Source organism: Microbacterium sp. ZW T5_56 (assembly GCF_044987425.1).
Lineage (GTDB): Bacteria > Actinomycetota > Actinomycetes > Actinomycetales > Microbacteriaceae > Microbacterium.
The window spans coordinates 1-42196 of the sequence record NZ_JBJDRI010000036.1 but is presented as its reverse complement, the minus strand read 5'-3'; the positions used below and the strand labels follow the sequence as shown (position 1 = coordinate 42196).

The 42196-nt window shown below is 68.0% G+C and carries 38 protein-coding genes; 15 read left to right on the top strand and 23 right to left on the bottom strand.

The features are described from left to right. Positions 1-879: DMT family transporter (locus ACI3KU_RS15660; RefSeq protein ID WP_404923246.1), on the bottom strand; the 879-nt coding region annotated here is incomplete at its 3' end. A gap of 98 nt (positions 880-977) precedes the next feature. Here ACI3KU_RS15660 and ACI3KU_RS15655 point away from each other — a divergent pair. Beyond that, on the top strand, positions 978-1808 hold the full coding sequence (locus tag ACI3KU_RS15655; protein ID WP_404923245.1) for a LysR family transcriptional regulator: 831 nt from the start codon (positions 978-980) through the stop codon (positions 1806-1808). Here ACI3KU_RS15655 and ACI3KU_RS15650 read toward each other — a convergent pair. The 3 genes from ACI3KU_RS15650 to ACI3KU_RS15640 are packed head-to-tail and all read right to left on the bottom strand — an operon-like array spanning position 1805 to position 5950. Then, a complete protein-coding gene (locus ACI3KU_RS15650; protein WP_404923244.1) occupies positions 1805-3430 on the bottom strand; it encodes a GMC oxidoreductase in 1626 nt (541 codons plus the stop codon). The two genes, ACI3KU_RS15655 and ACI3KU_RS15650, sit on opposite strands and share 4 nt — an antisense overlap. After that, positions 3427-4341, bottom strand: coding sequence for a diacylglycerol kinase family protein (locus ACI3KU_RS15645; protein ID WP_404923243.1), 915 nt, complete (start codon positions 4339-4341; stop codon positions 3427-3429). Before ACI3KU_RS15645 ends, ACI3KU_RS15650 begins: the two co-directional genes overlap by 4 nt. Further along, a complete protein-coding gene (locus tag ACI3KU_RS15640; RefSeq protein ID WP_404923242.1) occupies positions 4334-5950 on the bottom strand; it encodes an FAD-binding oxidoreductase in 1617 nt (538 codons plus the stop codon). Before ACI3KU_RS15640 ends, ACI3KU_RS15645 begins: the two co-directional genes overlap by 8 nt. A 20-nt stretch (positions 5951-5970) precedes the next feature. Between ACI3KU_RS15640 and ACI3KU_RS15635 the strand changes: the two genes are divergently transcribed. The 6 genes from ACI3KU_RS15635 to ACI3KU_RS15610 all read left to right on the top strand — a co-directional run bounded on the left by ACI3KU_RS15635 (position 5971) and on the right by ACI3KU_RS15610 (position 10725). Next, positions 5971-6567, top strand: coding sequence for a TetR/AcrR family transcriptional regulator (locus tag ACI3KU_RS15635; RefSeq protein ID WP_404923241.1), 597 nt, complete (start codon positions 5971-5973; stop codon positions 6565-6567). Then, positions 6564-8108: an FAD-dependent oxidoreductase gene (locus tag ACI3KU_RS15630; protein WP_404923240.1), complete on the top strand. Its 1545-nt coding sequence runs from the start codon at positions 6564-6566 to the stop codon at positions 8106-8108. Before ACI3KU_RS15635 ends, ACI3KU_RS15630 begins: the two co-directional genes overlap by 4 nt. Before the next feature lie 84 nt (positions 8109-8192). Next, on the top strand, positions 8193-8690 hold the full coding sequence (locus ACI3KU_RS15625) for a hypothetical protein (protein ID WP_404923239.1): 498 nt from the start codon (positions 8193-8195) through the stop codon (positions 8688-8690). A 58-nt stretch (positions 8691-8748) separates the two neighbouring features. After that, on the top strand, positions 8749-9258 hold the full coding sequence (locus ACI3KU_RS15620; RefSeq protein WP_404923238.1) for a hypothetical protein: 510 nt from the start codon (positions 8749-8751) through the stop codon (positions 9256-9258). Then, the gene (locus ACI3KU_RS15615; RefSeq protein ID WP_404923237.1) at positions 9258-9917 is read left to right on the top strand and encodes a TetR family transcriptional regulator; all 660 of its coding nucleotides are present in this window, start codon (positions 9258-9260) and stop codon (positions 9915-9917) included. The genes ACI3KU_RS15620 and ACI3KU_RS15615 overlap by 1 nt, the downstream gene beginning before the upstream one ends. Positions 9918-10035: 118 nt before the next feature. Next, positions 10036-10725, top strand: a complete 690-nt coding sequence (locus tag ACI3KU_RS15610; RefSeq protein ID WP_404923236.1) for an SPFH domain-containing protein — start codon at positions 10036-10038, stop codon at positions 10723-10725. Here ACI3KU_RS15610 and dxs read toward each other — a convergent pair whose 3' ends face one another. The 10 genes from dxs to dut form a co-directional block, all read right to left on the bottom strand. Continuing rightward, a complete protein-coding gene (gene dxs / locus ACI3KU_RS15605; protein WP_404923235.1) occupies positions 10726-12687 on the bottom strand; it encodes a 1-deoxy-D-xylulose-5-phosphate synthase in 1962 nt (653 codons plus the stop codon). 141 nt (positions 12688-12828) lie between these two features. Beyond that, positions 12829-14958 carry an iron ABC transporter permease gene (locus tag ACI3KU_RS15600; protein WP_404923234.1) on the bottom strand — a complete coding sequence of 710 codons (2130 nt, stop codon included), beginning with the start codon at positions 14956-14958 and terminating at the stop codon, positions 12829-12831. After that, positions 14955-16013, bottom strand: coding sequence for an iron-siderophore ABC transporter substrate-binding protein (locus ACI3KU_RS15595; RefSeq protein ID WP_404923233.1), 1059 nt, complete (start codon positions 16011-16013; stop codon positions 14955-14957). Before ACI3KU_RS15595 ends, ACI3KU_RS15600 begins: the two co-directional genes overlap by 4 nt. Before the next feature lie 11 nt (positions 16014-16024). Beyond that, the gene (locus tag ACI3KU_RS15590) at positions 16025-16891 is read right to left on the bottom strand and encodes an ABC transporter ATP-binding protein (protein WP_404923232.1); all 867 of its coding nucleotides are present in this window, start codon (positions 16889-16891) and stop codon (positions 16025-16027) included. Between the two features lie 149 nt (positions 16892-17040). Beyond that, complete coding sequence (locus ACI3KU_RS15585; RefSeq protein ID WP_404923231.1) at positions 17041-17850, bottom strand: AraC family transcriptional regulator; 810 nt, start codon at positions 17848-17850, stop codon at positions 17041-17043. Beyond that, the gene (locus ACI3KU_RS15580; RefSeq protein ID WP_404923230.1) at positions 17847-18713 is read right to left on the bottom strand and encodes a serine hydrolase domain-containing protein; all 867 of its coding nucleotides are present in this window, start codon (positions 18711-18713) and stop codon (positions 17847-17849) included. The genes ACI3KU_RS15585 and ACI3KU_RS15580 overlap by 4 nt, the downstream gene beginning before the upstream one ends. Before the next feature lie 107 nt (positions 18714-18820). Then, positions 18821-21658 (bottom strand): aconitate hydratase AcnA, encoded by a 2838-nt coding sequence (gene acnA / locus ACI3KU_RS15575; protein WP_404923229.1) that lies wholly within the window; start codon positions 21656-21658, stop codon positions 18821-18823. Positions 21659-21899: 241 nt separating this feature from the next. Next, positions 21900-22718 (bottom strand): DUF3159 domain-containing protein, encoded by an 819-nt coding sequence (locus ACI3KU_RS15570; protein ID WP_404923228.1) that lies wholly within the window; start codon positions 22716-22718, stop codon positions 21900-21902. Then, on the bottom strand, positions 22715-23305 hold the full coding sequence (locus ACI3KU_RS15565) for a DUF3710 domain-containing protein (protein ID WP_404923227.1): 591 nt from the start codon (positions 23303-23305) through the stop codon (positions 22715-22717). Before ACI3KU_RS15565 ends, ACI3KU_RS15570 begins: the two co-directional genes overlap by 4 nt. After that, positions 23302-23757 (bottom strand): dUTP diphosphatase, encoded by a 456-nt coding sequence (gene dut, locus ACI3KU_RS15560; protein ID WP_404923225.1) that lies wholly within the window; start codon positions 23755-23757, stop codon positions 23302-23304. Before dut ends, ACI3KU_RS15565 begins: the two co-directional genes overlap by 4 nt. A gap of 33 nt (positions 23758-23790) precedes the next feature. Here dut and ACI3KU_RS15555 point away from each other — a divergent pair, with 33 nt between their 5' ends. Beyond that, positions 23791-24261 carry a DUF3093 domain-containing protein gene (locus ACI3KU_RS15555; protein ID WP_404923224.1) on the top strand — a complete coding sequence of 157 codons (471 nt, stop codon included), beginning with the start codon at positions 23791-23793 and terminating at the stop codon, positions 24259-24261. Here ACI3KU_RS15555 and ACI3KU_RS15550 read toward each other — a convergent pair. Then, positions 24236-24529: a DUF4193 domain-containing protein gene (locus tag ACI3KU_RS15550; protein ID WP_231090282.1), complete on the bottom strand. Its 294-nt coding sequence runs from the start codon at positions 24527-24529 to the stop codon at positions 24236-24238. The genes ACI3KU_RS15555 and ACI3KU_RS15550 overlap by 26 nt on opposite strands. A gap of 220 nt (positions 24530-24749) precedes the next feature. Between ACI3KU_RS15550 and sepH the strand changes: the two genes are divergently transcribed. After that, complete coding sequence (gene sepH / locus ACI3KU_RS15545; protein ID WP_404923223.1) at positions 24750-25829, top strand: septation protein SepH; 1080 nt, start codon at positions 24750-24752, stop codon at positions 25827-25829. An 8-nt stretch (positions 25830-25837) separates the two neighbouring features. Here the strand turns inward: sepH and ACI3KU_RS15540 are convergent, their stop codons facing one another. After that, positions 25838-26959, bottom strand: a complete 1122-nt coding sequence (locus ACI3KU_RS15540) for an alkaline phosphatase family protein (RefSeq protein WP_404923222.1) — start codon at positions 26957-26959, stop codon at positions 25838-25840. An 86-nt stretch (positions 26960-27045) separates the two neighbouring features. Between ACI3KU_RS15540 and ACI3KU_RS15535 the strand changes: the two genes are divergently transcribed. Continuing rightward, a complete protein-coding gene (locus ACI3KU_RS15535) occupies positions 27046-29493 on the top strand; it encodes a DNA topoisomerase (ATP-hydrolyzing) subunit A (RefSeq protein ID WP_404923221.1) in 2448 nt (815 codons plus the stop codon). A gap of 57 nt (positions 29494-29550) precedes the next feature. Here the strand turns inward: ACI3KU_RS15535 and ACI3KU_RS15530 are convergent, their stop codons facing one another. Together ACI3KU_RS15530 and ACI3KU_RS15525 are read right to left on the bottom strand one after the other, a co-directional pair. Next, the gene (locus ACI3KU_RS15530) at positions 29551-30030 is read right to left on the bottom strand and encodes a hypothetical protein (protein WP_404923220.1); all 480 of its coding nucleotides are present in this window, start codon (positions 30028-30030) and stop codon (positions 29551-29553) included. Positions 30031-30064: 34 nt separating this feature from the next. After that, positions 30065-32152: a type IIA DNA topoisomerase subunit B gene (locus tag ACI3KU_RS15525; RefSeq protein ID WP_404923219.1), complete on the bottom strand. Its 2088-nt coding sequence runs from the start codon at positions 32150-32152 to the stop codon at positions 30065-30067. Between the two features lie 180 nt (positions 32153-32332). Here ACI3KU_RS15525 and ACI3KU_RS15520 point away from each other — a divergent pair, with 180 nt between their 5' ends. Beyond that, positions 32333-32548 (top strand): hypothetical protein, encoded by a 216-nt coding sequence (locus tag ACI3KU_RS15520; protein WP_404923218.1) that lies wholly within the window; start codon positions 32333-32335, stop codon positions 32546-32548. Positions 32549-32603: 55 nt separating this feature from the next. Here the strand turns inward: ACI3KU_RS15520 and ACI3KU_RS15515 are convergent, their stop codons facing one another. Continuing rightward, positions 32604-33641, bottom strand: a complete 1038-nt coding sequence (locus ACI3KU_RS15515) for an alanine racemase (protein WP_404923217.1) — start codon at positions 33639-33641, stop codon at positions 32604-32606. Then, complete coding sequence (locus ACI3KU_RS15510; protein ID WP_404923216.1) at positions 33638-34312, bottom strand: alanine racemase C-terminal domain-containing protein; 675 nt, start codon at positions 34310-34312, stop codon at positions 33638-33640. The genes ACI3KU_RS15515 and ACI3KU_RS15510 overlap by 4 nt, the downstream gene beginning before the upstream one ends. 227 nt (positions 34313-34539) lie before the next feature. Here ACI3KU_RS15510 and ACI3KU_RS15505 point away from each other — a divergent pair, with 227 nt between their 5' ends. Continuing rightward, complete coding sequence (locus ACI3KU_RS15505) at positions 34540-35571, top strand: sugar-transfer associated ATP-grasp domain-containing protein (protein WP_404923215.1); 1032 nt, start codon at positions 34540-34542, stop codon at positions 35569-35571. Positions 35572-35632: 61 nt separating this feature from the next. Here the strand turns inward: ACI3KU_RS15505 and ACI3KU_RS15500 are convergent, their stop codons facing one another. From ACI3KU_RS15500 to ACI3KU_RS15490, 3 genes are all read right to left on the bottom strand, one after another. After that, entirely contained in the window at positions 35633-36331 is a 699-nt protein-coding gene (locus tag ACI3KU_RS15500; protein WP_404923214.1) for a coenzyme F420-0:L-glutamate ligase, read from the bottom strand. A gap of 11 nt (positions 36332-36342) precedes the next feature. Next, positions 36343-37668, bottom strand: a complete 1326-nt coding sequence (locus tag ACI3KU_RS15495; protein WP_404923213.1) for an RNA polymerase sigma factor — start codon at positions 37666-37668, stop codon at positions 36343-36345. Between the two features lie 213 nt (positions 37669-37881). Further along, on the bottom strand, positions 37882-38835 hold the full coding sequence (locus tag ACI3KU_RS15490; protein ID WP_404923212.1) for a proteasome assembly chaperone family protein: 954 nt from the start codon (positions 38833-38835) through the stop codon (positions 37882-37884). A gap of 102 nt (positions 38836-38937) precedes the next feature. Here ACI3KU_RS15490 and ACI3KU_RS15485 point away from each other — a divergent pair, with 102 nt between their 5' ends. From ACI3KU_RS15485 to ACI3KU_RS15475, 3 genes are all read left to right on the top strand, one after another. Continuing rightward, on the top strand, positions 38938-40389 hold the full coding sequence (locus ACI3KU_RS15485) for a leucyl aminopeptidase (protein ID WP_404923211.1): 1452 nt from the start codon (positions 38938-38940) through the stop codon (positions 40387-40389). A gap of 33 nt (positions 40390-40422) precedes the next feature. Further along, positions 40423-41796, top strand: a complete 1374-nt coding sequence (gene lpdA, locus ACI3KU_RS15480; RefSeq protein WP_404923210.1) for a dihydrolipoyl dehydrogenase — start codon at positions 40423-40425, stop codon at positions 41794-41796. A gap of 71 nt (positions 41797-41867) precedes the next feature. Beyond that, a partial coding sequence (locus ACI3KU_RS15475) for a biotin/lipoyl-containing protein (protein ID WP_404923209.1) occupies positions 41868-42196 on the top strand: 329 nt, incomplete at its 3' end.

Sequence of the window (42196 nt, the reverse complement as noted above, 5' to 3'; positions counted from 1 at the left end):
CGCCACCACCGCATGCCCCCGCCGCGACGGCAGCACCCGCAGCAGGCACGCCACCGCCCCCAGCACAAGACCGACAACCACCGGCACCGTGACCGCATCGCCGAGCATCATCCAGGCCACCACTGCGGTCACCGCGGGAATCACCGAGAACACAATCGACGCCTCCCCGGCGCCAACGGCCCGCACGAGCCACGAATAGCACGTCGTCCCAGCAGCCCCGATCAGTCCGATCACCACGATCAGCCCCCAGACACTCCCGTCGGCGGGCATCGCCGGCAGTGCTGAAACCAGAAACGGCGCAAGCAGAGGCAGCCCCACGCACGCGCCGATGGCGTTCAGCGCGATCGGACTCTCTCCGCGCAGGCGCTCGCCCTGCCAGAGCGATCCGACCGACAGTCCAAGCAGAGCGAGCACCACCACGACGAGCGCCGGCCCGACCTGCGGATCGGCTGCGACCTTCGGGAGGCAGGCGAACATGACCGCGACGGCACCGACGATCACCGCCCACCACACGGTCGGACCCTGCCGGCGTCGAAGGATGAGTGAGGTGGCAACCGCGGTCGTCACAGGATTCATGGCGATCACCAGCGCCACCACTCCGGCGCTGGCGCCATGTCCGAGAGCCCAATACGACGCGATGAACTGCGCCCCCTGAGTCAGCACGTTCACACCGATCGCATCCCGAAGAGCGCGACCCCGTGGAAGCCGTATCCGCAGGATCAGCACCATCAGCCACAACACGATGGCGATGACGGCCCACCGCAGCACCAGCACGAGGAACGGTGCGACCGAGCGAACCGCGATCGCGCTCAGCACGTAATTGAGCGCGTACAGGACGACGGTCGCGGCGGCAGAGGCAAACACCGAAGGTCTGAGCATGTCTCGACGGTGCGCCGCGATCACTCCGAGAGGGAAATCTCCATCACGATTCGTGATGGATGGCTCGCGAGGCAGGATGCCGACGGCAGACTAGACCGGTGAGCACACTCGGCATCCCGGAGCTGCGGAGCCTTCTCGCCGTCTCTGCCTTCGCCGGGGTGGGGCGCGCCGCCGAGGCTCTGCACCTGTCGCAACCCGCCGTCACGGGGCACCTGCGGCGACTGGAGCGAGAGATCGGCACCCCGCTGCTGGTGCGACGAGGGCGCACGATCGCGCTCACCGCGGTCGGCGAATCTCTCGTCGCCGATGCCTACCGGATCATCGCGGCTCACGACGACGCGCTGGATCGTGCGCGCGGCCGCATCGATGCAGATCTGGTCGTCGCCTCCACGAACATGGCAGGTGTCGGCACGATGCGCACCGTGTCGCGCGTGCTCGCCGCGCATGCGCCCGGCCAGCGCCTCTCCGTGAGATTTCACCGCACCGTGCACCTCGAGGAGTTCGTGCGCGCCCGTGCCGCGGACGTCGTGCTCGGCTACGGCCGATTCGGACCGGACAGTGTCGCCATCGGGACAGTATCCCTGGACTGGTTCACCTCGGCGACGCAGCCACGCACGGATGCGCTCGTGGCGTTCACGGCCCCCTGTCTGGTCCGAGAGACGCTGCTCCGGTCGCCGGTAGCGCGCGAGCTCGATCTGGTGCGCGAGAGCATCGATCTGACCGGGCTGCTGATGGCGGTGCGCGCCGGCGAAGGCATGACCGCGCTGCCACGATCACATCACCGAGAGCCCGGTCTCGCACCGGTGCCCGGACTCGCCTCGCCGGGCACACTGCAGCTGAGCGCGGTGTTCTCCGATCGCATCCCTCGCGATGTCCAGCACGAACTCATCCGGGAGATGCGCTCCACCGTCGCCGTGGACGCAGCCTAAGACTGCGGTGGGCGGGAGTCTGCCTCCCCCTTGCGGGGCCAGAATGACATCGCGCGCTCCGCGAGAGCAGTGATGGTCAACGACGGATTCACCCCCGGATTCGCGGGCACCGCCGAACCGTCCACGACGGACAGCCCCGGATGCCCCCACGCTCGGTGATAGGGATCGACAACGCCCTCCGCAGACGAAGAGGAGATCACCGCGCCGCCGAGAAAGTGCGCGGTGAGAGGAATGCCGAACACCTCCGGCCAACTGCCGCGTGCTTCGGCGCGCACACCCGTGTGCTTCTGGATCTGCGCTGCGATGGCCTCGGTCGCACGATGCGCCTCCGGCAGATACGACGGATTCGGCTCACCGTGCCCCTGCTCGCTGGTCAGCACGGAACGACCGAAACGCCGGCGCAGCGACAGCGTAAGCGAGTTGTCTGCAGTCTGCATCACAAGGGCGATGATCCCGCGCTCGCTCCAGCGATGCAGCGAAGCCAGACGAAGCCCCCGGATCGGATGGCGCAGCACCTTTCCGACAAACGCCGCGAGGCGCCCCGGCAGCCGACGATCCCCCGGAACGAGAACGGTCGCGAGCATCCCCATCAGATTGGATCCGGGTCCGTAGCGCACATTCTCCACATGGGTGCGGTCATCGACATGGAAGGACGTGGTGATCGCCACACCATGAGCGAGACCCGCTCCCTCCGGCACGCGAGTGGTGACCGCACCGTCGAGCGCTTCGGAGTTGGTGCGCGTGAGCCGTCCTAGAGCTCCCGACAGCCGCGGCAGCGATCCCGACGCGCGCATGCGATGCAACAGCTGCTGACTCCCCCACGTCCCCGCAGAGAGCACCACCTGCTCGGCCCGGATCGTGCGGCGATCGTGGGCGAACCACGCTCCGGTTCGCTGCGTGGTCACCAGGAAGCCGCCGCCCGGATGCTCGCGCACGTCGACGACCGTTCGCAGCGCTTCGATCGTCGCCCCACGCCGCTCAGCGAGCGCCAGATAGTTCTTCATCAGGGTGTTCTTGGCACCCACTCGGCAGCCCACCATGCAGTTCCCGCACAGCGTGCACCCGGTTCGATCTGGTCCCTCCCCGTCGAAGAACGGATCCGGAACCCGAACCCCCGGCATGCCGAGGAAGACACCGACCGGCGCGTGCCGAAACGTGTCGCCGACCCCGAGATCTGCCGCAGCGCCGGCCATGATCTGCTCCACGACACCGGTGTGCGGATAGTGCTCCACGACGCCGAGCATGCGTCGCGCCGTCGCGTAATGCGCCTCGAGTTCGCCCCGCCAGTCATGTCCCTCGGGCCACTGCAGATCTGCGAAGAAGGCGTCGCCCGGCTGGTACAGCGTGTTCGCGTAGTTGAGTGATCCGCCGCCGACGCCCGCACCGGCGAGCACCATCACGTGCGGCAGGCGGTGAATTCGCTGGACTCCGAAGCAGCCCAGCAGCGGCGCCCAGAGGTATCGACGGACGTCCCACGAGGTCTTCGCGAAGTCCTCGTCCTCGAAACGACGGCCAGCTTCATAGACGCGAACGCGATATCCCTTCTCCGACAGGCGCAGCGCGCTCACTGCGCCACCGAAGCCGGAGCCGATCACCACGACGTCTTCGTCAAACACCGTCACGCTGCCCCCTCGGGAATCAACATCGTCAGCGCGCCCGGTCGCACGCTGACCTGACACGCGCCCTGGGCGATCCGCTCCCCGTCCGCGTAGACCACCAGATCCGGGGCCGAGACCTCGACCACCCGAGCACGCTGTCGCTGTGCCTCAGGCCGGTCCAGATGAGTTCCCGCCAGAAGGCGTGGCAGCAGCAGAATCAGTCGCAGCGGTGACAGTGGCGCGACGTGCACCACATCGAGAAGGCCATCGCTCGGATCGGCTCCGATGCACATCGGCATCCCCCCGCCGTAACTGGCTGTGTTTCCGATGGCGATGAGAGTGCCGGGTCGGTCCGTCGCCTCCGCGCCGTCGAGCCCCAGTCGGAACCGCATCGCACGCACCCGAAGCACCTCGATCGCGATGGCGAGGAAGTAGCGAGCTCGACCGCGCGGATAGCGCAGTCGATTCGTGCGCTCGCTGACTTTCGCGTCGAAGCCGAGCGCGGCAATCGTCAGGAAGAGATGCACGCCGTCGGCTGCGGCGATCGCGCCCACATCGATACGCCGCGTCGAGCCGCTCAGCGCGGCCTCGGCAGCAGCCTGGGGCGCATCTCGCGGGATCCCCAGTGCACGGGCCAGATCGTTCCCGGTACCGGCGGGCACCAGGACCACCGGCGGCGCACCGTCGCTCACCAGCGACTCCGCGAGGGCCGACAGCGTCCCATCGCCACCGACCACGACGAGGGCATCCGGTAAGTCGGCAAGCAGCTCGCTCAGCAGACTCGCGGCCTCCGAGGCGCTCTGACCTCGCCGATCCGCGACCACTGCTCCGCGCCCACGCAGATGGGCGATAGCCGCATCACCGATCTCGGCACCTCGCCCCTTGCCCGCGTGGGGGTTCACGAGGACCGCGACCCGGCGAGCCGAGTCAGTCACGGTCGGGCACCAGGACGCCGGGGTTGAGGACACCGTGAGGATCGAGTTCCCGCTTGATCGCGCGCAGGATGCGCACGCCCGTCTCGCCGATCTCATCGACCAGCCACGGCGCATGGTCGCGCCCGATCGCGTGATGGTGAGTGATGGTTCCTCCTGCGGCCATGATGGCATCACCGACCCGACGCTTCACCGGCTCCCACGCCGCGAGCTGGTCGCCACGCACCCCCGCCAGTGCGGTGAAGTACAGCGAGGCGCCGGTGGGGTATACGTGCGAGACATGGCACATGATGAAGCTCTTCGCTCCGGCCTCGGCGAACCCCTCCCGAAGCGCGGTGGTGACGGCCTCACGCAGCTGGTGGAGGTTCGACCAGGTCGTCGCAGTCTCCAACGTCTCACAGAACATCCCGGCACCGAGCAGCGCGTCACGAAGGTACGGCCCGTCGAAACGGCCGTCCATCCACTCCTGGGCGCTGGTTCTGCCCGTGCTCGTTCCCCCTGCCGCGGACAACACGGCCGCTGCGCTCTCGCGCCGAGCTTCGCTGGCATCGCCCTCGAACACGGTGACAGCGCTGGCGCCGCGCGCGAGGACGCGGCCGATCTTGCCCACCTGCGCAAGGCTGACTCCGGTTTCGACCTCGTCAGACAGGCGGATCACCGTGGGCTGAGCGCCGCTCTGCACCACCTGGCGCAGAGCTTCGACACCCGTGGCGAAGTCGGGGAAGGTCCAGGACTCGACGATGCGCTCCGCCGGACGGACGTGCACGCGAACTCGTACCTCAGTGATGACGCCGAACGCACCTTCGGAGCCGAGGAACACGCGGACGAGGTCCGGTCCGGCTGCCGATCCCGGCGCACGCCCCAACGTGAGCTCACCCGTAGGAGTTGCCACCCTGAGGCCCGTCACCATCGCATCGAAGCGCCCGTAGCCTGCCGAGTTCTGCCCGGACGACCGGGCAGCGGCGAAACCGCCGATGCTCGCGTAGCGGAAGCTCTGGGGGTAATGACCGAGCTCGAATCCCTGCTCGGCGAGCAGCCGCTCCGCCTCGGGCCCCCGGGTGCCAGCACCCAGCGTCGCTTCCCCGCTGATCGGATCGAGCGCGATCAAGCCGCTCAGCGAGACGAGATCCAGCGCGATGACGGCGGAATGCGTACCCGGCTCCGGGTCAAGTCCGCCCACCACGCTGGTTCCGCCGCCGAACGGCACGATCGCGATGTCGAGATCCGCCGCGTCCCGCAGCACGCGCGCGACCTGGTCGTGGTCGACGGGCCGCACGACCCCATCGGGTACGTCCTGTTCCCGATCGCGACGGCGCAGCAGATCCGGGGTGGACCGCCCGCCGGCGTGCCGCACGCGCGCTTCGTCACTGACATCGACACGGTCATCGCCGACGATGCCCTCCAGCGCCGTCCGCTGAGCCGAGGTCAGTCGCGAGGGCCGAACGACGACATCCGCCAGCTCAGGACCCGGTGCCGGACGCTGGATTCGTCCGAGCAGAGCCGGCAGCAACGCGCGCACGGCCAGCGGCAGGGTCGTGGCCCGTTCGGGATCACCCCAGCCGTTCCACAGCATCTGCGGATCGTGCGGGGTGGTTTCGCGACTCTGCTTCACGGGTTACAGTGTGACACATCATGGAAAAACGTCAACCATTGCTGGATCCGACACCGACGCGCTGGGACGACACGCAGCACCAGATCCTCGATGCCGCGGAGACGCTGATCACACAGCGGGGTGTGGGCGGGCTCACGATCGCGGAGCTCGCGCGGACCTCGGGATTCAGCCGCCCGACGGTCTACCGCAGTTGGCAAGGCGCAGATGATGTGGTCCGGGCAACGCTACTGCGACGTGTGATGATCCTTCTGGCGGACTTCCCGACCGCATCCGGCCGGGATGAGTTGGTCACCGATGTCCTCGCCTTCGCGGCGCGATTCCGCGAGGACGCGATGTATGCGGCGCTCCTGGAGCGGGAGCCGGAGGTCTTCACCCGCTATACGCTGCAGCGGTTCGGCAGCAGCCAGCGCGCCATCCTCGAGTGGCTGGCCGAGTCGATCTCGCGGAGTCAGGAGCATGGATCGATCCGATCCGGAGCACCGACGGAGATCGCCGCAATGATGCTGCTGATCACGCAGTCAGCCATCCTCTCGCACGGGACTGTCACCGCACTCCTCGATGCCGACGCGTGGCAGCGCGAGCTGCGATTCGCGCTGGACGGCCACCTGCGACCATGATGCGAGCCAGCGCTTCCTTCCTGCCCGATGCGGTGACGCGCCGCGGTGCGCTCGAACATGCCGCCGACGGCATATGCGATGTTCTCGTCGTCGGCGCGGGGATCACGGGCGTCGGAGTGGCCCTGGACGCAGCGTCGCGGGGGCTGAGCGTCGTGCTCATCGAGGCAGAGGATCTCGCCTTCGGCACGAGCCGCTGGAGCTCGAAACTCGTCCACGGCGGACTGCGATATCTGGCCACCGGCGATTTCGCGACCGCCGTGGAGAGCGCGCGCGAGCGGCACCTGTTGATGACTCGGATCGCACCGCACCTGATCCGCTCCCTGCCCCAGCTCATCCCCTTCGGCCCCGCCGTGGACTGGCGCCAGCGATTCGGCGGGGCCGTGGGCATGGCGATGGGCGATCTGCTGCGCATGCGTGCCGGAACACCGCATGGCGTGCTCGCACGCCCACGGTTGATCCGCGCCGGCACAGCTCGTCGACTCGCCCCGGCGCTGGAACCCCACCAGCTGCGGGGCGGTGTGCTCGGGGCCGACGGACAGCTCGTCGATGACGCGCGCCTCGTCGTCACCGTCGCCCGCACCGCCGCCGCGCACGGGGCCACGATCCTCACCCGTGTCCGTGCGGAACGCCTGCACCGCGACGGTGCTGCAGCCGTCGATCAGCTCACTGGCGAGCGGGTCGAGATCCGCGCGCGTGCCGTGATCAACGCTACCGGTGTGTGGGCGGGCGCGCTGGACGACAGCATCCACGTGCGACCCAGCCGCGGCACCCACCTCGTGGTCGATGCGGCGGCGCTCGGGAATCCGACCGCCGCGGTGATGGTGCCGCACCCGGGGTCGCTGAGTCGCTTCGTCTTCGCGCTGCCTTCCCAACTCGGACGGGTCATCATCGGTCTGACTGACGAAGACGCGCCAGGACCGATCCCCGCGGTGCCCGCGTCCACCGAGACGGAGATCGATTTCCTGGTCGCCACCGTCAACCAGGTTCTCCGCAACCCGTTGTCTCGCGAGTCCGTGCGCGGCACGTTCGCCGGCCTCCGACCCCTGATCGATACAGGTGAGGCGGAGTCGAGCGCCGATATCTCGCGACGCCACCTCGTCACGCTCTCGCCCTCCGACTTCGTGAACGTGCTCGGCGGGAAGCTCACCACCTACCGGCGCATGGCCGAGGACGCGGTCGACCTCGCGTGCCGCACCTTCGGGCTCCCTGTCGGACCCAGTACGACGGCAACACTCCCGCTCGTCGGTGCCACGGCCCCGTCCGCGGAGACCGCAGCGACCGAGCTGCGGTGGCGATTCGGTGCCGAGGCGAGCATCGTCCTCTCCTCTGCGCAGCTCGGCAACTCCTCCGCGATAATCGCCCCGGGGGTCGACGTGCTTCGCGCCGAGGTCGAGTTCGCGGTGCGCGCCGAAGGTGCACTTACCGCCGACGACGTCCTGGACCGCCGCACCCGGATCGGCTTGGTTCCGGCGGATCGCGCCGCAGCCGCGCCTGCCGTGTCGGAGCTCGTCGAGGACACTCTCTCGTCCCTCACGCACTGACGTCCAGGGCTCCGAGTCGCGGCCCATTGCATCAGTGGCCCGTTCGCGCTATTTTTTGAACATGTTCGATTTAGAGTACTCCCGATGAACTCTCTAACGCCTGTGGGACCCGATGACGTGTTCCCGCGCATGTCTGCCGCCCCGCTGTGTCGAGCCTCGGCACTCGCGCTGCTCTACTTCACAGTCCTGGTGTCCTGTGGATTCCTCGTGATGGATAGCATGCTGGCAAGCTCAACCGGTGACGATGTCACGACTCTCATCGCTTCGTTGCCTGCCACCACATTCGTCGCCGCTCTCATCGGCACCCTTCCCACGCTGTTCGCGTTCCTGCTTGCGGCGGTGCTCCAGCGCACGTTGGACCACTGCCCTCGCCGCTGGGTCCACCGAGTGACCGCCAGCACACTCGGCGGGGTCGTGGCGCTGGCCGTGATGACACTACTCTCGGCCTACTTCCCGTGGCCATACCGGGTGGGAGTCGTCCTCATCGTGGCGATCAGCGCCTCTGTGGCCGCCGGTCTCGCGTGGGAGGTCACCCGACGAAAGATCGACCGCGCCATTCTCCGATATGGCGTTCGCGGCTGACGCCAGCGCGTAGAGACGGTGATATTTTGAACATGTTCGATACGCAGAGGAGGGAACGATGGCTCGCCTGACGACGCCGGTGGATCCCGTTGACGTGTTCCCCCGGATGTCCAACACCGCACTGTGGCGCGCGTCGGTTCGCACTCTCGTCTACTTTCTGATCGCGCTTCCGGCCGCATGTGCGGTGATCGGCGCATTCCTCGGCCCTGTCGAAATGAACGGAGCGTCCGTCCTCGTCGACCTGTTCATGTTCGCGTTCTTCGGCGTGATCTTTGGCGCGATCCCCATGGCCGTCGGTTTCCTCCTCGCCACTCTGATCCAGCGATCCCTGAACCGCACCGTGCACCGTGGCCTTCACCGCGTGGCGGCCGGTGCACTCGCGGGCTGCATGGCCGGTGGTGCCGCCGCGCTGCCACTCCCCGCCTATGCTTTCCCCGGGTGCTCGGTCCCGGTCGCCATCGTCGCGGCGGGAGCCGCCGTCGCGGGGTGGGAGATCACCCGCCGTCATCTCGACCGAGACATTGTGCGCTACGGCATCCGTCAGTCCACCCCCGAAGGAGCACCCTGATGTCCACCCCGAAGAGCGAACGCACGCGTACGGCGATTCGCGATGCGGCAATCGCCTCGTTCCGCCAGCGCGGCTTCGACGCGACCACCATTCGCCTGCTGGCCGATGAACTCAGCATGTCGGTGGGCAGCGCGTACTACCACTTCCCCAGCAAGAGCCACCTGATCCAGGAGCTCTACGTGCAGGTCCAGGCCGACCATCGGGCGGTCCTCGCGCCGCTTCTCGCGCGCGAGGCGAAGCTGGCGCCGCGCCTGAAAGCCTTCCTGCAGACCGGCCTCGATCAGTTGGAGCCGTTCGGCGATCACGCCAGCGAGTTCGCTCTCGCGGCGCTGTCGCCTGGATCCGACGCCAGCCCGCTGTCTTCGGAGTCCGGCCCCGCCCGCGACAGCGTGATCGCGTTGCTGCGCGAGACCGTCGAGGGCTCGTCCGACCGTCTTCCCTCGGAGATCGCTCAGCTCGCACCGGAGGCGCTGTACCGGATCTACCTAGCGCTCACCCTCGCCTGGGTGCAGGACACGTCCCCGGGCCGAGAGCGGACGCGGCGACTGATCGACAATGGGATCCGGCTGCTGTCAGTGGCCCTGCCGGCGCTCAGACTGCCGCCCGTACGCCGTGCGATCCTGCCGCTGATGGCTGATGTGGCGAAGCTCGGCGAGTGAGGCGAACACTCACCCAACCGCGGGTGAACGCTGCGTCCCACCTGCCGGATCTGCATCTCGAATGATGCGTCGGCCGACATGATGGTGCTGTGCAGCAGCCCACATTCGAGGACACCGCGTGTTCGACGCTCTGAACGGCCTCCTCTCCGGCAGCGGGATGGCCGGCCTCCTGAAGACGGGGACTGCCGTCGCGGGGACGCTCTTGGTGATCCCTGCACTGATCAAGCTGTTCCTGGTGACGGTGGATGAGGGGTCTGCCGCGATACGCACCCGAAACGGGAAGCCGATCATCCGTCGCGTCGGCACCCGTCGGGGGTCGGCAGGTGACGTCGTCGTGCTCTCTCCCGGCAGCCACGGCGCGTTTCCCCTGCTGTGGTGGTACCGCATCATTGACGTTCGCACCCGCTCGACCGATCTCCCGGTTCGCGAACTCACAGGGGCCGATGACACGCAGCACCGCGTGCATGCATCCTTCGACTGGCGGCCGCTCGTGACCGGCCATGACCTGCGCGTGTTCGAGCTCGATGTGGTCAGCGTGAAGGAGCGCGCGGGCAACATCGTCAGCGCCGCGTTACGAGACATCGTGCGGAGTCTGCCCGGCTCGGCGCTCCCGATCAACGATCTGCTCTCCCCCGCGGTGGTCGATGCCTGTCGCGAGCGAGTGCGCACCGAATGCGGGATCGAACTGCTGCGGGTGATGGTCACCGGCGATGCTCTGACCGACGGCTACCTGCTTTCGACAGCGCTGCGTGCCCGCGCGGAGGATCCGACTCCGATCGCGGCCGCGATGCTGCCGACCCTGCGCTGATCAGCGCACGATACCGGTCGAGCCCGTCTGCGTGGCGATCTGTCCGGTCCAGAGGGCACCGTCCGGGTGCGGGCGTGCCATCGGCACTCGGGTGCCCAGGACCTGGGAGACCACGTCCTGCGCGATCTTCGCCGCCGTGAGTCCGGCGTCCTCCAGCACCTGCTCGCGTGTGGCGTGATCGATGAACTCGTCGGGCACACCCAGCTCGTCCACCGCCGTGTCGATGCCGGCCTCGCGCAGCACCTGACGGATCCTCGTGCCGATGCCGCCGACGCGGATGCCGTCTTCCATCGTGATCACCAGGCGGTGACGCGCGGCGAGCTCCACCAGGGACTCCGCGACGGGCACCACCCACCGCGGATCGATCACCGTGGCGCCGATGCCCTGCGCACGCAGACGCTGAGCGACGTCCATCGCCAGATGGGCGAACGGACCGATGCCGACGAGCAACACATCCTCAGACTCCGAGCGTGCCAGCACGTCGACCCCGTCGGACAGCCGCTCCAGCGCGGGGAGGTCTGCAGCGACGGCGCCCTTGGGGAACCGGATCACTGTGGGCGCGTCGTCGATAGCCACGGCTTCCCGCAGGGCTTCGCGAAGTCGATCCGCGTCGCGCGGGGCGGCGATCCGGATGTGCGGGATGATCTGCAGCATCGCCAGATCCCACATGCCGTGGTGACTGGGGCCGTCGGGACCCGTGACGCCGGCGCGATCCAACACGAACGTGACGCCCGCCTTGTGCAGTGCCACATCCATCAGCGCCTGGTCGAAGGCTCGATTCATGAAGGTCGCGTACAGCGCGACCACCGGGTGCAGTCCGCCATAGGCCATTCCCGCCGCGGCAGCGACAGCGTGCTGCTCGGCAATCCCGACGTCGTACACACGATCCGGGAACCGCTCCGCGAACGCCGCGAGCCCCGTGGGACGCAGCATCGCCGCGGTGATGCCGATGACGTTGGGTCGTTCCTGCCCGACGGTGACGAGTTCCTCGGAGAACACGTCCGTCCATCCGGTGCGCGCCTGCTTGAGTGCCTCCCCGGTGCGCGGGTCGATCGGGTTGACGGCGTGGAACTGGTCCGCCTCGTCATTACGGGCCGGTGCGTAGCCGCGGCCCTTCTCCGTGATGACGTGGACGATGACCGGCGCGCCGAACGACTTCGCCTGCTCCAGGGTCTCCATCAGCATCGGCAGGTCGTGGCCGTCGACGGGACCGAGGTATTTGATGTCGAGGTTCGAGTACAGGGCCACGTTGTTCGTGAAGCGGGAGAGGAAGCCGTGCGTGCCGCCGCGCACGCCGCGGAAGACGGCACGACCGACGGGCCCGAACGCTCGGAAGAAGCGATCGGACTTGCGGTGCAGGTCCTTGTAAGCGGCCGCGGTTCGCACCCGGTTCAGGTAGCGCGACATTCCGCCAATGGTCGGGGCGTAGGAGCGGCCGTTGTCGTTGACGATGATGACCAGGTTGCGGTCGTTGTCGTCAGAGATGTTGTTCAGCGCCTCCCACGTCATGCCACCGGTGAGCGCTCCATCGCCCACCATGGCGACGACGTGCCGGTCTGCGCGGCCCGTGCGAGTGAAGGCACGGGAGATCCCGTCGGCCCAGCTCAGCGAGCTCGATGCGTGTGAGGACTCCACCACATCGTGCTCACTCTCGGAGCGCTGCGGGTAGCCGGCGATGCCGCCGCGCGCGCGCAGCTCGGAGAAGTCCTGACGTCCGGTGAGCAGCTTGTGCACGTACGACTGGTGACCGGTGTCGAAGATGATCGGGTCCTGCGGCGAATCGAACACGCGGTGCACGGCGATCGTGAGCTCGACCACCCCGAGGTTTGGCCCCAGATGTCCGCCCGTGCGGGCGACGTTCTGCACCAGGAATTCCCGGATCTCGGACGCGAGTTGGGCAAGCTCCCGTGAGCTCAGCCGGTCCAGATCACGCGGTCCGGAGATGGAGGGCAGGATCGCCATGCTTCACTCCTTCTCGGGACGCAGGAAGCGTCCCGTGCATCGTCTCAGTCTAAACGGGTGGGCTCACGCGCATCTGGGAACGCGCGCGTTCGCTTTCGCACTGCCCCGGGACGGTCCGGTGCCCGTCGATGCCCCTCCCGGTCACTGCTGCCGGGAGCCGCGCAGCAGCCAGACGAAGTATGGCGCTCCGACCAGTGCCACCATCAGCCCCGCCGGCAGCTGTGACGGTGCGATGAGGGTGCGTCCCAGCGTGTCGGCGACGAGGACGAGGACCGCACCGAGGATCATCGCGACGGGAAGGACACGCGAGTGTCGCGCACCCACCAGAGCGCGGGTCAGGTGCGGGGCGACCAGGCCGACGAATCCGACCGTGCCAACGGCGACCACCGCGACGGCGGCGAGGACGGCGGCCAGGGCGAGCACGACGAGCCGTGTCCGCTCCAGACGAATGCCGAGAATGCGCGGCGTGTCCTCGTCGACGGCGATGAGATCCAGCTGACGTCGCACCGCGATCAGCATCGGAATCGATATCGCCAGCACGATCGCGACCGGGAGCACATCGCCGAGGGAGCGTCCGTAGGTGGTTCCCGAGAGCCAGGTCAGGATCCGCGGGGTCTGCCACGGATCCGTGCTCAGCAGGAGGAAGGTGGTAACCGCCGTGAGCGCGTAGCCCATCCCGATTCCGACCAGCACGAATCGATCAGGAAGCAGTCCACCGCGCCACGCGAGCAGCGCGATGAGCGCGAAGGTGAGGAGACCGGCGAGCACCGCCATGATTACGAGGGCTGCCCGACCGCCGCCCGCGAACCCCGTGGTGACCACGAATACGGCGCCCACGCCCGCACCCGCGGTGATGCCGAGCAGTCCGGGTTCCGCGAGCGGGTTGCGCACGGTTCCCTGGACGATCGCCCCTGCAAGGGCGAGAGCCGCGCCGCCGAGCAGCGCCGCGCACACCCGACCGACGCGCTCGTCGAGGGCCCGACTGATCAAGTCAGGGGCCGACGCGGTGAGCCAGAGTCGCAGATCGCCGAGCTGGAGCCACATGCTGCCCGCGAGGAGTCCGATCACGCTGGCGACGAGGAGCAGCACCACCGAAGCCGTCAGCACGAGGACGAAGCGCCGCCGCGTTCGGATCCGCGACGGCGCACTGCCGGCGAGGCGTGCGGTTCCCGCGTCGCGCAGCCGCATCGCGAGAATGACGATGACAATGCCCCCGACGAGCGCCGTCGGGATGCCCGTCGGAATGACCGTCGCGCCGGCCGGGGTGAGCAGCGCACGCAGCACGGCATCGGCGAGCAGAATCAGGAGTGCGCCGATGAGTCCGGAGGCGGGGACGAGGAACAGGTGCCGGCGCAGCGCTGGCACGCGCTGGGCGATCAGCCGCGCGAGTACTGGAGCGCCGAGCCCGACGAAACCGATCGGACCGGCCAGTGTGACCGAGATGCTGGTGAGCAGCACGGCGCACAGAATCGAGAGGGCGCGCGTCGAGCGCACGGCGACGCCCAGCGACATGGCCGCGTCATCGCCGAGCCCCAGAACATCCAGACGACGCGAGAGAAGGAGTGCCGCCACGATGGCTACCGCGATCACGGGGGTCGCCCGCGCCGAGGCATCGATGTTCAGCTGAGAGAGCGAGCCGCTGCCCCACGCGAAGAGGCCGGTGGTGTTCTCCTTGAAGAGGATCAGGAGCATCGAGGTGGCGGCCCCCAGCGCCATCGAGATCGCAGATCCGGACAGAATCAATCGCGTGCTTGCTGTCCCGGCGGCGCGCCCGGTGAGCCCGAGCACCACGGCCGCCGCGAGGATCCCGCCCACGAAAGCGACGCTGGACGATGCCCACAGCGGTACCGAGATGCCGAACGCCGCAACGACCGCGAGGGCGAAGTACGCGCCCGCCGTGACGGCGAGAGTGTCCGGCGACGCCAGGGCGTTTCGCGTGACCGACTGCAGCAGAGCTCCGGCCACCCCGAGGGCGATGCCCACCGCGACGCCGGCGCAGAGGCGCGGCAGACGGGAGCCGATGAACACGTCGTTCACGGAGACGCCGCCAACGGTCAGCTGTTCACCCCCCAGCGCGCGCAGCAGCTCGGGCGCGCCGATGCCACTCGTCCCCTGCGTCAGGTGCCACAGCCCGACGGCTCCCACGGCGACGATGAGCGCCAACAGCGTCAGAACGCCGCCGACGATGGCGCTACGTCCCTCCGTGACGACACGACCGGTCGGCCCCCGCGAGTGCGAAGGCCGACCGGTCGCCGGATGACTCAGGGTCACTTGCCGGTGATCACATCGACGAAGGCGTCGATTGCCTGCATGTTCGAGCGCGGACCGCCCGCACCCCAGACGCCCGGAGGGAACTCGAACGCGCGTCCGTCGACAACCGCGGGAAGAGCATTCCAGATCGGGCTCTTCTCCAGCTCGTTCACATAGCTCTCCGCCGTCCCGTCGTTGGCGAAGATCAGGTTCGCCTCGCCGACGCCCGTCAGGCCCTCGATGTCCGTCTGCGCGAGCCCATAGGCGGGGTCGACCCCGCCGCTGCCGAAGGAGCTGTTGACGTCGTTCGTCCACGCGCCCGTGAGGCCCAGCTGCTCACCGAGCTCGGTGAACAGCGCACCCTGGGCGTAGGGACGGATGACCACGTTGCCGGACTCGATCCAGCCGTCGAAGAACACGAAGTCGGTGGTCTTCAGCTTCGCGTCCGCGACCTCCTCCTTGGCTTCGGCCAGACGGGCGTCGAACTCGGCCAGCACCTCATCGGCGCGTTCCGTGCGTCCGGTTGCCTCCGCGATGAGGGAGAACACGTTCTTCATGTTCTCGATCTGACCGCTGGTGTCCGTGCCGATCGTCGCGAGGACGGGGACGTCACCGGCACTCAGCTTCGCCAGCAGCTCATCATCGGGGCTGTTCGCCTCCAGGATGATCAGGTCGGGTTCGGTGGCGTAGATGGCATCCAGATCGGGCTCGCCACGCTCGCCGACGTCGACTGTTGACGCGGGCAGCTTTTCGGCGCTGACATAGGTGGCGTAGTCGGTGATCGAGGCGGCCCCCACCGGGGCGACGCAGAGCGTCAGCAGGTCCTCGGTCTGCTGCCACTCGAGCACGACGACACGCTCCGCCGGCTTGTCGAGCTCGACAGTGCGGCCCTGGCTGTCCGTGAGCGAGACCGGGCCGGTCGCGGTGGTCGTGGTGTCGGCGGCACAGCTGTCCGAGATGGCGGCGGTGTCGGAGACGTCTGTGGCGGCTTCCACCTGCGTGGTGCCGCACGCCGTGAGCGTGAGCGCGACAAGGCCGGTGGCGGCAAGGGCTGCCAGGCGACGGGGGCGAATCATGTGCTGTCCTCTCAGGACGGGTTCGGGGACGGGGAAAGGGAGGCGGACGCAGTACGCGGAGCGCGGCGGCCGATCGGGTCGATCCGCAGTCGTCCGGAACGGGGATCGAGCGCGACGTCGACGTCGATGTCGTAGGCGCGACGGATGTTCTCCGCGGTGAGAACGTCCATCGGTGCGCCTACGGCGAGAATGCGCCCACCCTGCATCAGCAGCAGGTCGTCGGCGACGCGTGCGGCGTGATCGAGATCGTGCAGGACGACGCCGACAGCCGTGCCGTGCTCGTCGGCGAGGCCCCGAATCAGATCGAGCGTCTCCACCTGGTAGCGCAGGTCCAGGTGATTGGTGGGCTCGTCCAGGAGCACCACACCGGTCTGCTGTGCCAGGCAGCAGGCCAGCCACACCCGCTGCAGCTCACCGCCGGAGAGCTCCCCCGCGGCACGCTCGGCCATGTCGGCCAGTCCGGTCGCCGCCATCGCGTCGTCGATCGCGGAGCGATCCTCCGGGGTGAGACCACCGAAACGGCGACGGTACGGGTGGCGGCCGAACGCCACCACTTCCCGGATGCTCAATCCGAGAGGCGCCGTCCGAGACTGCGCGAACAGGGTCACCTGCCGGGCGAAGTCCCGAGCCGACAGGGATCGGACGGGAACGTCCTCGCCGTCGGCTCGCACGGTGATCTCTCCGGTGGCGACCGGGTGCAGGCGTGCCAGCGAGCGCAGCAGGGTCGATTTGCCCGAGCCGTTCGGACCCACCAGAGCTGTGACTCGTCCCGGCTGCAATGCGATCGAGACGCCGTCGACCACGGTGCCCTCACCGAAGCCGAGCGTCAGTCCGCTGCCACGGAGAGCGGCCTCAGCGGCGGGCACGACATTGATCACGGGGGCTCCTGCGGTGGATGAGAGTCAGGCACCGCATCGACCACGCTCACGTGCATCGATGTCGCTAGTTAGGGTTGCCTTGCCTTAACGATGTTACGGAGCAAGACATCTGTCTGCAATCGAGCGTTCGCGACAAGGAATGTAGCGATTCAGACATCACCGCCGGCATACGCGCCGGGGGTGACCCCCATCACACGCTTGAACGCGGCGATGAAGGCGCTCGGCTGGGAGTACCCGAGCAGATCCGAGATCTCGTGGACCGGGAGTCCCTCGCCCAGCAGGGTCAGCGCGTGGTGGACGCGGAGCGACTGGCGCCACTGCAAGAAGGACAGGCCGGTGTGCGCACGGAACAGCCGTGCGATCGTCCGCTCGGAGACACCGGCACATTCGGCCCATGCGGCAAGGCTGAGATCGTTCGTGGGGTCCGTCGTCAGCGCCTGCACGATGATGCCGATGCGCGGAGCATCCGGGACACGCAGCGCCAGCTGCCGTTCGGCGGGCAGCAGCACGTCGAACACCACGGCCTCGGCACGGACACGCGCATCGACGCTGAGGTCGGTGCGTTCCAGGTGGGTGAGGAGCGCGGCAAGCACCGGAGTGATGTCCACGGCGACCGGATCAGCGAAGTTCACCCGTGAGCGGTTCGGATCGAACAGCGCGTCAAAGAGCGATGCGCGTGCGGTCATGCGTCCGGAGTGCACGACCCCGGCGGGGATCCACAGGCCGTGCCCGTCGGGGACCGTCATCAGCTGGTCGTCGAGGCGTACGGTCATCGTGCCGCCGCGCACCCACACCAGCTCGTGAAGTGGGTGAGAGTGCGGCTCGAACTCCAGCGGCACCGGAATGTACGCGCTCTCGGCGACGATGGCGAACGGCTCCGGAACAGCAGTCGGCGCCTGCCCCGCGCTCAGAACCACGGTGTCCGGTTCCCGCGCCCAGGAGCCGCGCGGTGAGCTCATCGACGCTCCAGCAGCGCGACGACCTGCTCGGCGAACGGATCGGCACCCTCATGATCGTGTGCGGTGATCGTGACGACAGCGTCGCCGTGGAAGATCAGCAGCTGACCGTACGCGCCGTGCAGACGCCAGGCGGAGCCGGGACCATCCCATCCCCCGAGCGCGTAGCGGCGGTAGGAGGGCTCTGCATCATGCTCCGACCAATCCGTGTGCAGCGTGCGCACCAGCTCAGGCGAGACGAGCTGTTCCCCGTTGTAGCGCCCGCCGTCGCGGATCAGCTGGCCGACGACGGCGAGCTCGTCCAGGGTCAGCTCGAGACCACCACCGGCCTCGATGAAACCATTCGGGCACCGCTGCCAGGTCGGTGTCGCGATACCCAGCGGGGTGAAGAGCCGGTCCTCCAGCCAGGAGCCGACATCGCCCACCACGGAGCCGAGGGCGCGCATCGCGGTGTAGGTGCTGGCGTTCGAATACTGGAACACGCGACCCCGAGAGGGGCGGGAGAGGAACTCCGCGGCCAGATCGGGCCAGTCGGTCAGCAGCGTCGGCGACCAGGGGAAGTCGACACCACTGACCATGCCGAGAAGGTTTCGCACGGTGACATCGCGGGTCTCCGGCGCGATGACCAGGTCCGAGAAGTACTGCGCGACCGGTGCGTCCAGATCGAACACGCCGTCGTCAACCGCGATACCCGCGGCGAGCACGCAGATCCCTTTCGCGACGGAGTGAACGTCGCGCCGCACGTCTTCGTCCCAGAGGAACCTCGCCGTGTCGTCCCCCACGCGGACCTGAATGCCGTGTGCGCCGAACTGCTCGTGCTCCGCGAGCCGAACAAGGTGATCGAGAACGTGCTGCGCGGATGCCATATCTCGATTCTTTCATCGCCACCGAGCGAGGCTGTCCGCCGCGAAGGGCCCGATAACGCAGACATCCCGCCAGGCCGAAGCCTGACGGGATGTCGCAGCGATCTGGATCAGACCAGCGAACGCAGCACGTACTGCAGGATGCCGCCGTTGCGGTAGTAGTCAGCCTCACCGGGGGTGTCGATGCGAACCACGGCGTCGAACACGATCTCCTGCTTGCCCTCGGGCGAGAACTCGCTCGGGGAAGCGGTGACCCTCACCGTCTTCGGCGTGACGCCCTCGTTCAGCGCTTCCAGGCCCTCGATCGAGACGATCTCGGTGCCGTCGAGGCCGAGCGATGCCCAGCTCTCGCCGGCGGGGAACTGCAGCGGAACGACTCCCATGCCGATCAGGTTCGAGCGGTGGATGCGCTCGAAGCTCTCGGTGATGACGGCCTTGACGCCCAGCAGGCTGGTGCCCTTGGCCGCCCAGTCACGGGACGAGCCGGAACCGTACTCCTTGCCACCGAAGACGACGAGCGGGGTGCCCTGCGCCTGGTAGTTCTGCGACGCGTCGTAGATGTAGGACTGCGGACCTCCGGGCTGCGTGAAGTCGCGGGTGAAGCCACCCTCGACCTCGGCGCCGTCGTTGACCGCGCGCACCAGCTGGTTCTTCAGACGGATGTTCGCGAACGTGCCGCGGATCATCACCTCGTGGTTACCACGGCGCGAGCCGTACGAGTTGAAGTCCTTCTGGGCCACACCGTGCTCGGTGAGGTACTGCGCGGCGGGGGTGCCCGCCTTGATGTTTCCGGCCGGGCTGATGTGGTCGGTGGTGACCGAGTCGCCCAGCGTCGCCATGACGCGCGCACCGGTGATGTTGGTGACCGGGGTCAGCTGCATCGTCATGCCGTCGAAGTACGGAGCCTTGCGGACGTAGGTGGAGTCGGCGTCCCACTCGAAGACCGGACCGGTCGGGGTGGGCAGGCTCTTCCAGCGCTCGTCACCGTCGAACACCGTGGCGTACTGGGTGATGAACTGCTCGCGCGAGATCGAGGTGTCGATGATCTCCTGGACCTCCTCCGGGGCGGGCCAGATGTCCTTCAGGAACACGTCATTGCCGTCGCCATCGATGCCGAGCGCGTCGTTGTCGAAGTCGAAGTGCATCGAACCGGCGAGGGCGTAAGCGACCACCAGCGGCGGCGAAGCCAGGTAGTTCATCTTCACGTCGGGGCTGATGCGACCCTCGAAGTTGCGGTTGCCGGAGAGCACAGCCGTGACCGCGAGGTCGTGGTCGTTGATGGCGCCGGACACCTCGGGGATGAGCGGACCGGAGTTGCCGATGCAGATGGTGCAGCCATAGCCGACGGTGTAGAACCCGAGACCCTCGAGGTCCTTGTCCAGACCGGACTTCTCGTAGTAGTCCGTGACGACCTTCGAGCCCGGGCCGAGCGTGGTCTTGACCCACGGCTTCTGCTTCAGGCCCTTCTCGCGTGCCTTGCGTGCCAGCAGACCCGCCGCGATCATGACCGAGGGGTTGGACGTGTTGGTGCACGAGGTGATGGCGGCGAGGGTGACGGCGCCGTTGTCGAGGATGTACTTCTGCCCCTCGGGGGTGGTCACCTCGACCGGGTTGGACGCCTGCGGCGCAGCGGAGGATGCGAGCACCTTCGGCGCTGTCACGGCCGCCTCGATCTCCACCTCTTCGCCCGGAACCGAGCCAGCGTCGGATGCGGGGAACGACCCGGCATCCGCCACGTCAACCGGGGTGGTGGCGTCGGCGTAGTTCAGGATGTCCTGCTCGAACTGCGTCTTGGCCTCGGAGAGCAGGATGCGGTCCTGCGGACGCTTCGGGCCGGCGATCGAGGGAACGACGGTCGACAGGTCGAGCTCCATGTACTCCGAGTACGACGGCTCGGTGGCGGCGTCGTGCCAGAGCTTCTGCTCCTTGGCGTACGCCTCGACCAGGGCCACAGCGTGCTCGTCGCGACCGGTGAGTCGCAGGTAGTCCAGCGTCACGTCGTCGATCGGGAACATGGCAGCGGTCGAACCGAACTCCGGCGACATGTTTCCGATGGTCGCGCGGTTCGCCAGCGGCACGGAGCCGACGCCCTCGCCGTAGAACTCGACGAACTTGCCGACCACGCCGTGCTTGCGCAGCATGTCGGTGATCGTGAGAACCACGTCGGTGGCGGTCACGCCCGCTGGGATCTCGCCCGTGAGCTTGAAGCCGACGACGCGCGGGATGAGCATCGACACCGGCTGGCCGAGCATGGCAGCCTCGGCCTCGATGCCGCCCACGCCCCAGCCCAGCACACCGAGGCCGTTGACCATCGTGGTGTGCGAGTCGGTGCCGACACACGTGTCGGGGTAGGCGCGCAGCACGCCGTTGACGTTGCGGTCGTAGATGACCTTTGCCAGGTGCTCGATGTTGACCTGGTGGACGATTCCGGTTCCCGGGGGGACCACCTTGAAGTCGTCGAAGGCGGTCTGGCCCCAACGCAGGAACTGGTAGCGCTCGCCGTTGCGCTCGTACTCGATCTCGACGTTGCGCTCAATAGCGTCCGGACGGCCGAAGAGGTCGGCGATCACGGAGTGGTCGATGACCATCTCGGCGGGCGAGAGCGGGTTGATCTTGCTCGGGTCGCCGCCGAGGGCGGTGACGGCCTCACGCATGGTGGCGAGGTCGACGATGCAGGGCACGCCAGTGAAGTCCTGCATGACCACGCGCGCCGGCGTGAACTGGATCTCCGTGTCGGGCTCGGCATTCGGATTCCACGAGCCGAGCGCCTGGATCTGCTCCTTGGTCACGTTCGCGCCGTCTTCGGTGCGAAGGAGATTCTCCAGCAGCACCTTCAGGCTGAACGGGAGCTTCTCGTAGCCGGGAACCTGGTCCACGCGGAAGATCTCATAGTCGGTGCTGCCGACTGTCAGGGTGCTCTGTGCACCGAAGCTGTTCACCGTTGACACGAGGTTCTCTCCTTAGCGTCTTTCGTCACCGCTGCGTTCCATCTTGGAGCGCCGAACCGATCAGGGCTAGCAAGGCCCGCCTAACCAGTGTGCGCCGCGAACGCCGCTCGCAACAGCAGGGAATTTATCTTGACGTCAAGATAAATCTACCACGATGCCCTGGCCCGGTTCGTCGGCACACCACAACGCGGCGGCGGGTGTGACGACGCCGCCGCACCCGCCGCCGCGCGTCGGTGGAGAATCAGTCGCCCGCGGGAGCCGTCATGCCCGAATCAGCGGCCATCGCAGCGTCAGTGCGGCGGTACAGCGCGCGCACGGTGAGCCAGGTCACGGCCACGAGCGGCGCGAACAGCGGCAGCCCCATGACCAGCTTGAGGGTGCCGAGAAGCGCCACAGCGCTCGACTCGTTTCCCGGCTGCAGCGAGGTCAAATAGACCGGGAACTGCACGGCCAGACGGAGGAAGAACAGCGCGGCCCACGCGATCGCAAGCCAGAAGTACACCCGGCGCTTGCGCTTGGACTGTCGCCAGGCGGTGCCCTCCCCCATCAGGTATCCGGCGGCCAGGCCGATCAGCGACCAACCGATCAGCGCGGACACCAGCAGCGCCACCCCGTAGGCGGCATTCGTGATGAGGCCGGGCACGAAGTTGTTCGATGCGTTGCCCGTGAACAGGGCGAGGGCGGCGGCGACCACTGCCGCCATCAGCCCACCGATCGCTGCCGTCGGGGTCGAGCGGGCGATCAGGCGCAGCGCGGTGAACACCACCGCGAGGCCGACGGAGATGATGAGCGCCGGAATGAGCTTCTGCATGCTCTCGCCGGTCCACAGCGTGAACGCGAGGATGAAGGCCAGACTCGGCAGCACCGACTCCGCGATGCCACGCCAGCCGCCCATCGCAGCCCAGACGACGTGTCCGGTGGACGCCTGCCGCGAGGGATCCATGCCGGCTTTGCGAGCCGCATTGCCGAGGGCGGCACTGAGCATCTCGGAGGCGGACGGCTCCGGCGGGGTGAGCGCGGTGCCCTCGGCGTCGGGACTGCTCGCCCGCTCGTCGGTCACGCCGCTCCCGGCGCGGCCGGCATCTTCAGCGGGATCAGATCGCGCGGCGGCATCGGCGAGCCACCGCGAACCACGACGATCGAGCGGAACAGGTCTTCAACCTGCTCGGCTGCTGCGGTGTCGTTCGTGGCCGCGCCACCGATCACACCGCGCAGGAACCAGCGCGGGCCATCGACGCCGACGAAGCGGGCCAGTCGCATCTCGGCGGCGCTGCCCGCCACGACCGGCACCTCGGCGAGGAGTTCGGGACCCAGCGGCCCCTCACGCTCCTCGACACGACCGCCCTGCTGGCGCACCTGCTCGCTGATCTGCGCGCGCGTCTCCTCCCAGAGACCGGTGGTGCGGGGAGCCGCGAACGGCTGCACCTGCAGCGACGAATCGGCGTAGTCCAGTCCGACCGCGACGATTCGCTTGCTCTGCTCCTCGACCTCCAGGCGCAGGTTCAGGCCCTCGCGGGGCAGCACCTTGATACCGCCCAGGTCGATGTACGGACGGACCGGGTTCGCCTCGGACTCGTCGAACGGTCCGCTGCTGGCGCGGTCATCGGGTGCCGACTTCTCGGCGGGCGTGGGCGTCTCGTCGCTCATGCGTTCACTCCTGTCTGTGTGCCGTAGCCGGTCGATCCGAACCCGCTCTCTCCTCGCGCGGAGTCGGCAAGCTCCGCCACGGGGATGAAGACGGCACGGGTCACCGGCATGACGATGAGCTGAGCGATCCGGTCGCCGACGGCCACGTCATAGGCGGCTTCGCGATCGGTGTTCAGCAGGGAGACCCTGATCTCGCCACGGTAGCCCGCATCGACGGTCCCGGGCGAGTTGACGATCGTGATGCCGTGCTTGGCGGCGAGGCCGCTGCGGGGCACCACGAAGGCCGCATAGCCGTCCGGGAGAGCGATCGAGACGCCGGTGGGCACGAGTGCTCGCTCGCCCGGCTCCAGTCGCAGAGCCACCGCGGAGCGCAGGTCTGCGCCGGCGTCACCGGGGTGGGCGTAGCTCGGAGGCTCGGATGCGACAATGAGGACGTCAACGGAATCGGTCACCCCACGAGGGTAATGCAGAATGCAGGGCGAAGAATGACCTCCACCCCCACGTACCGCGAGCGTCTTACGCCCTCCCTCTGGATCCTGCTGTCCGCAGCGGTGGTGGCGCCCATGGTGGCGCTGGTGTTCGTGCGCGTCGAACCGACAATGGCGCTGGCCATCGGAGCGGTGGTCGGCTTCGCCATCATCTGCGCTCTGATCGCGCTGTCGCCGCGCATTGAGATCTCCGGCGGCGAGCTGCGCGCCGGTCGCGCTCACATTCCCGTGGACTTGCTGGGAACTCCAGCACACGCCGTGAACGACGAAGCCCGCGCTGCTCGAGGTCAGGGCCTCGATGCGCGGGCTTGGCATCTGATCCGGGGCGGGATCGACGGCATCGTCACGGTTCCCGTGATCGATCCCGCCGACCCGACGCCGGTCTGGGTGGTGTCCTCGCGGACACCGGATCGCCTGGCTGCGGCGATCGTCGCTGCGCAGGTTACGCAGCACACTCCCGACAGATAGGACCGGAAGCGGTCTCGTGGTCCAGCTGGGAACGGTGCTTCACCAGGAAGCAGCTCACGCAGGTGAACTCATCCTCCTGGGGGGGAAGCACAACGACATCGAGTTCGAGGTCGGAGAGGTCGGCACCGGGGAGCTCGAACCCTGAGGGGTTGTCTGCATCCTCGGAATCGATCGACCCGGACGCCTTGTCGGGCACGCGTTCCTTGAGGGCCTCGATCGACTCGCTTTCGTCCTCGTTCTTGCGGGGTGCGTCGTAATCGGTGGCCATGACGGGTATATCTCTTCTTCCGTAAATGTGGGGGTCACCTGTGTGAACAGGCGGCGATAGTTTGCATGACCGTGCGAAGTTTCGCAAATGGGTGTTTTCCCAGGTTCGCCATGCATCCCTCGCAGCCGATCAAACTCGCGGCACGCCCACGGTATTCCCGGCCTCCGCCGGTGCGCGTGGGAGCATGAAACGAACCCACACAGCGGAAGAGGCGTGGCGAATGGAACAGCTCACCATCATCGGCACCGAGGGCGAACAACTCGTCCTGGTCACCGAGGCCGGCGACCGTTATGCGCTCGTCATCGACGACGTCCTGCGAACCGAGCTGAAGAAGGCCGCGCGTCGTGAATCTGCGCCGGCGGCTCCGCACGCGAGCCCGCGCGACATCCAGACGCACATCCGCGCCGGGATGTCCGCCCCCGACGTGGCCGAGCTCCTCGGCACCACTGTCGAAGCCGTGCAGCGATACGAGGGTCCGGTGCTGGCCGAGCGCGAGCACATCGTGAGTCAGGCGCTCGCCGTTCCCGTTCTGGTGGGCAGCGAGGTGGAGCCGGACGGAACGCTGAGCTTCGGCATGGCCATCCGAGCCAAGCTCGCCGAGGCAGAGGCCTCCGGAGAACGCTGGACCAGCTGGAAGGGCGAGGACGGCTGGATCGTCAAGCTGGAGTTCGTCTCGGCAGAGGTCGAGCACGACGCGCGCTGGGGTTTCGACCCGCGCCGCAGCACCCTGTCTCCGCAGAACTCCGCCGCCACGCAACTCTCCCGCCAGGGGTCACTTCCCGAGGGACTCATCCCCCGCCTGCGCGCGCTGGATACCGCTCCCGCGGCCACGACGACGCCGTGGAAGGACGAGTCTCGCTTCGACAGCGGTGCCTTCGGTCCCCGCCGCCTGCCGGATCCCGCACCGACGGAGGCGGAGGCGGAGACGAACGCGGAGACCCCTCAGCGTCCAAGCACCGCGGCCGACGCCGCCATGAACCGCGCGCCTGAGCCGGATCGCCCGACTCACCCCGACACCGCCGACCTGCTGGAGGCGCTGCGACGCCGCCGCGGGCAGCGAGAGCCGGCTCCCGCGCTGGAAGACGAGGCCGCGCCCGGACTCGTGACGGCACCGGCTCCGCTCGCGCGGATCGATGGTGCGCCGGCGACCCCGTCGCCGGCCGCCGAGGTGGGCGATGACGCCGAGATCGTGGCGGAGAAGCAGGCCGCGGCCGAGCGCGACAGTGGCAAGAGCCGACGTGGACGTCCCTCGATGCCGAGCTGGGACGAGATCGTCTTCGGCGCACGCACCGAGGACTGAGCCCGGCGTCAGGCCGCGAAGGCCCCCGCGCGGATGAGGGGGACGATCGTCTCCTCCGGCGTGATTCCGCCGTGCTGTCCGATCATCTTCTGCGGGCGCGTGTCGGTGCCCCGATCGTCGTAGTACGCCCAGATGCCGCGGCTCACGACGAGCAGATCGCCGATGCGCAGCGCGACGTCTGGGTGGACCTCACCGAACAGGCCCAGCGCGACCGCCTCATCTCGGGTGAGCACGTCCGCGGTGTTCTGCGCGTCCGCCGCCCAGCGGGCGTGGACTTCCAGCGAATCAGCGTGCTTCTCCGTGTACACGTGCAGCATGCGCGGCTCGCCGCCGACATGCGCCACGCCCTCCCAGCGCGGGTCGTCCTCACCCAGCAGGACGTGACGGAAGCGGGGCACGTCGATCATTCCGTGATCGGCCGTCATGACCAGACCGATGTCGTCGGGAATGGGAACCATGAAGGCACCGTCCACGTCTTCCAACGCCGCGCGCCACTGCGCAGACGCGACGCCGAATTTGTGTCCGGCCTTGTCGACTTCCGGAAGGTAGCAGTAGACCAGCGCGCCGTCGTGCTGCGCGGCGAGGCGCACGGCGACCGAGACGCGGTTGGAGATGTTGTCCACCGGCACGTACTCGCTGCCGCGGAGGATGGCGCGCGTGAAACCGGAATCGGCGTACTCCCCCGGCCCGACCGCGAACGAGGGACGTCCCTCGGACGCAGCGCGCTCGAACACCGTCTCGCTGCGCTGCCAGGTGCGCGGATCCACGCCCTCGCGCTCCCAGCCGCTGAGCTGGTTCACGAGGATGTCCGCGTCGGGATCAAGAACCTTGTAGCCGACGAGGCCATGCTGACCCGGGTCGGTGCCGGTGAGCAGCGAGGTCAGCGCGGCGGCCGTTGTGGACGGGAAGACTGATCGCGCCACATCCCGACGACGCATGAGAGATCCCAGGCGACGGGCATGACCGGTGTGGGCGCGCAGTTGCAGCGCACCGAGACCGTCGACGACACAGAGCACCCCGGAGCGTGCGGTACCGAAACGCCCCTCGCTCCCCAGCGAATCCAGGACATCCGACGCCACCCCGGTGATGCTCCGAGCGTGCGCGGGCGCGGCAGGTAGCATGAGGGACATCGGGGCCAAGTCTCGCACATTTCACCCGATGTACCCCTGCTGTCAGGGCGTTTCCCTCCACCCGAGTCTCCGGAGATCCACACCGCATGGCACGCAAGCCGACCGATATCGAGCCCGTCGTCGAGCGCATCGAAGACGTCGATGTGTCGGCGGAGATGCAGGGATCCTTCCTCGAGTACGCATACTCGGTGATCTACTCCCGCGCCCTTCCGGATGCGCGCGACGGCATGAAGCCGGTGCAGCGACGCATCCTCTACCAGATGGCGGAGATGGGGCTGCGTCCCGACCGCGGACACGTCAAGAGTGCCCGCGTCGTCGGTGACGTGATGGGCAAGCTGCACCCCCACGGCGACTCGGCGATCTACGACGCGCTGGTGCGGCTCGCTCAGCCGTTCTCACTGCGCGTGCCCCTGGTGGACGGGCACGGCAACTTCGGCTCCCTGGACGACGGCCCCGCCGCCTCGCGATACACCGAGGCGCGGATGGCGCCTCCCGCGATGGCGATGACGGAGAGCCTTGACGAGAACGTCGTCGACTTCATCCCGAACTACGACGGCCAGTACCAGCAGCCCGCCGTGCTGCCAGCGGCGTTCCCGAACCTGCTGGTCAACGGCGCGAGCGGTATCGCTGTTGGCATGGCGACCAACATGGCGCCGCACAACCTCATCGAGGTCGTCGCGGCCGCCATCCACCTGTTGGAGAACCCGGACGCGACCACGGAAGAACTCATGGAGTTCGTGCCGGGGCCCGACTTCCCCTCGGGCGGCATCGTGATGGGACTGGACGGAGTCAAGGACGCCTACGCCACCGGACGCGGAGCGTTCAAGGTGCGTGCGAAGATCTCGATCGAGTCGCTCGGTCCGCGCAAGACCGGCATCATCGTGACCGAGCTGCCTTATCAGGTGGGTCCGGAGCGGGTCATCGAGAAACTCAAGGATGCGGTCACGGCCAAGAAGTTGCAGGGCATCAGCGATGTCCACGACTTCACCGATCGCAACCACGGCCTCCGGATGGTCATCACGGTCAAGACCGGCTTCGACCCGGCGGCCGTGTTGGAGGCCCTCTACCGCTTCACCCCGCTCGAGGATTCGTTCTCGATCAACAACGTCGCCCTGGTGGACGGTCAGCCGCAGACGCTGGGCCTCAAGGAGCTGTTGCGGGTCTACCTCGACCACCGCATCGAGGTGGTCACCCGACGCAGCCAGTACCGCCTCGATCGCCGGCGCGAGCGCCTGCACCTCGTGGAGGGTCTGCTCGTCGCGATCCTCGACATCGACGAGGTCATCCAGGTCATCCGCACCTCCGACGACTCGGATGCGGCCCGTTCGCGGCTGCAGCAGGTGTTCGATCTGTCCGAGCGCCAGGCCGAGTACATCCTCGAGCTCCGACTGCGCCGCCTCACAAAGTTCTCCCGCATCGAGCTCGAGGCCGAGCGGGACAAACTGCGCGCCGAGATCGAGGAGCTGGAGCGCCTTCTGGGCGACCCGGTGCTCCTGCGCAGCCAGGTGGCGAGCGAGCTGGACGCGGCAGCGGAGGCCTACGGCACACCCCGTCGAACGCTGCTGCTGAACGCTGCTCCGCCGAAAGCGCGCACGGCACGAGCCGCGGCCGCCGCCGACCTCCAGTTCGCCGACGCACCGACGCTTCTTCTGCTGTCAGCGTCGGGCCGCGCCGTGCGCGTGGATGGGGACGGCGAGACGCCGCTGACCCCGCCTTCACGGCGCAGCAAGCACGACGCGGTGCTCGCGCGCCTGCACACCACCACCCGGAGCGAGATCGGGGCGGTGACCTCACACGGCCGTGTGCTGCGGTTCTCCCCCGTCGACCTGCCGTCGGTGCCTCCGGCATCCGTGCAGCTCGCGGCCGGTGTGGCGCTCAAGGACTATCTCGGCATCACCGACAAGGCGGAGAGAATCCTCGCGCTCATCCGCTTCGACGACGACACCCCTCTGGCCCTCGGAACACGTGACGGTGTGGTGAAGCGCGTCGTCCCGTCCGCGCTGCCCGTGCGTCCGGAGCTGGAGATCATCTCGCTGAAGACCAAGGACATGGTCGTCGGTGCGGTTCCCGCTCCCGACGACGTCGAACTGGTGTTCGTCTCCAGCGATACGCAGCTGCTGCACTTCCCCGCTGAGAATGTGCGCCCGCAGGGTGCACCGGCGGGCGGCATGGCGGGCATCAAGCTCGGTGCAGGTGCTGCCGTGATCTTCTTCGGTGCCGTAGCCGCGGGCACCGAAGCGCAGGTGGTGACGGTGTCCGGCTCCGACACGATGCTCGCCGGCACCGACACCGGGAGAGCAAAAGTCAGTGACTTCGCGGAGTTCCCCGGCAAGGGACGCGCGACCGGCGGAGTCCGTGCCCAGGCGCTCCTGAAGGGCGAGGACCGCCTCACTCTGGCATGGGTGGGTGAGGAGCCTCGTGCTATCGGCGCCGATGGCGCCGTGCGTCAGCTGCCCGCCGGCGGTGCGAAGCGGGATGGATCCGGCGTTCCGCTGGAGGCCGTCATCGCCTGGGTAGGAACCGCGATCTCCTGAGACGTGGCGCGGCCGGCGGATCCTCTCGGTTGTCGGCTGCACGCACCGCGGCAGGAGTTAGAGCCAGGGGACGACGTTCGCGGCGATGGCCGGGTCGGCTACGGGTCGCGGTGCCGGGGCGATGGCAAGAGTGATTCGCGGCTCCTGCGCATACTGCGCGACAGTGACGAGGTAGCGGCCGGGTGCCCGGCCGATGCGAGGCGTCGCATCGCTCACGAGTCGCCGCCCGGAGAAGCCCGCAGCGCCGGTGAGCTCCTTGAACGTGGGGACGGCCAGCACGCCTCGACTGGCCACGACCGTGTGCGTGAAGGTGCGGAGCGGCTGATCGGTGCGGGGCACGGCGGGCGCGAGCACATCGAGCGCGGCCTCCGCGCCCAGGTGCATCACGATGCCGTGCTCGGCCCTGCGTTCGGCGGCATAGCGGGTCAGCTGATCCGCATGCGTCGGGGCATCGTTGATGTACGACGCGAACGCATAGGGGTCGATGAGGCAGAGCCAGCCGTCGAGATCCACCTGCAGACGGGTCATGTCGGTCACACCTCCACCGTATCGGCAGTGCTCTCGCTGAACGTCAGGCGTCGATGGACTCGCGCGAGAGGCGATCGGACGAGTCGATGATGAACTCCCGACGCGGGGCGACATCGTTGCCCATCAGCAGCTCGAACACCTCGTTGGCCGCGTCCGCATCGGCGAGCGTCACTCGCCGCAGCAGTCGGCCTCGCTTGTCCATCGTGGTGGTCGCCAGCTGATCCGCGTCCATTTCGCCGAGACCCTTGTAGCGCTGCACCGGCTCCTGCCAACGCTTGCCAACCTTCGTAAGCTTCGCGAGCAGCCCGTGCAGTTCCGCCTCCGAGTACGTGTAGATGGTCTCGTTGGGCTTGGAGCCGGGGTTCATCACGATCACCCGGTGCAACGGCGGCACGGCCGCGTAGACCCGTCCCGCCTCGACCAGAGGCCGCATGTAGCGGAAGAACAGCGTGAGCAGCAGCGTGCGGATGTGCGCCCCGTCGACATCGGCGTCGCTCATCAGAATGATCTTGCCGTAGCGCGCCTGCGTGAGATCGAACGTCCGGCCCGAACCGGCGCCGATGGACTGGATGATGGCCGCGCACTCCGCGTTGCCGAGCATGTCGGACACGGACGCCTTCTGGACGTTGAGGATCTTGCCGCGGATCGGCAGCAGCGCCTGGTGCCCAGAATCACGGGCGAGCTTCGCGGTGCCGAGCGCCGAGTCACCCTCGACGATGAACATCTCCGACTGGGAGACGTCGCTGGATCGGCAGTCGACGAGCTTCACCGGTAGCGACGACGACTCGAGCGCGCTCTTGCGTCGCTGGGTCTCCTTGTGAGCGCGCGCGGAGATGCGCGCCTTCATCTCGGAGACCACCTTGTCGAGCAGCTGAGAAGCCTGGTTCTTGTCGTCGCGCTTCGTGGACGAGAACCGCTCCCCCAGCTCCTTGCCGACCACGCGCGACACGATCTGGCGCACCGCGGGCGTGCCCAGGACCTCTTTGGTCTGACCCTCGAACTGCGGCTCGGGAACGGTAACAGTGAGCACGGCGGTGAGTCCGGCCAGCACATCGTCCTTCTCCGGCTTGTCGCTGCCCGACTTCAGTCGCCGCGCATTGGCCGCAACCTGAGCGCGAATGACCTTGAGGAGCTCCTGCTCGAAGCCCTGCTGGTGAGTTCCGCCCTTGGGCGTGGCGATGATGTTCACGAACGAGCGCACTGTCGTGTCATAACCCGTGCCCCACCGCAGTGCGACGTCCACCGCGCATTCACGCTCGACATCCGTGGCCTGCATGGAACCATCCGGCTGCAGCACCGGGACCGTCTCGTGGAAAGTGCCCGATCCCTGCAGCCGCCAGGTGTCGGTGATCGGGGCGTCTGAGGCGAGGTACTCCACGAACTCCGAGATGCCGCCCTCGTAGCGATGCAGCGTCTCGTTGCCACCCTCGGCACGCTTGTCGGTGATCCGGATACCGAGGCCCGGGACGAGGAACGCCGTCTGTCGCGCACGTGTCTCCAGGTCGGCCAGCTGGAAGGCGGCGTCCTTCGTGAAGATCTGCCGGTCCGCCCAGTAGCGCACGCGCGTGCCGTTGACGCCCTTGCGCACCTTGCCCACCACGCGCAGCTCGCTGCCATCGGCGAACGGCGTGAAGGGCGCGTCGGGACGAGGCTCGCCCGCGTCCGCGAACCTGCCCGGCTCTCCGCGGCGGAAGGACATCGCATAGGTCTTGCCGTCGCGGTCGACTTCCACGTCGAGCCGCTCGGACAGCGCGTTGACCACCGAGGCTCCCACGCCGTGCAGACCGCCTGAGGCCGCGTACGACCCGCCACCGAACTTGCCGCCGGCATGCAGCTTCGTGAAGACGACCTCCACACCCGTGAGACCGGTACGCGGCTCGACGTCCACCGGGATGCCGCGTCCGCGGTCCTGCACCTCGACGCTTCCGTCGTCACGCAGGATGACGTCGATGTCGGTGCCGTTGCCCGCGACCGCCTCGTCCACCGCGTTGTCGATGATCTCCCACAGACAGTGCATGAGACCCGGCGAGCCGTTGGATCCGATGTACATGCCGGGGCGCTTGCGGACAGCCTCAAGCCCTTCCAGCACCTGGAGATGATGAGCGGAGTACTCGGCAGTCACAGTCCCCATCGTAAGTCGACCCACCGACACCACTCGCCAGGCGCGCGGACCGGCGCCTCGCCCGCGTATTCCCGCGGAACGCGGCGTACGCGCTGAGCGAAACACGCGGCCGGACGGGCCCGGTCGGCGCTGCACGTGGTTGACTGAAAGCAGTCTTCAGCCGCGCACCCGATCAAGGAGGCACCCGCGATGAACACCACGCTCACCCCCGCCGAGCCGACGGTCTTCCGGCTCACCGCGATGGATCGCTGCGATTCGTGCGGCGCTCAGGCCTATATCGCCGCCGAGGTCAACGGCTCCGAGCTTCTCTTCTGCGCCCACCACGGACGCAAGTACGAGGCGAAGCTCCGTGAGATCGCGACCTCCTGGCACGATGAGACCGCCCGCCTCGACGAGGCCAACTGACTCACGAGTAAAGGGCTCCCGCAGCAGCGGGAGCCCTTTTTCTGTGCCCGAAGCGTCAGCCCACGTAGCGGCGCGGCACGTCGGACGCCAATCGCAGCACGACCTCCTCACCGATCGTGCCGAGGCGCTCGGCGAGGTCGGTGGCCGAATCGGCGGGTTCCGCCCCGAACAGCGTGACGATCTGTCCCGCCGCGGCACCGTCCCAGTGCGGAATTCGCAGCGTATCCGCCGCGATCTCCGTGACAGGCAGACGCCCCCCGGGCGTCGCTGCGGTGAGCGCGCCTGCAGCCGTCGACATCAGCCCGCTGACGTACCCGGTGCCGATGATCGTGTCCTTGCGGCCGACCTTCTCCACCGCGGCCTGGAGCGAACCCACCACGGCAAGCCCCAACTCGCCCTCGGAGGGACCATCGGCGGAGCGAATGCCGTAGTGGAACGCGCCGATGCGCACCATGTCGTAGCGGAACTCGGGGCGTGCGAAAGCGGCAGCACTCGCGGCCAGATGCAGCTTCTGCGGCGCAAGTCCCGCCGCCCGGGCCTGAGTCACGGCGGTGTCGAAGACCGCGCGCGAGTCATCGTCGTCGGCATCCGAGGCCTCGCCGATGTGCGACCAGATGCCGACCACTCGAATGATGCCGAGCGCCTCCAGCTGCACCGCCCGTTCGACGAAAGCGGACCATTCCTCCAGCCGCACGCCGTTGCGGTGCAGTCCGGTGTCGATCTTCAGGTGCACGTCGGCGGCCGCTGATCGTGCCTGAGCGACCGCTGCCACATCCTCCAGCAGCGCAGCCGAGCCCACGCCGATGTCGAGCCGCGCCGACAGCGCGTCTGCCACATCGTCGCGACCCGCCAGCATCCACGCGAACACGCGGGCCTCCGGCGCCAGAGCGCGCACGGCCACGCCCGTGCTCACATCCAGCGCACCGATCCACGTGACGCCTTCGGCGATCGCGCGCGGAACCACGGCGTCGAGGCCGTGCCGGTAGGCATCGTCCTTCACCACGAGCATCGCCTCGGCCGGTGCGACGCGTTCCCGCACCGCACGGATGTTGGCGGACAGGGCCGCCAGGTCAACGACGAACTCCGCACTCATGCCACGATCTCCCGACGCGTCCGGTTGCCGATTGCCGGCAGCAGCTCCTCCAGCCCGAGCCCGGTGAGGGCGATCCATTCCGCCCATGCCGGCTCGCCGCGATCCGGATCCCCGAGGAACACGACCTCATCACCGGTGCCGGTCTCCGCTGCTCCGATGTCGACGACGCAGACGTCCATCGCCACACGACCCACGATGGGTCGGCGAACGCCGTTCATCGTGACGGCGAGGCGGTTGCCGAGCGAGCGCACGATGCCCTGCGCGTAGCCGCCGGTCACCAGCGCGACGCGGGTGTCCTCACGAGCGGTGAAGGTGTAGCCGTAGGACACGCTCTCACCCGCTCGCAGCACCTTCACGCCGAGCACCTCGCCGCTCAGGGTGACCGCGGGAACGGTCTGGGGCAGGGCTCCGGCGGCCACTGCCGCCGTGACCACCGCGAACGTGGGAGGAACCTCGCCCGCGAACGCCGCGGGCCCGTCATCGCCCACCACGCCCGCCAGCGACTGCTCGCGGGCCACCGACGTGATGAGCTGCGCGCCGAGTCCCCAGCCGTCATGACGCGCATCGGCGTAGACCTCCCGAGGATGACCCGAGAGATTGCGTGTCACGGCTGAACGCGACACGCGAAGAGTGGGGTGAGTGCGACCGATGAGGTCATGCGCGGCGGTCATCGCACACGACCTTCCGTGCGTTCGAGGGGGGCGTAGTCGTGCATAGGAGCCTTTCGGATGCGCTTCGGGACCGGCCACCGACGGGCGGCGCTGTGGTCCGTCCGCCGTGCGGACACCGCCGTCGATCCTAGTCGGCGCCGCTCCGCAGCCCCTGTGCATCCAGCCCGCATGCTCAGGGTCTCGCAGCGCCCGCCGGTAAACTGAAGGCGAGAAATCAAAGGAGCACCATGGCCTCGTCTGCCTCATCCCTCCCGGTGCGCGTCAAGTACGCGGTTGATCGCGCACTGCGCATCAACACCGGATCGCTGATCGCGCGCGCCAAGGAGACCGCCGCGCACCACCACCGTGCGGTCCCGGCCGTGGTGGTGGACATGCTGTGGTCCGCGGCTCGCCACGACGTTGGCTTCCAGGACTACGTCGACTACGACTTCGCCATCCTGAGCCGCGCCGAGCGCGCCACGTACATGACGCACCCGATCTCCAACCGCATGTCGCAGCTGCTCGACAAGCCCGAGGGGCGTGCCACCTTCCACGACAAGATCGCGTTCAATCGCGCCTTCGCCCCGTACCTCGGTCGTGAGTGGCTTGTGCTGGGCGAGAACCCGGCATCGGACGCCGACGCACTGCAGGCGTTCGCTGAGCGCCACCCCACCTTCATCGCGAAGACGCCGCAGGGCTCCGCCGGCCTCGGCGTGCACCGCTACCAGGCCGCCGAGGTATCGGACTGGAAGACGTTCACGGCCGAGCTCGTCGGTCGGGGCGAGCTGCTGATCGAGGAGGTCATCCTTCAGCACGACGACATCGCGGCATACTGCCCGGGAACCGTGAACACCACACGCGTCACGGCGTACTTCGACGGCACCAGGACCCACATCCTCGCCGCCGCCCAGAAGTTCGGGCGCGGCGCCGTGAGTGATCAGATGTCGTTCGGCGGCTTCTACACGATGCTCGACGACAGCGGGCACGCCCGCAGCGCCGGCTACGACTCACACGAGAACGTCCATGAGCTGCACCCGGACACCCACAAGCGCATCGCCGACTTCCAGCTGCCGATGTGGGACGAGGTCGTGGCGTATGTGGACCGCATCGCCCGCGTCATTCCGTCCATCCCGTACGTGGGCTGGGACATCGTCGTCACCCCGAACGGTCCTGTCGTCATCGAAGGCAACTGGGCGGCCGGCGTCTACGAGAACAAGCCGAGCGTGAGCGGAATCCGCACCGGTCACCGCGAACGCTACCGCGCTGCCACCGGCATCTGAACCCGCGTACAACGCGAAAGGGGCTCCGTCACGAGTGACGGAGCCCCTTTCGCGTTGTGGGTCAGGCCTTGCGGATCACGCCGAGCGGCGTGGACTGGTGGCCCTGCCCGAGGGGGTTGTCCTTGAGGATGCGGACCAGCCGCTGCTCCCCCGCCTTCGACAGCGTGGACCCCAGGATGTTGCCACCCAGGTCATTGATGTCGACGACGGCCACGTCAGCCGAGGTCTTCAGCAGCGCCTTGAGGTGCGCGGCGACCTCGGCGGGGCGCTCCGGTCCGAGCACCACGGCCTTGTTGTAGGGCGGGATGGTGCCGCTGGTGGGTCCGTCGATCGCCCGAGCCTTGTCGCCAGCGATGCGGTAGAAGTCGCCCTTGCGCCCGAATGCCTTGGTCACGGCGGCGACGGCCGCAGCGAACAGGATCTTCGGAGTGCCGCACTCACGCAGCGCCATCTCCATGGTCTCGGGCATCCCGAGACCGATCCCGTACGGGGTGCGGGTGACGTACTTGGAGAGGAAGTGCGCCAGCTTGCGCGGCGTGATGTCTTCCACCAGGTACGAGCGTCCCTGCGTGATCGCGACGATCTTCTCGGTCACGAACAGCGTGTCGCCGGGCACCAGGGTGCCCTCGGTGACGTACTGCGTGATGAACGCATCCAGGTCGTCGCCCGGCAGGACGACATGCGTCTTGATCGGGAGCCGCTGGAACTTCTCGCCGTCGACTTCGATGAGGAGGTTCTTGCCTTCGTTCGCCTCTGCCATGCTCTTCCCCATCACTCCAGGTAGTCCCGGAGCGACTGGGAGCGGCTCGGGTGGCGAAGCTTCGCCATCGTCTTCGACTCGATCTGGCGGATGCGCTCACGCGTGACGCCGAACGTGTCGCCGATCTGGTCCAGGGTCTTGGGCTGACCGTCGCCCAGGCCGAAGCGCATGCGGATCACACCCGCCTCACGCTCGCTGAGCGAGTCCAGCAGACTCTCCAGCTGACGCTGCAGCATCGTGAATCCGACCGCGTCGGCGGGAACGACGGCGTCGGTGTCCTCAATGAGGTCACCGAACTCGCTGTCGCCGTCCTCACCGAGGGGCGTGTGCAGCGAGATGGGCTCGCGGCCGTACTTCTGGACCTCGATGACCTTCTCGGGGGTCATGTCCAGCTCACGCGAGAGCTCCTCGGGCGTGGGCTCGCGACCCAGGTCCTGCAGCATCTGACGCTGTACACGGGCCAGCTTGTTGATGACCTCCACCATGTGCACCGGGATGCGGATGGTGCGAGCCTGGTCGGCCATGGCGCGGGTGATGGCCTGACGGATCCACCACGTGGCGTAGGTCGAGAACTTGAAGCCCTTGGTGTAGTCGAACTTCTCCACCGCACGGATGAGGCCGAGGTTGCCTTCCTGGATCAGGTCCAGGAACTGCATGCCACGACCGGTGTAGCGCTTGGCGAGCGACACCACGAGTCGGAGGTTGGCGCCGAGCAGGTGGCTCTTCGCGCGCTGGCCGTCGCGGGCGACCCACTGCAGGTCCAGGCCCAGCTGGCTGGACTTCTCTGCCGCGGTCATCTTGGACAGCTTCTCTTCGGCGAACAGGCCCGCCTCGATGCGCATGGCCAGCTCGACCTCCTGCTCCGCGTTGAGGAGCGGGACCTTGCCGATCTGCTTCAGGTAGTCCTTGACCGGGTCGGCCGTGGCACCGGAGATCTGGGTGGAGTAGACGGGGACATCGTCCTCGTCGGAGGAGGAGATGACGATCGCGCCCGTGGGCAGCGGCTCGGTGGTGACGGGCTTCGTCGCACCTTCCTCGTCGTCCTTGTCCTCGCTGGTGTCGTCCGACTTGTCATCCGAGGTCTCGGCGTCGATCTCGACGTCGACCTCTTCGTCCTCAGTGGGCTCGTCTTCATCGGACTTCTTCTTGCGTCCGCCGGCCGCCTTCGCGGTGGTCGCGCGAGGCTTCTTGGCCGCAGGCGTTGCAGCGGCCTTTCCGGTCGTCTTCGCAGCGGCGCCGCGCTTGGCGGCGGGCTTGGCTGCGGCCGCAGTGGCGGTCTCGTCCGTCTCGGTGTCCTTCGCTGCGGTCCGCGTGGTCTTGGTCGTGGCAGGGGTCACGGTTCACCTTTCACCGGCGTGCTCCGGAGGTTTCACACACACGTAAGACCCTTGTCAAGTCCCGGAGCCTTTCAGCTCGTAGGGTCGACAACGGGTCGGTCCCCTATTGTCTCACACGTCGGCGTGGGGAAACACCAATTGACGCGTTGAGGAAAACGCGTGCGCGCGCACCGGTATTCCCGGGGCCCGCCGTCGTCGTGCGGCGTGTCGGGTTCAGCCCAGACCCGGAGCACCCTTGTCTTCGTCGCCCGGCCGATTCGCGAGGAATCGCTCCAGCTCGGCGGCCAGCTCATCGGCGCTCGGCAGCGGCGCGCCATCCAACAGCGTCTCGCTGGTGTACTCGCCACGCTCCATCTCGTGGAACTGGCCGGCACGGTACGCGTCGTAACGCACTTCCAGAGCCGAGATCATGCGCTGCAGCTCGTCGTTGTCGGCGATCTGCTCCTCCACCTTGACGAGGAAGTCCCGGTTCGCCTCGACGATCGGATCTGTGGCGAACACCAGCCCCGTCGCAGCCGTCATCTTCTCCAGCGCGACGAGCATGGCGCCGGGATACTCGGTGTCTGCCAGGTAGTGCGGGACGAGGAGCACGAGTCCGGCGATCGAGGTGCCGTTCTCGGCGAGGCGATACTCCAGCAGGTGTCCCGCGGTCGCGGGCACCTGCGTCTCGGGCTGCCACACCGAAAGCGACGCGATGAGGTCGTCGCGGTTTCCCGACACCGTCACACCGATGGGCCGAGTATGCGGCACAGGCATGCCGATCGCGTGGACCCACGTGACGCCGGACACTCGATGCTCGGCGGCGAGGTTCAGCACCACGTCGGCGAAGGCCTCCCAGGCGAAGTCCGGCTCGTAGCCCGACAGCAACAGGAACTGCTGGCCGAGGACGTCATGAGCGAGCGAGAGCTCCAACCGCGGCGGCCGGTACTCGGTCAGGTGATCGCGCACGAAGGTCACAATCGGACGACGCGCGCGGTAATCCAGCAGGACGTCGTTGGAGAACCGTCCCAGGACGTCAGCGGTGCCATCATCGCGGAATCGGTTGATCAGCCCCGCAACGGCACCGCCCGCATCGGTGAAGCCGGTCATCAGGACGACCATCGGAAGGCCGGCCGGAACGGCACGCGGCGGAAGGACGCGTTCGAAGATCTCGGAGGGCTGGGGCATCCTTCCATGCTACGAGCGCGGCAGACAGCGAGGGTCGAGAAGGCGACCGCTGTCAGCGAACACGCCGATCCTCAGACCCCCGACGCTCCCTAGGATGGGGGCATGCCGGTTCCCGAGATTCAGCTGTCCTCGTCCCTGTCGTTCGATCCGGAAGCCGAGGCGACCCTCGTTCTCGTTCCGGCACTTCCGGCCCCTGACGCCCTGAGCGCATGGCCGGGACTCGCCGAGGCACTCGCGGCGATCGGCTTCACCGGTTCGTTCGCCGCCTTCGCGCGTGTGCCACTGCTCTCCGTCACCGACAAGCCGTTCGCGGTCGTCGGCCTGGGCGATCGCACCGATGCCGCCGGTGTGCGCGACGCCGTCGGAGCCGGCGTGCGCTCCCTCACGGGCTTCTCCGCCGTCCACGTCCACCTGAATGCGGTTCCCGAGGGCAACGCCGCCGCGGCCGTGGAAGGTGCACTGCTGGGTGCCTACACGTTCGACTCCTACAAGACGTCGGGTCGCACGCAGCGAGCCGGCAGCATCACCGTCCACACGGCCGAGCAGGTCGACACCGCCGCCGCGGTCAGCATCGCCGAGGCCGTCGCGCTCGTGAAGGACCTCACCACCACCCCGGCCGAGTGGCAGAGCCCGCAGCAGCTCGCTGAATCGGCGCTCACCGCGGTCGACGGGCTTCCCATCGAGGTGACCGTCTGGGATGAGGAGCGCCTCGCGGCAGAGGGCTTCGGCGGAATTCTCGGCGTCGGCCAGGGATCGGACCGACCGCCTCGTCTTGTGCGACTCAGCTACTCTCCCGCAGAGGCATCGCGTCACATCGCGCTGGTGGGCAAGGGCATCACCTTCGACACCGGCGGCCTCTCCCTCAAGCCTGCGTCGTCAATGCTCGGCATGAAGGACGACATGTGCGGCGCGGCCACCGTGCTCGCTGTGGTCCGTGCAGCCGCGCAGCAGCAGCTGCCCACACGAGTCACGGCGTGGATGTGCATCGCCGACAACATGCCGTCCGGCCGCGCCATCCGCCCCGGTGACGTGCTGCGCATGTACGGCGGTCAGACCGTGGAGGTGCTGAACACCGACGCGGAGGGACGCCTCGTCCTCGGCGATGGCCTGGTAGCCGCCAGCGAGGAGCGCCCCGATCTCATCATCGATGTGGCCACGCTCACCGGCGCGATCATGGTGGCACTCGGCAACCGCCACACCGGCGTGTTCGGTGACGATGATGCGGTCGAGACCTTCCTGGACGCCGCCGCGGTCGCGGGTGAAGACGCGTGGCCGATGCCGCTGCCGGACTTCATGGAGAGCGATCTCGACTCCCCCATCGCGGATATGCGCAACGCCAACATGAGCAATCGCAATGGTGGGGCGCTCTTCGCCGGCCTGTTCCTGCGCCGTTTCGTCGGCCGCGTGTCCGACGAGGAGAACGCTGCGCGCATCCCGTGGGTGCACCTGGACATCGCCGCCTCGGCCCTCAATGACTCCGCCCCGTTCGGCTACACCGACAAGGGCTTCACCGGAGCGACCGTTCGGTCGATCCTCGAACTGATCTCGCGCTAGCCACAAGCCACGCGAGTCCGAACTGGAGATCTCATGACAACCCACACCTTCGACGTCGTCGTCCTCGGCGCCGGCAGCGGCGGCTACGCCGCAGCGCTGCGTCTCGCGGAGCTCGGAAAGACGGTCGCCCTCATCGAACGCGACAAGGTCGGCGGCACCTGTCTGCACCGCGGCTGCATTCCGACCAAGGCGCTGCTGCACGCTGCGGAAGTCGCCGACACCGTTCGTGAAGCAGCACAGTACGGCGTCACGGCTCAGCTCGACGCCATCGACCCTGCGGGAGTGGCAGCGTATCGACGCGGCATCGTCGCGAAGAAGCACAAGGGTCTGGAAGGGCTCCTGTCCGCGCGCAAGATCACCACGATCAGCGGCTCCGGTCGCCTCGAGGGTGACCGGACGGTGCGTGTCGGCGACGATCTCTACACCGGCGCAGACCTGATCCTGGCCACCGGCTCCTACAGCCGGACGCTTCCCGGCATCGAGATCGGCGGGCGCGTGCTCACCAGCGAGCAGGCGCTCGAGCTGGAGATCATCCCGGAGCGCGTGCTCGTGCTCGGCGGCGGGGTGATCGGGGTGGAGTTCGCGAGTGTCTGGCGCTCCTTCGGCTCCGAGGTCACCATCATCGAGGCACTCGATCACCTGGTTCCGAACGAGGACCTCGCGGTCAGCAAGGGCCTGGAGCGCGCGTTCCGCAAGCGCGGCATCGCTCAGAAGCTCGGCGTGCGCTTCCAGTCCGTGCAGCAGTCCGACAGCGGCGTCACCGTGACGCTGGAGGACGGGAGCGCCCTGGAGGGCGACTACCTGCTGGTCGCCGTCGGTCGGGGGCCGGTCACGGCGGATCTCGGCTTCGAGGAGGCCGGAATCACACTCGATCGGGGGTTCGTGGTCGTCGACGAGCGCCTGCACACCAACGTCGCCGGCGTGTGGGCCGTGGGCGACATCACCCCGGGCCTTCAGCTCGCGCACCGCGGTTTCCAGCAGGGCATCGCGGTGGCCGAGCGCATCGCAGGACTCGACCCGGTCGCGGTCCCCGACTCCCAGGTGCCGAAGGTCACGTACTCGCACCCCGAGGTCGCGTCGGTGGGGCTCACCGAGGCACAGGCCGCCGACAGGTTCGGTGCCGATCACATCCGCGCCTACGAGTTCAATCTCGCGGGAAATGCCAAGAGCGAGATCATCGGAACGGGCGGCTTCGTGAAGGTCATCCGCGAGATCGACGGTCCTGTGATCGGTGTTCACCTGCTCGGCGACCGCGTCGGCGAGCTCATCACCGAGGGACAGCTCGCCGTGGCGTGGGAAGCCTTCCCGGAAGACCTGGCACCGCTCCTGCACGCTCACCCCACCCAGAGCGAGGCCCTGGGCGAGGCGTTTCTCGCGCTCGCCGGAAAACCGCTCCACGCCCTGTGAATGGTCGCCGAGAGTACCGGTCCATCACTAAGCTGGGTATAGACGTTATGCATTCTGAAGGAGAAATCGACATGAGCACATCCGTCGTCCTCCCCGCTCTCGGTGAGAGCGTGACTGAGGGTACGGTCACCCGCTGGCTCAAGAAGGTGGGTGACACCGTCCAGGCGGATGAGGGTCTCCTGGAGATCTCGACCGACAAGGTCGACACCGAGATCCCCTCGCCCGTCAGCGGCGTGATCGAAGAGATCCTGGTTCAGGAAGACGAGACCGTCGAGGTCGGCGCCGTCCTCGCCACGATCGGTGACGGCAGCGCCGCACCGGCTTCGGCCCCCGCGCCCGCCGCCGAGGAGCCCGCCGCGGCTCCGGCTCCAGCCGTCGCTGAAGCTCCCGCGCCGGCTGC

What these genes read in the sequence shown, in the direction of transcription:
- ACI3KU_RS15505 (WP_404923215.1), top strand. Translation starts at nt 34,540, where the DNA reads ATGGCCTCGTCTGCCTCATCCCTCCCGGTGCGCGTCAAGTACGCGGTT.
- ACI3KU_RS15515 (WP_404923217.1), bottom strand. Translation starts at nt 33,641, where the DNA reads ATGAGTGCGGAGTTCGTCGTTGACCTGGCGGCCCTGTCCGCCAACATC.
- ACI3KU_RS15625 (WP_404923239.1), top strand. Translation starts at nt 8,193, where the DNA reads ATGAACTCTCTAACGCCTGTGGGACCCGATGACGTGTTCCCGCGCATG.
- ACI3KU_RS15485 (WP_404923211.1), top strand. Translation starts at nt 38,938, where the DNA reads ATGCCGGTTCCCGAGATTCAGCTGTCCTCGTCCCTGTCGTTCGATCCG.
- ACI3KU_RS15595 (WP_404923233.1), bottom strand. Translation starts at nt 16,013, where the DNA reads ATGATTCGCCCCCGTCGCCTGGCAGCCCTTGCCGCCACCGGCCTTGTC.
- ACI3KU_RS15490 (WP_404923212.1), bottom strand. Translation starts at nt 38,835, where the DNA reads ATGCCCCAGCCCTCCGAGATCTTCGAACGCGTCCTTCCGCCGCGTGCC.
- sepH (WP_404923223.1), top strand. Translation starts at nt 24,750, where the DNA reads ATGGAACAGCTCACCATCATCGGCACCGAGGGCGAACAACTCGTCCTG.
- lpdA (WP_404923210.1), top strand. Translation starts at nt 40,423, where the DNA reads ATGACAACCCACACCTTCGACGTCGTCGTCCTCGGCGCCGGCAGCGGC.
- ACI3KU_RS15585 (WP_404923231.1), bottom strand. Translation starts at nt 17,850, where the DNA reads ATGAGCTCACCGCGCGGCTCCTGGGCGCGGGAACCGGACACCGTGGTT.
- ACI3KU_RS15555 (WP_404923224.1), top strand. Translation starts at nt 23,791, where the DNA reads ATGACCTCCACCCCCACGTACCGCGAGCGTCTTACGCCCTCCCTCTGG.
- ACI3KU_RS15615 (WP_404923237.1), top strand. Translation starts at nt 9,258, where the DNA reads ATGTCCACCCCGAAGAGCGAACGCACGCGTACGGCGATTCGCGATGCG.
- ACI3KU_RS15620 (WP_404923238.1), top strand. Translation starts at nt 8,749, where the DNA reads ATGGCTCGCCTGACGACGCCGGTGGATCCCGTTGACGTGTTCCCCCGG.
- ACI3KU_RS15565 (WP_404923227.1), bottom strand. Translation starts at nt 23,305, where the DNA reads ATGAGCGACGAGACGCCCACGCCCGCCGAGAAGTCGGCACCCGATGAC.
- ACI3KU_RS15525 (WP_404923219.1), bottom strand. Translation starts at nt 32,152, where the DNA reads ATGGGGACTGTGACTGCCGAGTACTCCGCTCATCATCTCCAGGTGCTG.
- ACI3KU_RS15635 (WP_404923241.1), top strand. Translation starts at nt 5,971, where the DNA reads ATGGAAAAACGTCAACCATTGCTGGATCCGACACCGACGCGCTGGGAC.
- ACI3KU_RS15550 (WP_231090282.1), bottom strand. Translation starts at nt 24,529, where the DNA reads ATGGCCACCGATTACGACGCACCCCGCAAGAACGAGGACGAAAGCGAG.
- ACI3KU_RS15510 (WP_404923216.1), bottom strand. Translation starts at nt 34,312, where the DNA reads ATGACCGCCGCGCATGACCTCATCGGTCGCACTCACCCCACTCTTCGC.
- ACI3KU_RS15580 (WP_404923230.1), bottom strand. Translation starts at nt 18,713, where the DNA reads ATGGCATCCGCGCAGCACGTTCTCGATCACCTTGTTCGGCTCGCGGAG.
- ACI3KU_RS15500 (WP_404923214.1), bottom strand. Translation starts at nt 36,331, where the DNA reads ATGGCAGAGGCGAACGAAGGCAAGAACCTCCTCATCGAAGTCGACGGC.
- ACI3KU_RS15540 (WP_404923222.1), bottom strand. Translation starts at nt 26,959, where the DNA reads ATGTCCCTCATGCTACCTGCCGCGCCCGCGCACGCTCGGAGCATCACC.
- ACI3KU_RS15520 (WP_404923218.1), top strand. Translation starts at nt 32,333, where the DNA reads ATGAACACCACGCTCACCCCCGCCGAGCCGACGGTCTTCCGGCTCACC.
- dxs (WP_404923235.1), bottom strand. Translation starts at nt 12,687, where the DNA reads ATGGCGATCCTGCCCTCCATCTCCGGACCGCGTGATCTGGACCGGCTG.
- ACI3KU_RS15535 (WP_404923221.1), top strand. Translation starts at nt 27,046, where the DNA reads ATGGCACGCAAGCCGACCGATATCGAGCCCGTCGTCGAGCGCATCGAA.
- ACI3KU_RS15630 (WP_404923240.1), top strand. Translation starts at nt 6,564, where the DNA reads ATGATGCGAGCCAGCGCTTCCTTCCTGCCCGATGCGGTGACGCGCCGC.